Origin of the sequence: Paenibacillus sp. JDR-2 (genome assembly GCF_000023585.1) — a bacterium.
Taxonomy (GTDB): domain Bacteria; phylum Bacillota; class Bacilli; order Paenibacillales; family Paenibacillaceae; genus Pristimantibacillus.
This window is the reverse complement of record NC_012914.1, coordinates 1,716,201-1,773,871: the sequence shown is the minus strand read 5'-3', so window position 1 is coordinate 1,773,871 and position 57,671 is coordinate 1,716,201. Positions and strand designations below refer to the sequence as shown.

Annotated in this window: 47 protein-coding genes (2 of these 47 cut by a window edge); 8 read left to right on the top strand and 39 right to left on the bottom strand. The window is 49.8% G+C overall.

Annotation, left to right across the window (positions count from 1 at the left end):
* The 4 genes from PJDR2_RS07710 to PJDR2_RS07695 form a co-directional block, all read right to left on the bottom strand.
* Window positions 1-472: the 5' portion of an extracellular solute-binding protein gene (locus tag PJDR2_RS07710; protein WP_015843104.1), read on the bottom strand. It extends 1,166 nt beyond the left edge of the window; the window shows 472 of its 1,638 coding nt (coding positions 1-472); it begins with the start codon at window positions 470-472; its stop codon lies off the left edge, out of view.
* Between the two features lie 42 nt (window positions 473-514).
* On the bottom strand, window positions 515-1,423 hold the full coding sequence (locus PJDR2_RS07705) for a carbohydrate ABC transporter permease (protein ID WP_015843103.1): 909 nt from the start codon (window positions 1,421-1,423) through the stop codon (window positions 515-517).
* Window positions 1,424-1,467: 44 nt separating this feature from the next.
* Window positions 1,468-2,397, bottom strand: a complete 930-nt coding sequence (locus PJDR2_RS07700) for an ABC transporter permease (RefSeq protein WP_416202269.1) — start codon at window positions 2,395-2,397, stop codon at window positions 1,468-1,470.
* Between the two features lie 336 nt (window positions 2,398-2,733).
* Entirely contained in the window at window positions 2,734-5,607 is a 2,874-nt protein-coding gene (locus tag PJDR2_RS07695; protein ID WP_015843101.1) for a family 78 glycoside hydrolase catalytic domain, read from the bottom strand.
* A gap of 117 nt (window positions 5,608-5,724) precedes the next feature.
* On the opposite strand from PJDR2_RS07695, the gene PJDR2_RS31800 reads away from it, so the two are divergent.
* Window positions 5,725-6,153 carry an NUDIX hydrolase gene (locus tag PJDR2_RS31800; RefSeq protein WP_015843100.1) on the top strand — a complete coding sequence of 143 codons (429 nt, stop codon included), beginning with the start codon at window positions 5,725-5,727 and terminating at the stop codon, window positions 6,151-6,153.
* Between the two features lie 70 nt (window positions 6,154-6,223).
* Here PJDR2_RS31800 and PJDR2_RS07685 read toward each other — a convergent pair whose 3' ends face one another.
* From PJDR2_RS07685 to PJDR2_RS07665, 5 genes are all read right to left on the bottom strand, one after another.
* Window positions 6,224-7,201, bottom strand: coding sequence for an aldo/keto reductase (locus PJDR2_RS07685; RefSeq protein WP_015843099.1), 978 nt, complete (start codon window positions 7,199-7,201; stop codon window positions 6,224-6,226).
* A 224-nt stretch (window positions 7,202-7,425) separates the two neighbouring features.
* Window positions 7,426-9,627, bottom strand: coding sequence for a hypothetical protein (locus PJDR2_RS31795; protein WP_049790030.1), 2,202 nt, complete (start codon window positions 9,625-9,627; stop codon window positions 7,426-7,428).
* Window positions 9,628-9,632: 5 nt separating this feature from the next.
* Window positions 9,633-10,406, bottom strand: a complete 774-nt coding sequence (locus tag PJDR2_RS07675; RefSeq protein WP_015843097.1) for a protein phosphatase 2C domain-containing protein — start codon at window positions 10,404-10,406, stop codon at window positions 9,633-9,635.
* Between the two features lie 10 nt (window positions 10,407-10,416).
* Window positions 10,417-11,247: a vWA domain-containing protein gene (locus PJDR2_RS07670; RefSeq protein WP_015843096.1), complete on the bottom strand. Its 831-nt coding sequence runs from the start codon at window positions 11,245-11,247 to the stop codon at window positions 10,417-10,419.
* 294 nt (window positions 11,248-11,541) lie between these two features.
* Window positions 11,542-12,450 (bottom strand): LysR family transcriptional regulator, encoded by a 909-nt coding sequence (locus PJDR2_RS07665; RefSeq protein ID WP_015843095.1) that lies wholly within the window; start codon window positions 12,448-12,450, stop codon window positions 11,542-11,544.
* Window positions 12,451-12,594: 144 nt separating this feature from the next.
* Here PJDR2_RS07665 and PJDR2_RS07660 point away from each other — a divergent pair, with 144 nt between their 5' ends.
* The gene (locus PJDR2_RS07660; protein WP_015843094.1) at window positions 12,595-13,614 is read left to right on the top strand and encodes an alpha/beta fold hydrolase; all 1,020 of its coding nucleotides are present in this window, start codon (window positions 12,595-12,597) and stop codon (window positions 13,612-13,614) included.
* 442 nt (window positions 13,615-14,056) lie between these two features.
* Here the strand turns inward: PJDR2_RS07660 and PJDR2_RS07655 are convergent, their stop codons facing one another.
* On the bottom strand, window positions 14,057-14,398 hold the full coding sequence (locus PJDR2_RS07655; RefSeq protein ID WP_015843093.1) for a winged helix-turn-helix transcriptional regulator: 342 nt from the start codon (window positions 14,396-14,398) through the stop codon (window positions 14,057-14,059).
* A gap of 136 nt (window positions 14,399-14,534) precedes the next feature.
* Here PJDR2_RS07655 and PJDR2_RS07650 point away from each other — a divergent pair, with 136 nt between their 5' ends.
* A complete protein-coding gene (locus tag PJDR2_RS07650; protein WP_015843092.1) occupies window positions 14,535-15,425 on the top strand; it encodes an alpha/beta fold hydrolase in 891 nt (296 codons plus the stop codon).
* Window positions 15,422-15,931 (top strand): dihydrofolate reductase family protein, encoded by a 510-nt coding sequence (locus PJDR2_RS07645; protein ID WP_015843091.1) that lies wholly within the window; start codon window positions 15,422-15,424, stop codon window positions 15,929-15,931. Before PJDR2_RS07650 ends, PJDR2_RS07645 begins: the two co-directional genes overlap by 4 nt.
* A 323-nt stretch (window positions 15,932-16,254) precedes the next feature.
* Here PJDR2_RS07645 and PJDR2_RS07640 read toward each other — a convergent pair whose 3' ends face one another.
* Entirely contained in the window at window positions 16,255-16,911 is a 657-nt protein-coding gene (locus PJDR2_RS07640; protein ID WP_015843090.1) for an NAD(P)-dependent oxidoreductase, read from the bottom strand.
* Between the two features lie 110 nt (window positions 16,912-17,021).
* On the bottom strand, window positions 17,022-17,837 hold the full coding sequence (locus PJDR2_RS07635; RefSeq protein ID WP_015843089.1) for an SDR family NAD(P)-dependent oxidoreductase: 816 nt from the start codon (window positions 17,835-17,837) through the stop codon (window positions 17,022-17,024).
* 135 nt (window positions 17,838-17,972) lie between these two features.
* On the opposite strand from PJDR2_RS07635, the gene PJDR2_RS07630 reads away from it, so the two are divergent.
* Entirely contained in the window at window positions 17,973-18,386 is a 414-nt protein-coding gene (locus PJDR2_RS07630) for a MerR family transcriptional regulator (RefSeq protein WP_015843088.1), read from the top strand.
* A 174-nt stretch (window positions 18,387-18,560) separates the two neighbouring features.
* Here PJDR2_RS07630 and PJDR2_RS07625 read toward each other — a convergent pair whose 3' ends face one another.
* From PJDR2_RS07625 to PJDR2_RS07510, 23 genes are all read right to left on the bottom strand, one after another.
* Window positions 18,561-19,196 (bottom strand): HAD family hydrolase, encoded by a 636-nt coding sequence (locus PJDR2_RS07625; RefSeq protein ID WP_015843087.1) that lies wholly within the window; start codon window positions 19,194-19,196, stop codon window positions 18,561-18,563.
* A 422-nt stretch (window positions 19,197-19,618) separates the two neighbouring features.
* Window positions 19,619-20,449 carry a malonyl-ACP O-methyltransferase BioC gene (gene bioC / locus PJDR2_RS07620; protein ID WP_015843086.1) on the bottom strand — a complete coding sequence of 277 codons (831 nt, stop codon included), beginning with the start codon at window positions 20,447-20,449 and terminating at the stop codon, window positions 19,619-19,621.
* Window positions 20,412-21,161, bottom strand: a complete 750-nt coding sequence (locus PJDR2_RS07615) for an alpha/beta hydrolase (protein ID WP_015843085.1) — start codon at window positions 21,159-21,161, stop codon at window positions 20,412-20,414. Before PJDR2_RS07615 ends, bioC begins: the two co-directional genes overlap by 38 nt.
* Window positions 21,161-22,333 carry an 8-amino-7-oxononanoate synthase gene (bioF, locus tag PJDR2_RS07610; protein WP_015843084.1) on the bottom strand — a complete coding sequence of 391 codons (1,173 nt, stop codon included), beginning with the start codon at window positions 22,331-22,333 and terminating at the stop codon, window positions 21,161-21,163. Before bioF ends, PJDR2_RS07615 begins: the two co-directional genes overlap by 1 nt.
* Before the next feature lie 12 nt (window positions 22,334-22,345).
* Window positions 22,346-23,344 carry a biotin synthase BioB gene (gene bioB, locus PJDR2_RS07605; RefSeq protein ID WP_015843083.1) on the bottom strand — a complete coding sequence of 333 codons (999 nt, stop codon included), beginning with the start codon at window positions 23,342-23,344 and terminating at the stop codon, window positions 22,346-22,348.
* Window positions 23,345-23,349: 5 nt separating this feature from the next.
* Complete coding sequence (gene bioD, locus PJDR2_RS07600) at window positions 23,350-24,099, bottom strand: dethiobiotin synthase (RefSeq protein WP_015843082.1); 750 nt, start codon at window positions 24,097-24,099, stop codon at window positions 23,350-23,352.
* 5 nt (window positions 24,100-24,104) lie between these two features.
* Window positions 24,105-25,457 (bottom strand): adenosylmethionine--8-amino-7-oxononanoate transaminase, encoded by a 1,353-nt coding sequence (bioA, locus tag PJDR2_RS07595; protein ID WP_041614080.1) that lies wholly within the window; start codon window positions 25,455-25,457, stop codon window positions 24,105-24,107.
* A 232-nt stretch (window positions 25,458-25,689) separates the two neighbouring features.
* Complete coding sequence (locus PJDR2_RS07590; protein WP_015843080.1) at window positions 25,690-27,297, bottom strand: glycoside hydrolase family 3 protein; 1,608 nt, start codon at window positions 27,295-27,297, stop codon at window positions 25,690-25,692.
* A 26-nt stretch (window positions 27,298-27,323) separates the two neighbouring features.
* Window positions 27,324-28,946 (bottom strand): response regulator transcription factor, encoded by a 1,623-nt coding sequence (locus PJDR2_RS07585; RefSeq protein ID WP_015843079.1) that lies wholly within the window; start codon window positions 28,944-28,946, stop codon window positions 27,324-27,326.
* Window positions 28,943-30,763: a cache domain-containing sensor histidine kinase gene (locus PJDR2_RS07580; protein WP_015843078.1), complete on the bottom strand. Its 1,821-nt coding sequence runs from the start codon at window positions 30,761-30,763 to the stop codon at window positions 28,943-28,945. Before PJDR2_RS07580 ends, PJDR2_RS07585 begins: the two co-directional genes overlap by 4 nt.
* Window positions 30,764-30,787: 24 nt before the next feature.
* A complete protein-coding gene (locus tag PJDR2_RS07575; protein WP_015843077.1) occupies window positions 30,788-31,645 on the bottom strand; it encodes a carbohydrate ABC transporter permease in 858 nt (285 codons plus the stop codon).
* On the bottom strand, window positions 31,645-32,526 hold the full coding sequence (locus PJDR2_RS07570) for a carbohydrate ABC transporter permease (protein WP_015843076.1): 882 nt from the start codon (window positions 32,524-32,526) through the stop codon (window positions 31,645-31,647). Before PJDR2_RS07570 ends, PJDR2_RS07575 begins: the two co-directional genes overlap by 1 nt.
* Window positions 32,527-32,906: 380 nt before the next feature.
* Entirely contained in the window at window positions 32,907-34,286 is a 1,380-nt protein-coding gene (locus tag PJDR2_RS07565) for an ABC transporter substrate-binding protein (protein ID WP_015843075.1), read from the bottom strand.
* Window positions 34,287-34,674: 388 nt separating this feature from the next.
* Window positions 34,675-37,572: a DEAD/DEAH box helicase gene (locus tag PJDR2_RS07555; protein ID WP_015843073.1), complete on the bottom strand. Its 2,898-nt coding sequence runs from the start codon at window positions 37,570-37,572 to the stop codon at window positions 34,675-34,677.
* Window positions 37,569-39,155, bottom strand: a complete 1,587-nt coding sequence (locus PJDR2_RS07550) for an SWIM zinc finger family protein (protein ID WP_015843072.1) — start codon at window positions 39,153-39,155, stop codon at window positions 37,569-37,571. Before PJDR2_RS07550 ends, PJDR2_RS07555 begins: the two co-directional genes overlap by 4 nt.
* Window positions 39,156-39,289: 134 nt before the next feature.
* A complete protein-coding gene (locus tag PJDR2_RS07545; RefSeq protein ID WP_015843071.1) occupies window positions 39,290-41,035 on the bottom strand; it encodes a sensor histidine kinase in 1,746 nt (581 codons plus the stop codon).
* A gap of 100 nt (window positions 41,036-41,135) precedes the next feature.
* Window positions 41,136-41,813 (bottom strand): tetratricopeptide repeat protein, encoded by a 678-nt coding sequence (locus tag PJDR2_RS07540; protein ID WP_015843070.1) that lies wholly within the window; start codon window positions 41,811-41,813, stop codon window positions 41,136-41,138.
* A gap of 320 nt (window positions 41,814-42,133) precedes the next feature.
* Window positions 42,134-43,963, bottom strand: a complete 1,830-nt coding sequence (locus PJDR2_RS07535) for a glycoside hydrolase family 127 protein (RefSeq protein WP_049790123.1) — start codon at window positions 43,961-43,963, stop codon at window positions 42,134-42,136.
* 33 nt (window positions 43,964-43,996) lie between these two features.
* Window positions 43,997-44,827, bottom strand: coding sequence for a carbohydrate ABC transporter permease (locus PJDR2_RS07530; protein WP_015843068.1), 831 nt, complete (start codon window positions 44,825-44,827; stop codon window positions 43,997-43,999).
* On the bottom strand, window positions 44,824-45,771 hold the full coding sequence (locus PJDR2_RS07525) for a carbohydrate ABC transporter permease (protein ID WP_015843067.1): 948 nt from the start codon (window positions 45,769-45,771) through the stop codon (window positions 44,824-44,826). Before PJDR2_RS07525 ends, PJDR2_RS07530 begins: the two co-directional genes overlap by 4 nt.
* Window positions 45,772-45,862: 91 nt before the next feature.
* Window positions 45,863-47,314, bottom strand: a complete 1,452-nt coding sequence (locus tag PJDR2_RS07520) for an ABC transporter substrate-binding protein (RefSeq protein ID WP_015843066.1) — start codon at window positions 47,312-47,314, stop codon at window positions 45,863-45,865.
* Window positions 47,315-47,432: 118 nt separating this feature from the next.
* Entirely contained in the window at window positions 47,433-49,208 is a 1,776-nt protein-coding gene (locus PJDR2_RS07515; RefSeq protein WP_015843065.1) for a sensor histidine kinase, read from the bottom strand.
* Window positions 49,205-50,821: a response regulator transcription factor gene (locus tag PJDR2_RS07510; RefSeq protein ID WP_015843064.1), complete on the bottom strand. Its 1,617-nt coding sequence runs from the start codon at window positions 50,819-50,821 to the stop codon at window positions 49,205-49,207. Before PJDR2_RS07510 ends, PJDR2_RS07515 begins: the two co-directional genes overlap by 4 nt.
* A gap of 191 nt (window positions 50,822-51,012) precedes the next feature.
* Between PJDR2_RS07510 and PJDR2_RS07505 the strand changes: the two genes are divergently transcribed.
* Together PJDR2_RS07505 and PJDR2_RS07500 are read left to right on the top strand one after the other, a co-directional pair.
* Entirely contained in the window at window positions 51,013-52,641 is a 1,629-nt protein-coding gene (locus PJDR2_RS07505) for a catalase (RefSeq protein ID WP_015843063.1), read from the top strand.
* Between the two features lie 192 nt (window positions 52,642-52,833).
* On the top strand, window positions 52,834-53,058 hold the full coding sequence (locus PJDR2_RS07500) for a helix-turn-helix domain-containing protein (RefSeq protein WP_006040330.1): 225 nt from the start codon (window positions 52,834-52,836) through the stop codon (window positions 53,056-53,058).
* 205 nt (window positions 53,059-53,263) lie between these two features.
* Here the strand turns inward: PJDR2_RS07500 and PJDR2_RS31790 are convergent, their stop codons facing one another.
* On the bottom strand, window positions 53,264-54,121 hold the full coding sequence (locus PJDR2_RS31790; protein ID WP_015843062.1) for a YhcN/YlaJ family sporulation lipoprotein: 858 nt from the start codon (window positions 54,119-54,121) through the stop codon (window positions 53,264-53,266).
* A 179-nt stretch (window positions 54,122-54,300) separates the two neighbouring features.
* On the opposite strand from PJDR2_RS31790, the gene PJDR2_RS07490 reads away from it, so the two are divergent.
* Window positions 54,301-55,290 (top strand): ketoacyl-ACP synthase III, encoded by a 990-nt coding sequence (locus PJDR2_RS07490; RefSeq protein ID WP_015843061.1) that lies wholly within the window; start codon window positions 54,301-54,303, stop codon window positions 55,288-55,290.
* Window positions 55,291-55,301: 11 nt separating this feature from the next.
* Here the strand turns inward: PJDR2_RS07490 and PJDR2_RS07485 are convergent, their stop codons facing one another.
* From PJDR2_RS07485 to PJDR2_RS07475, 3 genes are all read right to left on the bottom strand, one after another.
* On the bottom strand, window positions 55,302-56,411 hold the full coding sequence (locus tag PJDR2_RS07485) for a CgeB family protein (protein ID WP_015843060.1): 1,110 nt from the start codon (window positions 56,409-56,411) through the stop codon (window positions 55,302-55,304).
* Window positions 56,412-56,422: 11 nt separating this feature from the next.
* Window positions 56,423-57,523, bottom strand: a complete 1,101-nt coding sequence (locus PJDR2_RS07480) for a CgeB family protein (protein ID WP_015843059.1) — start codon at window positions 57,521-57,523, stop codon at window positions 56,423-56,425.
* A gap of 114 nt (window positions 57,524-57,637) precedes the next feature.
* Window positions 57,638-57,671: the 3' end of a hypothetical protein gene (locus tag PJDR2_RS07475; RefSeq protein ID WP_015843058.1), read on the bottom strand. It continues 251 nt past the right edge of the window; 34 of the gene's 285 nt are visible here — the last part of the coding sequence; its start codon lies off the right edge, out of view; it ends in the stop codon at window positions 57,638-57,640.

The window sequence follows — 57,671 nt, the reverse complement described above, 5'->3', positions numbered from 1 at the left end:
TGAGATTTGGCGCGTATCCTTCGTCAATATACTTCTCGAGCGGAATAAGCACGCCTTGGGTTCCGTACGTCACCTGTTCAGCCGGCGTCAAATCCGGAGCGTAGAGGACATCCGGCAGGTCACCGCTCGCGAACACGAGGTTCTTCTTGGTGGAGAAGCTGTCCAGCGGCGTCAATTGATAGGTGAACTTGATATTCGTCAGCTTTTCCATTTCTTTTAACGCCGGCATGGTGTTCCAGTCTGCTTTGCCCACGTCCTGCGACATCATCTTAAGAGTGATCGGCTTGTCAACGATAGGAAAGCCGTCTTTTTTTACGCCGCTATCGGTAGAAGCCTCAGGTGAAGAAGAATTTGCAGAAGAGGATGGCGAAGCGGAATTGTTGTTCTCGTTGGAAGAGCTGCATGCAGCCAGTATGCTGGCTGTCATGGTAACGCTGAGAATAACGGATGATGCCCTGGAAATCCTGTTCATGCAATACACACTCCCTTTTTTAAAATGAATGATATGGGAAGATCAGCCCTTAACGGAACCGATCATTACACCCTGAACGAAATAACGCTGCAAGAAAGGATAAATAACGATAACCGGAATCGTAGCGACGATAATGACGGCATATTTGACGAGCGCCGCAATCTCCGCCTTGCTGTTCATGGCCGTTGCCGAAGAGATGTCGATCGCTCCGCCTCCTTGCGCCCCCATCTCCTGAAGAACCAGGATTTGACGCAAAACAAGCTGCAGCGGATACTTCCCGGCCTCGTTCAGATAAATCAGCGCCGAGAAATAACTGTTCCAATTGCCTACCCCGTAAAACAACGCCATTACGGCGATGATCGGCAGCGAAAGCGGCAGAATGATTCTGAAAAACAGCCGCATATTCGAGCAGCCGTCAATCTGCGCGGCTTCCTGCAGCTCCTTCGGAATGGAGCTTTGAAAAAAGGTGCGGGACACGATTATATTCCAGATGGATGCGGCGGACGGAAGAACAATCGCCCACATCGAATTCATCATGCCTAGTTCCTTCACGAGGAGATAAGTCGGGATCAGACCACCGCTGAAGAACATGGTGACCATAAACATGCCCATGAAAAAGTTTCTACCGACGAAATCTCTGCGGCTTAGCGCGTAAGCTGCCGGCAGCGTCACGAACAAGTTGATCGCCGTCCCAACCACCGTATAGATGATGGTATTTTCGTAACCGATCCAGATATTGGTGTTCTTGAACACCATCTTGTAGCCTTCTAACGTAATTCCTTTCGGCCACAGCCACATCTCTCCAGAAGCCACGGCCTTCGGATCGCTGATGGATGCGCTGATCATATACACCAGCGGATAGAAGACGATCAGAAAGGCGAGAAAAACGTACAAGTAATTGCAAGCGAGAAAAATTTTATCGCCCCTGCTCTCTTTGATGCCATGGAACATTCGTCTCCAGCCTCCTTCTTCCTTCTTCTTCGTAAGCATTCACTTTACCACAAGCTGTTCTCGCTCGTCCGGCGAACGATCTGATTTACGGCTATCAGCAGAATGGCGTTTATGACGGAATTAAACAGGCCAACCGCCGCCGAGAAGCTGTATTGGGCATTTTCCAGACCGGAACGGTAGACGAAGGTAGCGATGACGTCGGAAGACTCCATATTAAGCGGATTTTGGAGCAACAGGATCTTTTCGAACCCGACCCCAAACAAGCTTCCCATGTTCAAAATTAAAAGAATGGTCATCGTCGGAATCAAGACGGGTATATTAATGTGGCGAATGCGCTGGAATCTCGAAGCCCCGTCGATTATGGCTGCTTCATGAAGTCCGGGATCCACCCCGGATAAAGCGGCCAAATAAATGATCGTCCCCCAGCCCGCGCTCTGCCACACATTCGAGAATACGTACATCGTCTTGAACCACTTGGGATCGGTAAGAAACTCCGGTGTGCCAAACCCAAGCCATTGAATGACATGAACCAGAATTCCGGTAGACGGCGACAGGAAAGAAATGATCATCCCGGCCATGACGACAACCGATATGAAGTGAGGTGCATAGGTGACCGTTTGGGCCATCTTTTTGAAAAAGCCGTTGCGTACTTCATTAAAGGCCAGCGCCAGTATGATCGGAATCGGAAAGCCAATCGCTAGATCATAGAGACTAACGCTCAGCGTATTCCAGATCAAATCCCAGAAGTAATAGGAATGGAAGAATCGGTCAAAATGGTCCAATCCAACCCAAGGGCTTCCTACTATTCCTTTAGTCGGGATAAACGATTTGAACGCGATCTGGACACCGTACATCGGCAGGTAACAAAAGATTAGAAAGTAGAAAAACGCCGGTGCAACAAAAATGTACAATTCCCAGTTTTGCACGATCCTTTTTCCGAGCCGCTTGGTCGATGTCCCGGATCGTAGCGCCATGCTGCCCGTTGCGGCAGCCTTTGAATCTTGCATCGGATCACCTCTTCCAAATGGGTTAAAGTGCTCTCGCCACGAAGGAACGTTTGCTTGTCCTTGTCAGCGCTTACTTCCGAGGATAGAGCATGGAAGCGGCCAACGTAAATATGTCGTTTTCGTGAACATGAAAAGCACTACCCGACAAGGCCGGAGCGATGATGACAATCTCTACAGACAATCGGACAATATGTTGTTTTCGCAGCGGGATTAGGCGCCCAGCCTGTCCTTGTCAAAATTGACATATTCGAATCTAACTGAAGACAAAGAAAAGCCGGGTCAACAAGGACCCGGCTTTCACTATTATAAGGGCAGCTTTTTCGTTCTGACAATGGATACATTCCCGGTTAGGGCTTCAGGCAGCCGAACATCAAGCTCAACATCCTCCGGAGCCAAGATTCGAAGGGACATCACCTCATCCGCGATGCTCCAGTCAACCTCGATGGTTCCTCCGTTTGGAAGCGGAACGGCACCTCTTGCCCATTTCAAGTCGCATGGAGAAGGCTCGATTCTCACTTTGCTCCAGCCGCTGTCTAATCGTTTGATGCCAAGCACGTTTCGGCCGAGGAAATAAGCCGGGCCCGCCGACCAGGCATGACAATGACTGCGGGTAAGCAGATCGGCATTGGCGCGGTTTTCCGTAAAGTTTGGGTACATCTCCCAGCATGTCGTTGCATCGTTTGCGATCATCAAGCCGTAATTGCGGCGAATATCGTCAAGCATGGCGGGGATATGCCGCATCGATTCCAGCGCTTCATAGTAGAAGAATGACATAAAGGGACTGCCGATCTGTACAAAAGAAGCCGGCGGTTGAAGAAGATAGGATTCCAGCTTTGCTCTGCGCTCCTCTTGAGCGATGTCGCACAATAATGCAACGACTTGCGTCTGCATGCTATAGATTTCCGAGCGCCGTCCGTCAGCATGAATGCAATCGAGGTAAGCTCCCCGCTCCTCATCCCATAAGTGATCGTTTATGGCTTGCTCCAATGATACAGCCGCTTCAGCAAAAGATGCTCCTTCATCCGCTTTGCCTGCTTCGGCGGACATTTGTACCGCCTGCCGGAGAGTCTTCGTCAGAAACAGATTCTGATGGGTAACGACTCCTTCGTTCGGCTGGTCAATCGGCGCCCAGTCGAGCAGGTTCCAGCCCCGCATTTCGAGCAGCCCTTGCGCATTGATGTGAGTCAAATAGTGCTCAAGCGTAAAGCGGACCTCAGGCCACATCTCGGCTGCAAAAGCCTTGTCTGCCGTATGCTCCACATATTCCATCGTCGCGAGTACCCAGAAGAACGTCCAGTTGGGAATAACACTCGTCCAGCCGCTTGGCACCTGATCCATATATAGCGGGGATCTGTCCTTCGAGCCCGGAACAAGACGCAAGCAGCGTTTAACGATGTCCAACTCGCCAAAAACATAATAGTTAACCAATGCCTCGTTGCGGCTGTCTCCAACCCAATAGGTCTGCTCGTAAGAAGGGCAGTCCACAAACGTATCCTCCATGCAATTCCGGGTCGTATGCTGGCTGATCGCCCAGATATCGTTCAGCAGCGGATCGGAGCTATGGAATGTTCCGGCTTCCGCAACCGGATAAGTGCTTTGCACCATATAGACTTCATGCAGCTTAACAGGCCCTGCCGCTCCTCTTATGGTCAGCACCGCATAACGGAATCCGCGCCGGACCGGCGATTCGTATTGCTGCCGGCCTTCCAGGCAGACGTATCTGAACGTATTATCGAGACCAAACGTATGCTGGCGGAAATCGGCTTTTAAATACTCAAGGCCGTATACATCCACAACCGTACCCGCCGGAGCTTCGATCTTGAAGCCAAAAAATCCGGTACGCTGCTTGCCAAGGTCAATAACGAGCTCCGTATCCCCATCCCGGAAACGCGGAATAACCGCATATTCCCGCGCTGCCGTCAGACAAGCATTCAGACCGGATGGCAAGGCGTACGGCTCGGCTTCAGGACGCCATACATTGGATCCAAATACGTCCTGCTCGGTATAATAAATGCCGTCCAGAGGTCGGATCCAAGACCGAACGGCAGCCAGTTCTTCCATCGAAGCGGCTCCTGCCGCTCTTATATAGTTAGGCTCATTCCGGTCTATCTGCCTGTTTTCTCTCGTATCAATGTATTCCGTATCATCAAAAGGTCCAATAAGCAGCCACGGCGTCTCCCCGGCCGAATCGGGAGAATGAAGCGAGAACTTCTGCTCCGAGTGGATCGCCACATGGTAAGCTCCCCCATGATCCCCTTGGGTAATATCAAGCAGGAGGAAATGCTCGCCGGCTACCAGCTCTACCTCATAGTAACGCTCCGGATCGTTGCCATGGCTATTCTCAATCCGCTGTCCGTCGATCCAGAGCTTCTCGCCGCGGGATTGCAATATGCCAACCGTCGCTTTACCGGCTTCAGCCAGCGAGATCGTCGTAGCGATGTAGCCCATATATTGAATCGGATTGGCATGCTCCACCGAACCGGGAACCATTGCGTTCCGAAGGTCGATAGCTGCCGTCCAGGCAGGCGGCTTCACCCGCTGCAGGGACTCGATGCGGGAAGGATACAGCTTTTCTTCCGTCAGGAACGGGATGTCGCGGGGAATCAGCTTCTTCCATGGACCTTCCCCAACCTCCGCAGCAACAGCAGCTTGTGCCCATGAAGAGTCGACGAATGTTGTCCCCGTCCAATCGCCATCCGATTCCCTCGCATCGTAAATTTCAGCAAAGCCTTGCTGGCAGGACATGCGCGGAGCCGCGGAATGATGGCCCCTCAGCTTCTCCGTCTTCCAGGACGAGTCCGTTGCTGCCAGCACTTCATCACCTGAAGCGATTTCCGCAAGCAGACCGCCTTTCCCCCTCAAATAATAGAAGTTGGTTACGCCAAAATGCAGCACAAGAACGGCAATCGTATTCCTGTCGCCGGGCTGAAGTAAATGACCGATGGAATAAGTATCGTAAAATTGCTCCTCCGGCCAAGAACGGACCGGACCTCTGCCGATTTGCACCCCGTTCACATAAGCGACGTATCTGGAATCCGCGCTAATTCGCAGCTTTGCATCGGCGGCTCCAGCTGTAGTCACGTCAAACGTCGAACGGAAGCAGCGCCATTCGTTGCGCGGGCTTTCCTCTTCCCCTCCCCAAATCCATTGAGCCTTCCAAGCCGTTTCCTTCATCATCTTTTCCTCCTAGTTCTATTAAAATCATTTTCCGACTGCCTCTTCCTCGCAACCTAATTCCAGTTATTGGCGTTAAATGAATAGAGATTATACTTTAACTATCAAGGGGGAATAGGTTTGTCGGACAAGCTAATGGGCGCGGCAGCGATTATTACAAATACCGAAGGCAAGGTGTTGCTGGTCAAGCATAGTTATGGCAAGAATAATTGGGATTTGCCGGGAGGCAAATCGGAAGCTAACGAATCCGCACAGCAGACCGCCGCAAGAGAAGTGGTCGAGGAGACCGCGCTGTCTGTCGAGATTGGCGCGTTAACGGGGATCTACTATGACCCGGCATATGATATGCACCACTTTGTCTTTTTGGCGGATATCGTTGGAGATCAGCATCCCGTACCAAGCTCTCCGGAAATACTCGAATGCCGCTATTGCGATCCCCGTAATCTCCCGCGGCCAATCAGCGATTTTACCAGCAACCGAATTCTCCATGCGTTAGATCCAAACCGTAAAACTCTATTCCATACCATTGGCCCTAGGCAATGGATTTGATTTCCGTTAAAAAACAAAGCTCCTTCGCTTCCAGCTCACGCTGGCATTAGAGGGAGCTTTATTTTGTTGCTTATTTTCTGCCAAGGGCTTGCTGGATAAGCTCTACTTCCTGCGTTGTCAGCGGCTCTCCCGCCGCCTTCGCGTTGGATTCCACTTGGCGGATATTTTTGAAGCCGGGAATGACGCATGCATTTGGAGATTGTGCCAGGGCATATTGAATAGCTGCTCTGACCAGATCCTGCGTGTTATCTCCGAAATGCTCTTTAAGAGGCTGAAGCTGTCTGCGGATCTCGAGCAAGCGTTCCTTCGAATAAGATTGGTTTGTTGAACGGATATCCCCTTCTCCAAACTTAGGAGGATGCTCCGGATCGAATTTATCCAGCAGCAAGCCTTGGGCAAGCGGTCCGAACAGGACCATGCCGAGGTTTTGCTCTTCCGCCCAGCGGAACAGATTGGTGCTTTCCCGATCAAACTCATTGCCAAAGGCGTTGTAATGGAACTGCAGCACATCCGGACGAGTGACCGGACATACCCGCATAAAATCGGCATAGCCGTAAGCTGATTGGCCAATCACGCGGACCTTGCCTTCCTTCTGAAGCTCTCGCATCGTGTCGGCTGCTTCCTCCAGATAGCGGTCGCCCGGGCCAAAGTTCGTATTATGGAAATAATAGAGATCAATATGATCCGTTCCGAGATTCGCAAGAGTCTGCTCCAGCTGATGGCGGATATGTACCGGCTGCATCGCGTTAGGAGCGGTTCCTCTGAACCATCCTACCTTGGAGGCTACAATCACGGAGTCACGAGGAACATCCTTCAGAAACTGTCCGATTACCCGCTCCGAATGACCGTCGCCGTATACATCCGCTGTATCCAAATGGTTAATGCCAAGCTCATGCGCTCTGCGCAAGCCCGCAAGAGACTCGTTGTCATCGTTGCCCGACCAGCCGACGGGTTCACCGTCCCGCCACGATGGTCCGCCAATCGCCCAACAGCCCAAGCTTATCTCGCTTACCTTCAAACCGGATCGTCCTAGTACACGGTATTCCATGACTATCACCTCTAAGTGTGAAATATGAATATTTGATATAACATATGATTCAATTCATTATAGCATTAGAGAATTTACGGAATAAGAAGTGAAAAATTATTTACTTAGTTACTCCAGGATACTGTGAGATTACGACATCAATATGAAGACAATTGGCCTTAAACCACTATAAAAATCCCCTCCCGGCTACCGGAAGGGGATGCTATCCCAGGGATGATGGTCGTTTACCCTCGAAACAGGAATACTTGCTTTACGTACCTTAAAAAATGAACATCCATGTACGATGCCATTCGTTTGTTTAGATCGCGATATTCCTCCAGTTTGTCTGAATGGCGTTTACTTCGTTCATCGATCTGCCTATTAAAGTGATGAAGCTCGTTCTCAAGCCGGATTCTGGCACTCTCCAATTCACTCGTCAAGGAATCCCGCTCAGGATGATGGGCCTGCATGATCACATTTAGCCTTTCCTGTGCTTCATTTTTATACGTTTGTTCCGCATCGGTTAATTTTGACTTTCGATCCTTATACTTTAACGCTGTGGCAGAGATTTCACTGTGAGGAAGGACAACGGGAATTTTAGTTCGATACTTGCGTTCGATTTTTCTTTTCCAGTCGACCAGCGCCTTCGCTTGAGATCGGCTCATGCCTACATGAACCGAGCCGCCGTTTTTCAAGATCAAATATGCCCTATCGATTTGTTTGCGGCCATAGGACTGATTGATCGTAATGTCCATAAAATCGGCCGGCGTTCGAATTCCGTTCGTTCTTAAAAGGCGTTTCATTTCATCGTCGATCTCCGGAATTTTTTCCTGACTTATCTTATGTTTGATTATTTGCTCTTCCAGCCATGTTTTTTGGAACGAGGCCAATTTGCCGGACAGCTCCGTTTTTTCCTCATGGTCAATGTTCCGTCTTTCGCCAAATAATCCGTTTAAATGAATATGAAGCTCCTTCTCCACCGCTTCCTTTGCATGCCTTTCCCGATAAGTCGCATCCTCGAGCCTTTGTACGCAATCGTATATCAAATCCTCTTCAATCTGACTGAATTTTTGCTTGCTATCGTTTAATTCGTTCAATTCGCTTCTCGATTCGGCCAGGACAAGCTCCAGCCTTTTGATGTTTTCGAACGCGGCTCTCTTTTCCCGGACGGCAGGAACCTTCCCATAACGCCAGCTTAAAAAGGCCATCTCCGTTCCAAAACCTATAATCGAACAGAAGAATAGCGCTGCGACCGGGGCACTGCTGTACAAAGTAACCGCGGCTATCGCTGCTGCGAGTAAAATCAGGTAGGAAACGAAGCTTTCCTGCAAAATCAAATACGTTGATCTCTTCTGGTGCGGCGCCGATTCCAACGTAATATGGTCCAAGACCCATGACGTGCCGCCGGAATACGAAGTTTCTGGCGGCGATACGGCGGCAACCTTCCTTGGCTTCCGCTTCAAGACCCGATCATACAAGACGATTAGCGAAGTTCTAAATGCCGTATTTTTAGAGATGGCCGAGCTATGGAGGCTTGAAGGCTGTATTTCCTTCCCCTCAGAATTGGGATCGGGGAGTCTAGGCACTTCCGTCATTTCCATTGCCGCGAATGCGCGAAGGGCGTTTGCCGACTTTCGTACCGCTTCTTCTTCGACCATCGTCAGTAATTCGAACGCCCGTGATGCATCCGGATTAACAAAGTCATTCCGTCGAAATAGAAGGCTTTCCTCTGCCTCACCCGCTTCAAGCGAAAGCCATAATGAGGGATCGGAACGAACAGCTGCGATCGATATCCAAACTACCCATGCCGAAAAGCGATCGATATAGGGTCCGAAATGTCCTTCATTCCTTCCCGGGTGTTGATAGTTTCGATGACCGAGCTCATTGCTTGGCATGCCGTTTAAAGCGGGGACATACATCCCGTCGTAATCGATCAGAATGATTTCATTATTGTGGATCAATATATTTCCGTGCTGCAGGTCGCCATGCCCAATATTGGCCGAGCACAGCTCGCGGTTCATTATTATCCATTTATCGGAGAGTTCTTGCAGCAGGTCGGCATGATGCAAATTTCGGCCCATGTAGTCGAGCAGCGATTCTCCTTCCACCCACTGCATTTTCACGATCGGAAACCACTGACCGTTAACGTTGATGCCTTCGGAAAGATATTCGAATGGGACGAGATAAGGAAGCGGATTGGAGCGTAAATGCAAGCTGATGGCATCGTAACGGATCTTCTGATCCTTCACATTGTTAGTGAAACACCTGACCGCCCACTCTCTCTCGCCACAATTCAGTTTGTATACGCTGGCGAAGCTTCCCGATATCGGACGGGGGAGGCCGAGCTTATCCAATTCAGGAAGCCCGGCCTGCAGATCCGGGTCCTTGAAGCAGATACGCGGATTTTGGATGGCTTCCCTATAGTCCTGCGGAGTGGGCCAGAACAATAGCCTCACTTCCCTTTAACCAGTTTTAGACGAATGAACGTAACATCATCATTCCTAAGATAGTAATAGCCTTCACGATGAGGCCGCCGTCTTTCTTCATGCACGAGATGGTTAAAGTCATGCTCGCCAGCTAGCTTTTGTATGATCCCTATTACGCCGCTATCTTCCTTGTAACGAGTCAACAGCCAACAGGCTAGGGCATCGGTCATCAACCAGAACTCGTCTCCCGCTTCGGCGGTACCGCTCCATCTGCGAACAAACGCATCAAGCTGGACGTTATTGACCGCGTTACTCGAGATAAGAACCGGTCGTCGCTCAAAATCACCGGCTGTGCTTAAAGGAAAGGAAGCGATCATCGTATCCCCTCTAACATGAAAAATACAGCTGTCGCCGACCGCGATCGCGTCAAATGCCGGGGACTCGGCATCCATCGGAAATCGGAACGTGATCCCCGCCAATGTGGAAAACGCCCCGCTGCTGAGCTTCTCTTGCGCATACCAGGGGAGACTTTTGCCGCTTATTTTTTTCTGCCAGGCTTTCGATAAGGGAGAGACTGATCTATGGATCTGCCTATCTCCCCATCTGCCAAGGCAATAACCCTTTACGAGCAATCTCGCCCACAGTTCAGCATAGGAGGACTCACTAGCCCCATCGGCTATAGCGAATCTGCAACATGTCGTCTCCTTGTGAACATGCGTGCTGCTATGGGAGGCATCCTCGTATTCATCGGTGCGATTTCCTGCCTTCGGCAATAAAAAACATTCGCTTTCGATTCGCATAGCTGAAGCTCTATCGCAAATTGGCAGGACGCGTTCCGATATCAAGCGCCTGGATCACGAGAGTTAAATCCGCATTAAGCACAAAACCTCTCGCTCCGTCAGAAAGATTCAAGTCGTATTCCTGATTGGCGACTCGGATCATAAAAGGCGTTAGGGAACTTGAGCCTTCGTAAAGCATCCTGGAATACGCGTCGGGCAGCGCATCCGCGGTTTCCGGAAAACGGAGCTCCACCGCGCTTGGACTATCGGAAATGTGCAGGTTGAACAGCAGTACATTTCCGTCATCGGTCGAGAGTGCTCTCAATTGTTCCATTTCAAGTGTCGGATCGCCGTCTGTCGATTCCCCATCCGTGATATGAATAACAACCGGCGGAAAACAATGCGTGTACTCACTGATCCATTGAGTCAGAACGGTTTGAGCCGTTCTCATCGCTTCGCACATCGGCGTGCCTCCGTTTGCTACGGGCTCGAACCAGACCGGAAACTTAACGAGTTGATCAACCAGTCCTCCTGCTCCATCCGGCACTTTTTTCAACCGCTTATCCAGCTTTGACGGGTTATCCGCAATTTCGCTAATCGGCACCACTTCTTTCCCCGCTAAAACGCCTCCGAACGCAGGACCGACACCGGCGCCGTAGCCAATTACGCCGACATGATAGTAATCACGTATTCCTTCCGACTTCGCGCACTTGATAACGAGATTTTGCAATAACCGGTTAATGGCGTCCGAAACGCTCTCGGACTTCGTGCTTGCCCCGAACGGATCAGACATCGACCCGGATTGGTCGATAATAAACAAGATACACGATGGATTCGAACGGCTGATTTCAGCTGAATACATGCGCTCACCCCTCATAATAGATACATATTTATACCTATTCGAAAGGGGACAAAGTATTAACAATAAAAAAGCAGCTGGCGCAAAAGAACTGCGGCAGCTGCTTACTCTATGGATTTTACCCCTCCCCGTTTACGAGATTGGTTTATGCCGCATTAAAATAAATCCAGATTCTATATCGAATATGAGATCACTTAAAATTAAGTTTGACAGCAGATCGGTCGCAACCCAAGTATTTGTTTGGTTCAACTTATTTTTTTTTACGCGTATAAAATAGACATGATAGGTTGGATATTGCTATTCGGTTATATTCTCATTCTGTAAATGAAAAACATTCCTTGTTGCTTCTATGAAAGATAACATAATTGGGGAAAGCCACTTGTCTTTGTGCCGCAACATCTGTGTGTACACCTGCAAATCCGGAATTTGCCATGGAAGGACAACAAGTTCTCCGCGTTCAACTTCAGCTTCCACGACGATCTCAGGAAGAAAGGCAATACCGATTCCAGAAATTGCACATTTTTTAATTGCTTCAGCACTTTGAAACTCCAGATACGTAATGCTATCAATGCCTTCTTTCTCAAAAGATCGGTCAAACATCGTTCGATATGGACAACCTTTTTCATTGGTCAAAAACACTTCTTCATGAAAATCTTCCAACTTTAGCACAGTTCGCTTAGCAAGTGGATGATCTGGAGCAGCCAACAAACGGAAATTCTCTTCTACGAGCGGTTCCACGACAAGTCCACTTGAGCAAATAGGTTCATCCAGCATATAAACGATATCCGTCGTTCCCTCGAATAACGTTTGCTTAAGCTCTTGATTCGGAACTGAGCGAAAGATCAGGCGAACACCGGGATGTTGCGAACGAAACCGTTGGAAGACAGGAGGAAGCCGGTAGGAGCAAATAACTTCATTCGCACTTATCGTTAGAGTCCCACTTAGTTGTGCATTATCATGGACAACACTGCGAGCTTCGTCCAATTTTTCAAGAACTCCTTGGGCATGCGTTAAAAAGCGTTTGCCCGCAGTTGTGAGCGCGAGTTGCTTGCCCAACCGATCAAAGAGGCGGACACCCAGCTCCTCTTCCAATGCTTTAATTTGCATGGTGACGTTGGAAGGAACATAGCTCAGCGCCTCTGCTGCCCGCGTGAAATTCAATGTTGTAGCAACCGTGCAAAACGTATTCAGTTGGCGCAATTCCATCGGAGTCCCCTCTTTCTTCTTTCAATTATATTGAATGCTATCTTGAATTCTATTCACTTTTATTGAGAGTATCACGACTCTATACTGAGTACAAGAGATCACAGTGAACATGTGGTTTTTCATTTTGAAGGGAGCGACCATACGATGGATTATGAAATTTTTAATTTGGGTGATGTACTTTTACAATCAGGAGTGACGTTACCCAATGCTTTTCTTGCTTATAAAACATACGGAAAATTAAATGAACAGAAAGATAATGTGATTGTCTATCCAACGGCATTTGGAGATCAGCATGTTCAGAATGAATGGCTCATTGGCAGCGGAATGGCACTTGATCCAGAGAAATATTTTATTATCATTCCAAATTTGCTGGGGAATGGACTTTCATCCTCTCCCAGCAACACGCCGCATCCATTCGAGCGGGCTAACTTTCCACAGGTAACTATCTATGACAACGTACGATTCCAGCATCAACTACTGACCGAAAAATTCGGGATCCAGAAGATTGCTCTCGTCGTCGGATGGTCCATGGGCGGCATTCAGGCATTTCAATGGGGGGCAAGTTACCCGGAGATAGTCGAACGGATTGCACCTTTCGGAGGTATCGCCAAACCTTGGCCTCACACATATGTAGTGCTGGAAGGTGTAAAATCCTCACTACTATCTGCAGTCGGCTTCGACTCAAGTAAACTAAACCAGTTGACTTCTGCAGACATGCGCGCCGTTGGTCGGGTGTATGCGGGATGGGGATTATCACATGCGTTTTATCGAGAGGAGCTTTATCGTGAGATGGGATTTGACACATTGGAGGATTTTGTAGCTGGTGTCTGGGAAAATAGCTTTATGAATATGGATCCACATAACGTCCTAGCCATGTTATGGACAGGCCAGCATGCAGACATTAGTGCCAACTCTTCCTATAACGGAGATTTTGATAAGGCACTTAAAAGCATAAAGGCATTTGCTTGCATTATGCCGGGAAGTACCGATCTCTTCTGCACAGCGGACGATAATGCATATGAAGCTGCGCGTATCCCTAAAGCTAGTCTTAACCCGATCCAGTCAATCTGGGGTCACTTTGCCGGCCGCGGTATCAACAGTTCCGATAATCAATTCATCGATGACAATCTGAAGCACTTGTTGTCACTTAGCGCTGACGAATAGAACGTCATCAACCTAACGAATCGTATTTGAGGTCACCAGAATGTACTGGGTTGACCTCTTTTTCTTTGGTCGTACTTGCTTTCACGAATTTTGCGAACGCTGCAATTCTAGTTTTTATCCAAATTGAATGATGCTAGGTTTTGTAAACAAAAGAAACTGTAGCGTTTCTTGAATCTTGAAAATCATACTTATTATTTTTTTTCGTTCCCATACCTGTAGTATGTTCAAGAAATTCAATTAACCTGCCCTTTATTTCAACAAAAGCCGCAGCTGATCCTTCCATCTGCTGCAGCTTTATTAGTTGAACTATAGTTTCCCGTTCGTTTAGTCATGCATACCGGACGGGAGGATTTTTAGTTGAGAACACCGCGCTGTCTGTAACGGCAAGATTTAAGGCCATCCTTCAGCGGATGGCCTTAAATCACAGCGCCTTTTCTGCTCCTTAGCCGCTTTCGTTCCTATTCTCCCGGAGCAGGGTCCCATGCTCCTGAGTCCACGACCACATCGCGGCAAAAATCGGCTGCAAAGCTTTCCCGCTCTCTGTAAGTTCATATTCGACATGCAGCGGTACGCCAGGATAAAGCGTACGAGTGACGAGTCCCTTCTCCTCTAACAGCCGCAAACGGTCTGTCAGCGTTTTCGGACTTATGGGTTGCAGCTTACGACGTAGTTCCCCAAACCGTCGGGTCCCGTTAATTAGCTCGAACAAGAGAAGAAGCGTCCATTTTCCATCCAGAATCTCAAGGATCGGTTCAACGACACCTGGACAGGATTGATCCATCATCGGCTTTCTCTCCTTAGTTCATTTTTTGAAACTATTGCACTTAAATGTAACTACTTTTCAAAAGTACCATGGTGCAATTATGATGTAAACCAAGAGGGAGGAAAAATATTCTATTTTCAAGAAGGGAGGACACATCATGAATAGACCCTTTGAATTGGATCCGATGGAGTACCCGTTCACTGATCGCTGGCTGCCTTACCGTGACGGTTATATTCATTACCTCGATGAAGGGCAAGGACCAACGGTTCTTCTCCTCCACGGAAACCCCACATGGTCTTATCTTTATCGGAACGTCATCAAAGAGCTTCGCGAGGATTTCCGACTCGTCGCTCCGGATTACCCCGGATTCGGCATGTCGAAGGCGCCTACAGGTTACCGCTTTACACCGCAAGAGCAATCGGCAGCCATTCAAGATCTGATTAACCATTTGGATCTGAAAGATATGATTGTAGTCGTTCAGGATTGGGGAGGCCCGATCGGGCTGAACTACGCGGTACGGCATCGGAATAACTTGCGCGGCATTGTCGTGATGAATACTTGGGCCTGGCCTGCTGAAATTATGCCGATGAAATTGTTTTCACTCGCCATGGGAGGTTGGCCAATCGGTCGCTGGCTTCAAACACGGCGCAACTTCTTCGCCAAAATCATTGTTCCGCACGGAATACACCATGCCGAGAAAGTCACGGATAGCTTGAGAAAAGCTTATACCGACCCGTTCCCGACTCCGAAGTCCAGAATACCGACATGGGTATTTCCAAGACAGATCCGCAAGGCACGAAAGTGGCTTACCGACATTGAATCGAAGTTGTCGAATTTATCCGATTTGCCTGCTCAAATATTGTGGGGAACGAAAGACAGCGCAGGCTTCCCGATCGAACAGATGGCCAAATGGCAAAGATATTTGCCGTTAAACGAAACCGAGATTCTGGAAGATGCCTCGCACTACGTGCAAGAGGATCGTCCGGACCGGGTAGTTGCAGCAATTCGAAGAATACGGAAGAGAGTAAGAGGAGGAGTTTTACTATGAAAACAATTTTATGGGCAACCTTATCAGCCAATGGCAATTATGCGCAATCCGGTCCAGATAACCCACCGAAGATAGAAGCGTTGCACGACTTCGCGACACACGCTAAAGCTGCGGGAAATTTCATTGTCGGGCGCCGCACTTTCGAAGGTATGCGCGGCAACGGTGGTCCAGGTCCCTTTGGCGAAGTCGACATCGTCATCATTTCTAAGAGCGCCTCGGATATCCCGGGCGTAACGGTTGTAAGATCGCCAGAGGAAGCCTTGAACCACCTGCGGCAAAAAGGCCATCAAACCGCTCTCATTAGCGGTGGCGCGGAAATTCACAATTCATTCCTCAACCAAAATCTTGTAGACGAAGTGATTTTCAATGTGGCGCCCGTGATGGAAGGCAAGGGGTTGAATCTTCTAATCGACAAAGATAACTACTTATATAAGCATGTGGAGCTGCTGAACTGTCAGCCCCTCGGCGGTGGTATCGTCCAACTGCATTATGCGATTCAACGATAAAATCGTTGCTCGGCATGAAGACCCTTTTTCAAGGGTCTTTTAAGAGTGCTTGTCATCTCCAAAAAACTTGCCTTTATCTATGATACGGATATGATACGGATCACCGCGAGTGATCTTAAAATATCCTGCCCGTTCAACAAAAAAAAAAGCAACCGGACGTAATGCGCCGGCTGCTGTCGTATTGTTGAACTATCGTTCTCCGCAATGAATTAATTTAAAACTTCTCTCTTAAGAACCTTCCTTGGGCAATATTACGACTGCTCTACTTCGGGCTTCTTGCCATAACTTTGAATATAGGCACTGGTACCCTGTTGGACTTCAGTTTATTTTTTGTAGTAGCTCAAATCGTAAGTATGAATTGCAGAATCATCATTAATGACCTGAAAGTTATATTTAGCAATATCTACATGGTTTGCAAGACTAAACTTTGTTCGATCTCTTTTCAATATTCCTTTCGAAGGACCATTTGAGATTATGCCTGCCCTATGCACAATCCAATCCACATCTTGTGCTTCTTCAACTAAATATTCAATTACAGTTTCATTATCTTTATGCTGACCGAGAAGACCGTTATATCTAGCTACAGTATTCCTAAGAATCCAAGTCACAAAAGGGAGTCTTTCTTTATATCGTCGAGTGAGTCCTCCGGCCTGATATAAGAAACGTTTTACACCTTGTCGCCGCATAGCTGGGATAAGCTTCTTAATAAAGATAGTATTGATTGGCGCCTTATTTTGTTCCTGAGCATTTCCAATCATACAGATTACTAAGTCGACTCCATCTAATAATTCGTCAATATTTCCACAATTTGTTACGGAACCTTTGATTAGCTCTAAATTTATATTTTGCATTTTAACTTTTTCTGGATTTCTAACTAAGGCTTTTACTTTATGACCCTCTTTAAGCGCTATGGAAACAAAGTGTTGGCCAGTTCTACCGGTTGCACCAAATACCAAAAATGTTGATTTTGAATTTTTCAATGATAATGATCCCTCCAAAAAGAGACTCAGAAAGTACGGATTATTTGTTCCTTACAATTAGTTTTTTAATAATTTGCATTTTTTTATCTTCACAAAGTACCATATAGATCTCATGCTCCGGTGAGTTTGTGCGAAATATCAATAAGAGCCCTTTGATCCTCTTTATTCACTTCGATGGCAAACTTGCGTTGAAAATTACCAGGCTTGTTCCACATGTAAGCCGATGTCCCTTTGCCCTCCAGGAGTGCCTGAACAGGGTTGCGAGCCGCCAATTCGACGGAGTTGAGAAAAGGTCGTGCCACTGCGACGCAGGCTCTGAAATACCATGGCGCATTTTTAAAGATTTCCGTTCGAGCAACTCCAGGGGTTGTACATCCCGCGAAAATCTTAGGATGAGTCTTGGTAAGATAGTTTGCATAATACATGCATGCGCCAACGATCGGAAGCGTCATCGTCCAGAAATTGAATTTTTCGAAGGATTGGAATTTCTTGATGTCGAATTTGGGAACCTTATTCACTGTGCCCACCATCATTATTACCCGAGGATGGTCTGCCTTAAGAAGTTTTGGCAGCAGGAGCTGAGTTAGGTGATAACGGCTAAAGTAAGCCAAAGCGAAAAAAAGCGGGAGACCGTCCTTTGTTCTGATGTCTCTCGGATCAAAAATGCCCGCCGAGTGTAACAATCCGTCGATCTTGTCGGTTATTTCACTGATCTTTCGTGCCGCATCTCTGACTCCATCGTGAGTCGCGAGATCCACCGAGAGAAAAACCGCTCGATTGCGCGCATCGCCAAAAGATGCCATTGCTTTCTCACCTTTTTGTTTATCACGCCCCAAAATAATTACGCGATTGCCTGCGTCAATAAGATCTTTAGCCGACTGCAGGCCAACACCGCTATTCCCCCCCGTAATTACAAATGTATTCATACTCTTTCGCTCCCTTATTTTGTGAAATAATGTCCTTGCTCCAGATCTGCTCCTTAGTCCCATTTGACTAAGATATGACCCCAGTCTAAACTATAAAGTAAACTCTAAAGCAAGCGTTTGGAGGTATGAATTCATATGAAAATTCAAGAATTAGCAGACTTGATGGGTCTAACCCCCCACACCATTCGTTTTTATGAGAAGGAAGGTTTGCTTGACAGCAGGCATATTCAGCGAGAGAAGAATAATTATCGCAACTACTCAGACGAAGCAATTGGGCGGTTAAAGCTGATTAAGAAATTTCAAGGCATCGGCTGCTCATTAGCTGAACTGAAGACGATTTTGCAGGATTACGATACGAACGCACGCACGAACCAAGAAGTAATAGAATGGATTCTTCAGAAGATCAATGAGATCGAGCGTAAGAAGGACGAATACGATCATATGCTTGTAACGCTGAATTGGATGCTGACGTACAGGAAGCTGCTGACTGAAGATCCGCAGGAAGCTGAGGCCATGATGGAGGAATTACGACTTAGAATTAATATCTAGCTGAATACACGATGAAAAAGCTCTTTGGATAAAAATTGCGTCAACCAGCAAAAATAGTTTCCATTACGTTAAACTGCCCTTACTACAACAAAAATGGCAGCTGATCATCTGTCAGCTGCCATCTTGTTGTTCTTAACTAACGTTCCTCGTTAACTTAAGCTCCTTGGGTTATTATCAATTGAAGATAATATCCTTTAGTTCAATCAGAGTCTTGATTCGATAGCTGGCTTTTGTGAAGTCATGTGTTTTTGTGAAGTCATTATGTACAATAGCACAGTCGATACCAGCCGCCACGGCTGAGTTCAATCCTCTGTTTGAATCCTCTACAACCAGGGTCTCTTCTTTGGTAGCACCGAAACGCTCTAAACCAGTCAAGTATGGTTCCGGGTGCGGCTTGGTGCGCCCATAGTCTTCACGAACAAGGACGAATTCCATGAATTGTCTAATCTGACGCTTTTCATGAATAAGTTGAAAATCCACACGTTTTGCAGTCGTCACGATCGCCATGCGAACGTACTTTGACAGCTCGGCTAGAGTTTCAACTACACCTTCGATCTCTATAGCTTCTGTTCTTAGATATTCCTGATAATAGAAGTTGCGCACCTCACGCTGCTTGCTGATGATCTGCTCATCAATACCTGCCGCCCTAGCTTGGGACCAAGTGCCCAATGACTGGGTCATATCGCGAAGGTATTGACCTTTATCCAAAGTAAACCCGATATCAGCCAGAGCGCGTGCTCCCGCTTTGTAATACCAGAATTCCGTATCAACCAGAACACCATCATGATCGAAGAGGATGTACTTTTTCATTGTTTCGGTCTCCTTTGTCCATTACCCTAACAATGTATTACTTTGACAATAAATTGATCGGTTCAATAATACCACATATTGGAACTACCCTGTCCTTACTTCAACAATAAACCGGCAGCGGATCATAGATCTGTTGCCGATTATTGTTTTAAACTAAAGTTCCCAGTTAGCAAAAACGTTCTTGTAGAATATTTCAATCACGCGTTAATACATGACAAAGAGCTTTTTTATCCAGTTGTGCACTGGCACATTCAACGCAAATTCCCTTATGTAGAGCTGAATTTACTTAAATTTCCCTTTCTTTAACAAAAGCGGCAGCAGATCCTCCGATCTGCTGCCGCTTTTGTGATTTACTGATGCTAATGAGCGCGAATATAATAATTAGTATTAATATTACTAAACTCAGAGTTCCATTCCAATGGCTATCCTGCATAAATCAAAAGCCACTCGTATGTGGCAACGATACCATCCTTCATGTTGAACTTCTCCTCATAAACCTTATACATTTCATTGAACAGTTTGCGGGGGCTTAGCCCATCAATTGGGATCGCCTCAGAATGACTTGCACCCATTGATTTTATGGATCGAAGGAAATCTCTTGGGGAAGCATACGTCTCCTTCTGAGTATCCTGCTGACAGTAAATAGTAGAAAACCCAGCCTCCGCAAGCACTTCTTCCCATTGATTAGTTGACAGAACGGATAATCCATGCCGCTGCGGCTCCATTCCATAAGCATGATAAACTTCGGCAAAAGCTTGATGTAGCTCTAGAAACGTATTCGGCCCGAATGTCGTGAATACCAAGGAGCCTCCCTCTCGAAGGAACCTCTTCAGGTGACTTATCGTTTGCCTTGGATGACTTAGCCATTGAAAGCAGGCGTTGGAAACAATGAGGTCGAAGGAATCCGATGGGGCCTCGACAGCCCATATCTCCACATCGGCTTGAAGAAACCGTATGTTTGCCGATTGTCTAGACTTAAATCGTTGTTCTGCTGTATGGATCATTGCGGGTGCTAGATCTAGCGCTGTAATCGAAACATGCGGCCACTGGTTCAACAATAGCTCCGTAAATTGACCTGTACCGCAGCCGATTTCCAGTATTTTTGGTTCGGTTGCCTTTCCTCTGCTATTCCGCTCAATGATCGACTTTGCAAGCTCAGCTGCCATCGTACGCTGTACATCGGCATGAATGTCATAGGAGCCCGCAGCACTCCGGTTAAATTGACGCTGAATTGCCGTCTTTGGATTGTTCATTCCACCAACTCCTGAATCGTTTTGCAATGTCCTCTTCCCTTCCTAGAAACGGTACATGACCGCTAGCAGGTATAGACTCCAGTCTGGCATGAGGAATTAATGAAGCAAGCTCCAATGCTGCTCCGTAAGGGCAGATTTCATCTTCCGTGCCATGAACCAAAAAAATCGGACAACGAATATGGCTCAATCGAGACAAGACTTCCTCTTTGCGTAAAACCTGCAATCCGGCGTTTAATGCCTGAACCGTCCAGACACCGCCAGGAGGGAGATTCTGATCAATCTTCATCTCGCGTTCTAATTCTGTAAACAGCATTTGTCGAAATTTTGTTTCTACCGATTCCCGGTCTCTCAAAAGTCCGGCGCCCATCTGCCTCACGTAGGCATCCGCCCATCCGCGATCGGCTTCCTCTTTGGGACGAGTAAATTGAGCGTTTGCCGCAAATAGCAACAGGCCGTCCGTTAATCCCTTGGCAGCGAGTCTTAATGCCAACAAACCGCCAAGGGACCAGCCTCCGATTAGCAAGGGCGGCTTTATTTTTTGTGCGGCTATCTCGACAAGAAGGATCATTTCCCTTTGTGATTCTGCTTCACTATAATCAACGGCTGCATGATGAAAATCCGGCAACGCTTCCCGAAGCCTGTCGAATACGGAACCCGCCATGCTCCAGCCGGTCAACCAAAGGATAGTACCGTTTCCCTCTAATTCATTCATCACAGCACCCCCATTCGATGTCCGATAGTGCGGATGCAATCGGCTGCATCCATCAGTTCTTTGTCCGAATGTACGGCCGATAACGAAAACCGAATGCGGGCTGTACCATCGGGAACGGTCGGAGGGCGAATCGCTACCGCAGCAATCCCTTGTGTTTCAAGCTCGCGGCTAAAACGCAAAGCAACTTCATTATTTCCCACGATCAACGGTACGATTGGCGAGTCGCCGTCGCCGATTATGAAACCGGATTGGCTAAGAGAAGACCGGAATATTCGAGTTGCTTCGAACAATCTTTCCCGGCGCCAGTGATCCGAAATGACCAACTCTAAAGCCTTGGAAATCCCGGCCACGAGAGAAGGCGGCAAAGCCGTTGAATAAATGAGCGGTCTAGCGTGATTAACCAGCCACCGAATTAATGTACGGCTGCCGCAAATATAAGCGCCGTAAACACCAAATGACTTGCTAAACGTCCCCATATGAATGTCGACTTGGTCCTGCAGTCCAAGATTATGGCACAATCCCTCGCCCCGCCTTCCGTAAATCCCCCCGCTATGCGCTTCGTCCACCATAAGCATTGCCCCAAACTCTTGCTTTAGTAGAGCGAGTTCGCTGAGGCAAGCTTTATCGCCATCCATGGAAAAGACCGCATCCGTTACAATCAACTTCCGCCTGCAATCGCGGTACTTGCTCAATAAAGTCCGTAAGTGTTCCATGTCATTATGACGGTACCGAATATGCTGCGCACGACTGAGCACAACTCCGTCAACGATGCTTGCATGGTTCAAACGATCGCTAAACACCACATCTCCGCGGCCAACTAGCGCTCCAATTACGCCAATGTTAGCCATATAACCGTTCGCGATTACGAGTGCAGCTTCACTGCCGTGCCACTCTGCCAGCGCTTGCTCCAAGCGTCTGTAAGGCGCACGGTTGCCAGTTACCAGACGTGAAGCCCCTGATCCGGCACCTTCGGATAACAAGGCTTCCCTCATCGCTTCGATGATGGCGGGATGGCCCGCGAGCCCAAGATAATTATTGGAAGAAAGATTAAGCAATGCACGTTCGCTCCGCACCGTGTAACCGGGAAATTCTAGGTCGATACTGCTATCCTGCAAAGAACGCTCCAGTGAAGCTACTGATAATAAACGGAGTTCCTGTTCCATCCATTTCATGGTGTCACCGCCTTACAGAGCGTTTAACTCGATTTCGAATCCCAAATCTTCAATGATAAGATGATCGGCCGTCACTTCTTGGCCCGCCGTCGTTAAATAATCGCCAACGAACAAGGAGTTTGCAGCGTATAGAGACAAAGGCTGCAGGGTTCGGAGATTTACTTCGCGGCCGCCGGCTACGCGAATTTCTTTAGATGGACAAATCAATCGGAATAAAGCCAATACCTTTAAAGCTTTCATCGATGAGGTGCGGTCCGCATGCTCCATAGGAGTCCCCGGAATCGCGTTTAAGAAATTAATCGGGATCGAATCCGCGTTGAGTTCGCGAAGCGCAAAAGCCATTTCAACGATTTCTTGATCAGTCTCGCCCATGCCGATAATAACTCCGGAGCAAGGAGACATGCCGTGCATCTTTACCTTCTCTACGGTTTCAACGCGTTGATCATAAGTATGGGTCGTCGTGATGGAAGGGTAATTGGCTTTACTCGTATTCAGATTGTGGTTGTAACGATGTACCCCCGCCTCGGCAAGACGTTTCGCTTGTTCATCCTTAAGAATGCCGAGGCATGCGCAAATTTTCAGCGGCATCGTCTCCCGAATTTCTTTAACGGCGTCAACGACTTGATTAAGCTCTTTATCCGTGGGTCCTTTCCCGGCTGCTACTATGCAATAGGTCCCGGCCTTTCGAGCCAATGCTTCTCGTGCACCGGCAAGCAGCGTTTCTTTATCGAGCATCGTGTATTTTCGGATCGGCGCCGTCGAAACGATTGATTGCGAGCAATAGCCGCAGTCCTCGGGGCAAAGTCCGCTTTTAGCGTTAATAATCATGTTCAGCTTTACTTTTTTGCCGTAGAAATATTTTCTCACCGTGAATGCGGCATTCATGATTAGAAGCACTTCATCATTGTCGGCTTCAAGTACCGAGAGCCCCTCCTCTAACGTCAAACATCCACCGTTCAATGCTTTAGCGGCAAGGAATTGCCATTTTGCAGTTGCCATATTGCTGTCCATCTCAATCATCCTCCCATTGTTTGAACTGCTAATGCTTCTCTGATTGGTGCGAGATCTATTCTTTTTCGAAAAATAGGTATCAACGTTTCCGAATCCACTTCGTTAGGCAAGTGAGGCAATCTGCCCAAGACCTTAAGTCCGCTGTATCTTTCGATTAGCTCAGCGTTATTCGCAATGCTCGGATCGCTAATCTTCTCTGCATTATCAATGTCATTCATAATGACGCCAATGATGCGGACTCCGAATTGCTTAAGGTAAGAAGCGGTTAAAAGCGTGTGATTAATCGTACCAAGTCCCGATCTGGCAACGATCAACGCGGGCAACCGAAGTTGATAAATGAAATCCGCCACAAAGGCGTCTTCGGTCAACGGTACGGCGACGCCACCGGCGCCTTCCACGATTAAAGCCTGGTAACGATCAATGAGTGGTTCTCCCGCAGTAATAAGCTCACTTAAGGTTAGCGTTACTCCGGACTGTTTGGCAGCGAGCATCGGAGTTACCGGGGCTTCGAATGTAAAAGGGGCAACGACCTCAGGTCGGTCCTCTATCCCCGCAAGATGCAAAAGTCTTTCGGCATCGGTCAGTCCGCTGCCGATCTTTTCGCCTGATTGGACGGGCTTCCATACGCCTACGTTTAACCCTTCGGCACGAAGCGAAGCGGCAATAGCTGCTGCCACTATTGTTTTTCCAACCCCGGTATCCGTACCAGTCACGAATAGCCCAGACAGGTTTGTTTGCGCAATAGACTTGTTCATTCCGCTTAACCGCCTTCGGTAACGTCAATAATGGACTTCGCCAAAATATCCGTCATAGCATCAAGTTCGGTTTCCGTACTGGCAAGCGGAGGTATAAAGACCATCACATTGCCAAGCGGCCTTGTCAGCATCCCAAGCTCCCTGGCTCGCTGAGTTGCGCGAACGCCTATCCGTTCTGCCCACTCGTAAGGCTCGCGCGAAGCCTTATTTCGGACGAGTTCAATACCTACCATTAGTCCCTGTTGCCGAATATCTCCAACATGCGGCCGGTCCTTTAGCTTTGAGAGTTTTTGCTCGACGAATGTTGCCTTTGCCCCTACCCCTTCAATCATCTTGCGCTCTTCCATGAGCTTTAAGCTTGCCAAAGCAACTGCACAACCAAGCGGGTTACCCGTAAAGGAATGCCCATGGAAAAAAGTCTTTTGTTCTTCGTAATCGGCGTAAAAGGCTTGGTATACTTCATCCGTTGCCAGCGTCGCTGCCACGGGCAAATAGCCTCCGGTAAGTCCTTTTCCGACAACCATCAAATCCGGACTAACCTCTTCGATATCGCAGGCAAACATAGCACCTGTCCGGCCGAAACCGGTTGCTACCTCGTCGGCTATCAGGAGCACGTCATGCTTCCGACATAAGGCTGCCATCTCGCGCAAACAGTTTGGCGGCATCGTAATGATGCCGCTGGCACCTTGAACAATCGGCTCTACGATAAGTGCCGCAATCTCCTCCGCGCTCGTTTCGAGCAGATCGCGAAGAGCGGTTAGCGTTGCATCCAAGGCCATCTTCCCGCCACCTTCATGACGGTAAGCGTTAGGATAGGGAATGATGCGCGAAGGGAATAACATTGGGCGGAAAACTTCGTGATAGAGAGGAATCGCGCCGACGCTCACGGCCCCGATCGTGTCCCCGTGGTAAGCCTGATTCATTGTAATGAAAGTCTTTTTACTTTTAACCCCTCTATTTTTCCAGTACTGAAACGCCATTTTAATTGCAATCTCAACTCCGGTTGCTCCTGAATCGGAGTAGAAAATTTTATTTAAACCACTCGGCGCAATGCCCGCCAGTTTCTCTGCAAGCTCAATTGCGGGTCTATTCGCCATTCCGAGTAAGGTTGAATGAGCAACACGGCTTAACTGATCCGTAATCGCCTGATTTAACTCCGGCACATTATGGCCATGTACATTAAGCCAGACAGATGAGAAACCGTCGTAATAAGCGCGTCCCTGCACGTCATAGAGTTTAATTCCCTCACCGCGTTCAATGATAAGAGGGTCAGAAGATATATAATCTTTCATCTGAGTGAAAGGATTCCACAAATAATCCTTATTGAGATTAGCAAGTCGTTCGTAATCCGTTAGCATAATGTTCACCATCCGCATTTTAATTGTTAACCTAAATAGAATAAGTTAGGTTAACAATTAGTTATACTAGCAGATCGATAATTCGATGTAAAGAGATTACAAGAGGTTGGACTACATAGTGATTTTAGCTAGCAAAGGGAATAAAAGATTCGGATTGAGTTTCATATAGCATAACCTGCATAAAAAAACCGCCTCCGAAGGTCAATCATGACCATCAGAGGCGGTTCTCTATTTACAGCGGTACATTCCATCCAAACGGGTACTGCGCAGATAGCTCAAGCGGCAGCGAGCCGGTTGGCTTCAACTCGCCGGTTAATACCTTGGCGGCTGATTCCAGAGCAAGCGGACGGCATTCGTATACGGCCAGATAGGCTTTCGCATCCGGATATACCTTCAGATCAAGCGGGTTGCGGACAGACACTGCAACCGTGCGGTCGCCTGCCAGCCTTATGACTTGCTCGGCGATCTCGCGCTCAATCGGATGTTTTGTCGCATCGTAAGTAACCACAACAATCTGCTCGAATGCATCCAGATCCGCAAGAGGATTTTCGCCTCTCATCAAACGCTCCTCAACCTGATCAAGCCGAACTTTCAGACAATCGCCAAGCGTACCGTCTCCCGATAACATCTCATCCGCAACGGATACCGGTTTGATATCCGGCCACAACACGAGAGTACGGGCTTCCCGGCGCAGCGGAAGCAGCGCGCCTTCATTTTTTACTAGAGTAGCAGAGGCTTCGCTCCACTTCCGTGCAACCGCTTGGTTGCCGGAGGTTGCAAGCTTTGGCTCAACCTCCTCCCAAGCCGCAAGAGGCATTTCGATCTCATAATCTTGTTTCAGCTGCATTACTCTGGCGAGCGATTCGTTAATCCGCTCCTCGGACAACTCGCCGTTCTCGACCGCAGCCACCACGGCTTCAAGCGCAGCCACCTGCTTTTCATACGTATGGCTGACGAGAATCATGTCCGCTCCGGCTTGAATGGCCTGTACCGCGCCATTCGCCGGACCGTAAAATCTATCGATGGCATCCATCTCGAGACAATCGGTGACGATAACCCCATTGTAGCCTAGTTCTTCACGCAGCAGACCGGTTAAAACCGGCTGAGACAAAGTCGAAGGCTTCCCTGATGGGTCGAGCGCCGGCAGGCAGACATGCGCCGTCATAATAGCCGCCGTTCCAGCCGCAATTGCCGCACGGAACGGTGCCAGCTCGATTGCATCCAGCCGCTCCCGGCTATGAGGCAGCACCGGCAAATCATGATGGGAGTCTACCGAGGTATCGCCGTGGCCCGGGAAATGTTTTACCGTTGCCGCTACCTTTGACGCCTGATAGCCCAGCAGGGCAGCTTTCCCCAGCTCACTGACAATTTGCGCCCGGTCGCCATAGGAACGGACATTAATAACCGGATTATCCGGGTTATTATTAACGTCGAGACATGGCGCATAGTTCATCGTAACGCCTAGCAAGCGAAGCTCCTCGCCGCATACGCGGGCTGTCTCGCCCGCTCCCTCAGCCGAACCCGTTGCTCCAAGCGCCATATTGCCGGGCATCAGCGTGACCCCGTTCACAATGCGGGCCACCATGCCGCCTTCCTGATCAATCGCGACAAGCATATTGGGCCGGCCGGCACGACCGGCAATGTTCTTCAGCGAGCTGGACAGCTGATGAACCTGCTTGGCATCGCGCACATTTCGTCCGAAATAGATTGTGCCGCCGATGCCATACTTTTCGATTAACGAAGTGATCTCTTCCGTAGGTTCATAGCCGTGAAATCCGAATACAAACAGCTGTCCGACCTTCTCCCTTAGCGACCAGCTGTTCCCATTATATTCTCCCATTACCTTCCCCTCTTTCCCCCGCTAATCTAGCTTTCCTGCTCCTCCTGAACCTGCTGATGCTTGCCCCGGTAATCCGTCGGGTTCTCTCCGGTATACTTCATAAAGACTTTCGTAAAATACCGCCGCTCCGCATAACCCACTTCCTTGGCGATCTGCGCAATGCTTTTCATCGTATCGGCGAGAAGCGATTTTGCCTTCTCCATCCGTTCGCGGGTCACGTATTCAATAAAGGTTTCGTTATAGGTTTGTTTGAACAGCAGACTAAAATAAGAGGTGCTTAAACCGACATGAGTTGCCGCTTCCTCTACGCTCAAATCCCGGTACAGGTTGCGGCCGAGAAACGATTTGGCTTCCGCCATGGAACGTTCGGACTGTTTTTTCTTATCCGTCGATTTCTCGGCAACGGCCTTTGTCACCTGCAAGATGACCGACAGCAGATCCTTAATGCCAAACCTGCGGTCGAGCTTCAGCCAGAGAAGATCCTCCTGCTCCCGTGAAAAAATCCCCATTTCCTTCGTCTCGCGCATCAGGTTAAGCACAAAGAAATGCAGCATCGGCTTAAAACGTCCGAGAGATGTCTCGTTCATCATCTGCAGCTGGGTAGTCAGATGCTTAAGCTCCTCGTCAACGACCGATGTGTCGCCTCGTTTGACAGCTCCTATCAGCTTCTCGGAAGTATCCCAGAAAGCCTGGTCTTCTCTCGAAGCCCCCGCACAATCATTCGGGTAGACGGAAATCTGCTCCTGTACCGGCGTAAGCTGCATGCCTTGCTGAACCATTTTGTACGCCTGCGACAATGCTTTGACATCCGCATAATCCCGGTAAATACCGGCATACAGCGATAATTTGACGTGATTTTTCACCGCCGTGAGCAAGAGCTCCGTCCACAGCGTAATTTGCTTCAAATTATAAGCTAACGTCGTCTCGCATTCGATAAGCACGCACCATTCGCCGTCTCGGATTTGGATAACCGCATGATGAAGACCGTTCTGCTGAAGCCTCTCCCGCAGCACATTACAGACCGCGAAGTTCCACAGCTTCCGCTCCTTATCCGACCATTCCCGCCAGTCCTTGGTCCGCTCCGAGCTGACGTCGAGATCAAGCACGATCAGGACATACTTCTTATCCAGCTCCTGCTCTTCCCCGGTAAACAGCCAGTTGCCGCTAGTGACCTCGGTATAGTCCATCAAAATATCGTATAAAACCTTCTCGCTCGCGAGGTCGATCATTCGGCCGATCTTCTGCTGCTCTTCGCTTTGCTGCTTCTTCTTCTGCCGTTGATTGGCCATTACCCGGGCAATAACTCCCGTTAATTCGTCATAAGGGATAGGCTTTAAGACATAATCCTTCACGCCGTATTGAATGGCTGCCCGGGTATAAGCGAAATCCTGATAGCCGGATAGCATAATGATGTCGCTTTCCGTTCCTTTTTCCCGAATATGCCTAACGAGCTCCAGCCCGTCCATAACCGGCATCCGAATATCGCATAGGACAAGATCAAACGATTCCGATTCCAGAAGCTCTAGAGCCTCCACCCCGTTTTTTGCTGTTCCGCCAACGGTTAAGCCAAGCATTTCCCATGGAATAACCTTCTCGAGATTTCGGGTAATGTGCGGTTCATCATCTACGAGCAATACTTTGCCGTTCATAATCGTTCACCTCTGTTCTTCGGAATGGTGCAGCGTATAACTGTGCCATATCCTTCTGCGCTGCAAATCCTTAATCCGTAAGATGGACCATAATGAATACGAAGGCGATCCGCCACATTGCGGAGCCCAAGTCCCCGCCGTTCTCCAAGCTCTGCGGCATTGCGCCGTTTCCCGCTTGGCAGCGGCTGTTCTCGTTCGGCGAATTTTTTGAGCGTCTGCTCGTTCATTCCATGTCCGTTATCGCTGACCAAAATAACAATCTGATGGGCTTCAACGGTAACCTCGATCGTGATCATACCCGCCCCGTCTTCCAGCCCTTCAAAGCCATGCTGAATGCTATTCTCAACAAGCGGCTGAAGCGTCAGCTTAAGAATCGAATATTCAAACGCCTCTTCCGATACGTTTAATTCATACGTAAATAAATCCTCGAATCTGTATTTCTGAATTTCCAAATAACTGCGGACATGCTCGATCTCCTGGCTGAGGAAAATCTCTTCGCTATGATGCATGCTTGTTCGAAGCAGGTTGCTGAGGCGCCGCACCATCATCATAATCTTCCCGCCTTCATTCTGGGCGGCTAGCGCATTAATGGATTCCAGCGTATTGAACAAGAAATGCGGCTTGATCTGTGCCTGCATCAGCATCATCTCGGCATGCTGCTTGCGCTCTTGCTCCGTACGCACTTCCGTGAGCAGATCGCCAATCCGCTGTACCATGCTGTTGAAGCTGTTGGCGAGAAGCACCGTCTCATCCTTGCCCTGCGCATTCACGCGGATATCGAGGAGACCCTGCTCAACGAGACGCATTTTACGGACGACCTTAATGATGCTTTTTGCTACCCGGTTCACGAAAAAGATATTAAACAGAATGGCCGACAGGATGCATAAGATCGTAATCATCCCAATCCATTGAACAAAACGTTCGTTTTCGTTCGTCAGCATATCCCATGATTTTACGGATACGAGCACCCAGTCGTTAAAGCCGAGATTATAAGAAGAGACAAGGCTGTCTTCTCCGTTAAAACGCAGTCTTGCGCTGGAATAATCAGCTGTATTTTGCGGTAAAGCACTGGAATATTCCGATATATTCGTTCCTTCGAAATGCTTGCCGCTGTCCAGCATGACAAGCCCTTCGGAGTTCACAATGACATATCTGGAATTGGGGCCTTCCGCTTCCGGATTGAGGAAGGTATTCAGCATGGAATAGACCTCTTCAGTCTTATATTGCGTGATCATAAGGCCAAGATCCGCAAGCGTTTCATAATCTTTGACAAGCCTGAGCTGGGTAAACAGAGGCGGCTCCACCCCTGTCAGTTCCTGATGCTCGTAAGGGCCAATCCATTTCGGACGGCCTCCCAATTTGATCGTTTCATTATATAAGGGCTGGTCCTTTAGCGCCTCGAAGGCAATCGGCCGGAACGTTGTCGGGTCATTGCGGAAGGCGCGGAACATCGTACCGTCCATCGCATACAGCACGACAAAACTGACAGCCGGATGCTGGAACAGAATCCGCTTCATTTCCTTCTCCGATTGGTTAATGGCAATCAGGGTGCTGGCATCATCGCTGGAATAATATTTCGAGTAATTCAGCGTATCCTGCACCTCGGAGCTCGTTAGATTACCGTCGGAGAGCTGATCAAGCTCCTTGAAGAAGTACTTGATATTCCCTCCGACGGCCTTGAGAGATATCTCGGTCTGCTCGCTGTACTTTTTCTCCAGCACGGATTCCGTATTAAGAAAAGACACGATGCCAAGTCCAATCATCGGAACCACAACCAGAAAAATAAAAGCAAGCATCAATTTCGGTCTCAAGTTCATCTAGCGGGCCCCTTCCGGTCATCCTCAGCCCTTCACGCTCCCCGCCGTCATGCCTTCGATAATTTGCTTCTGCAAGAAGAAGTACACAACAAGCACCGGAACAATACTCATAATGACTGCAGCCGATAATGCGGCAAAATTCGTACGGTAACCGTCATTAAAGCTGGCCATGCCCGTCGGCAGCGTGCGGAGCGATTCGGATGTTATAAATAATTGGGATAAAATGTATTCATTCCAGTTGCCGATAAAATTAAGAATCGTTACCGTAACGAGAGCGGGCAAGGAGATTGGCAATACAACCTTGACGAATAAGCCGCCGGCCGTAAGCCCGTCCATAATTCCCGCCTCTTCAAGCTCACCCGGAATAGATAACATAAATGCATAAATAATAAATACAGTTATGGGTAATGCATATGTGCAGTATACCAAAATAAGGCCAACATGCGAATTGTATAAATGGATGCCGCCAAGGCTCATTTGCTGAATCAAACGGTACAGCGGAATGAACAGCGCTCCCGGCGGGACAAGCAGGCCGAACAGGATAAACTGGTACACCGCTTTATTCATCCGGGAATATTTCATGCGGGACAAAGCAAAGGATGTCATTGCTGCAAAGAGCAGCGTTACAAGACAAGCGATAACCGTAACTTTAACGCTGTTTAAGGCGTATAAACCGATTTTTGCCGTTTCCCAGGCTTGCCGGTAGTTGTCAAAGTTGAAATGCTTCGGGAATGCCCAAGTATTAACCGTAATCTCGCGGCTCGTCTTGAAAGAGGACATTAGCAGCCACACGAGCGGGAATAGCGTTGCGATAATGTACGCGATCAAGGAAAAATGAATCCAGAACTTCCCTCTGCGCAGGCCTGTAATTGCTGCATTCATCAGTACTGCACCTCCTCATGCTTCGTCAGTTTTTGCAGAATGCCCGTAAGCACGAGAATCAGAATAAACATCGTAACGCCAATCGAACTGCCGTATCCAAGCTCCATCGAGCGGAAGCCAACCTTCAGCATGTACGTGGACATAACTTCGGTCGATTGGAAAGGACCGCCGTTCGTCATAATCTGAACGATATCAAGCACTTTCATCGTGCCCGATACCGTGAGGAGCAGCATAACGAACAACACGGGGCGGATCAGCGGAAGCGTAATAAGCCAAGTCTCGCTCCAGCCATTGACGCCATCAATTTTGGAGGCTTCGACAATCTCCTTCGGAATGTTCAGAATCGCAGCCAGACATAGGACGATAAAGAAGCCGATATTCTGCCAGGCGTTTGCAATCAGAATCGAGAGCATCGCGAGCTTTGGATCCGACAGCCATTCGCGTGCCCAGCTGTCCGGCGCGACCAGACGGATGAATTGATTGATAAGTCCCGAATCGTAGTTGTACAACACGCCAAACAATATAGCGACCGTTGCCGTCGAGATAACGACGGGAACAAACACGGCCGACTTGTAAAAGTCACGCATACGGCCTACCTTACTGATCAGAATCGAGATAAGGAAGACGAGCGGAATATTCACAATCAGGGAGAACGCCATAAAGTAGAAATTGTTCGTAAGCGACTTCAAGAATACATGGTCTTTCCACAACCGGGTGAAATTGTCCAGGCCGATGAACACCTTTTGCGTAATACCGTCCCATTGAAAAAATCCGTAAACAAACGATACGATAACCGGATATACAAAAAACAAAGCATACAATACAAGCGTTGGTAAGATGAACGCGATATAAGTATACGGATTTCTGAGAGCCTTGTTCATAACTTCGCCTCCTGCTTCCTTTAAAAAACCTTTTATCGAAGCCATTCGAAGATGAGCGACCGCGATTAGAGGTGGGTTTCTGTAAAAAAGCTAAGGTTCGCAGAAAACCTTAGCTTTTTCCCATTCCTATTTCCCTTGCCAGTGAAGTTGTTTTAAAAATGGATCTTCTCGCGACGTCATAGCGGAGCGGAAGTATCATTCTGGAGAAAAGTTTATGCTTCCGAAGTAGCTTTCTTTCAGAAAGCTTTTAACGTTCGCTTTTGCCATCCGAAATTTCATCCGCTGAAGCGGATTCTAATGAAGAAATTCGGTGGCAATGGCGATCGGAAGAATGATACTTCCGCGCAGCGGTCATCATGCGATTCGATCTATTCTAATCCTTACTTCGCAGCAGCGTTCGCCTTATCTTGTGCGGCCTGAATATCCTTAGCAACCTTCTCAGGCTTGCTCACCTTACCGATCAGCTCTTGCAGGCCTACGTTTACAACAGCGCCTACGGCAGGTTGAACGATAGCGTCATAAGCTTTCCAGGAAGTCGAAGCGTTAGCCATAACCGTCAGCACTTCAGAAATCAGCGGATCTACGCCGGACAGGTCGGACAGCTTCATGGAAGGAAGAACCTTGTCTTCGAGAAGCGTGCGTTTTTGGATCTCTTCGTTGAAGAAGTTAGTGATAAATTTCTTAACCATTGCAATTTGATCTTCATTCAGGTTAGCCGAGAAGCCAAAGCCGTTCGAGTACGATGCATTGATCGACGTTTGGTCGCCTGCTCCCCCTGCGATCGAAGGGAAGTTGAAGTAGCCGATTTGGCCTTTCAGGTCGCCAGCTTCGTCGCCTGTGAAGCGGTTAGCATCCCAAGTGCCTGTGAATACCATGGCTGCTTTGCCGGACAGGAGCTGCGCGCCTTGATCCGCATAAGCAAGACCTAGTGCACCTTTCGTGAAGTAGTCTTTGTTTACAAGCGTTGCGTAGTCCGTGAAGCCTTTGACAAAGCCTTCATCCGTCCATTTGGTTTCGCCGGTAACAAGTTTGTTGATCGCATCGATGCCTACGTTACGCTCCATAACGGTGTTCCAGAGCATGCCGTTAACCCAGCCGTCTTTTGCTGCCAGACCAAGCGGCGTGATGCCTGCTGCTTTGATTTTGTCGGCTGTTTCGAGCAGTTGATCCCAGCTTGTCGGAACGGAGAGACCAAGATCGGAGAAGATTTTCTTATTGTAGAAAATACCTTCCGAATAGCCGCCGAATGGCAAGCCGTATACTTTACCGTCAACCGTGAACTCGTCAAGGCTGGCGAATTTGTCTTTAATGCCAAGCTCTTCGATGATTGGCGTCAAGTCGAGCATGCGTCCTGCTTTTACATACAGGTTCAGGTCGGCGCCGCCGAACACTTCGAAGATATCAGGCGGGTTGCCTGCCGTCATTTCCGCTTTCAGCTTTTGGTCGCGGTTGACAACTTCGTCGATGCCTTCCAGCTTGAAGGTCAGGCCCGGATTCTCATCCTGCGTTTTCTTAACAACATCCTCGAGAATTTTCAACCGGTTTTTGCTCGTCTCTTTAATTTGCGTATGGCGCAGGGACAACGTTACGTTTTTCGCTTCCGGAGTAGGGGTTGCTTCTGTTGTAGCTGCTGGCTCTTGCGAAGCTTCTGTGCTTGCAGGAGTCTTATTGCCGCCGTTATTATTGTCCGATCCGCAGGCCGAAGCGACCATGGTGAATGCAGCAAGCAAAGTGGCGGTGAGCAAAGTACTTTTTTTCATTTAAGAAGACCTCCTCGATATGATCTTGCTTGTTTGCCTTGCACCCTTATTATAGATTCAATAATTCCTTGCTCGGGAGGTCGAAAATAAGCCCGATGAGGGATACAATTCTATTATTTTTCGAAACAGGGATAAAAAAACACAGCTTCTCGGGTTACTATTACCGACAAGCTGTGTAATGATAAATCACCTATTACTTACGCATATCCTCAATGTGGGCTCGGATTGCCTTATAAAAGGCTCTCCATTCTTCATTTCCTTGCTCATCAGAACCTGACGTATCCGGCTCGGTGCTCCCCTGATCCGGCTGATCAGGTCCAGGGGATCCGGTGTGCCGCTCACTCATCGCTTTAGCCCACTTGTCCTTTTCTCCAGACATTTATCCCCCTCATCCCTTCAGCCAGTTTTTGCGAAGCGCGAACAGCTCCTTCAGCTCATCCGTAGACAGCTCGGTAATCCATTGCTCGGACTGCCCAACGACCTGCTCGTTCAGCTGCTGCTTCCGGTCAATCATCTCGTCGATTTTTTCCTCAAGCGTGCCAAGCGTAATAAACTTATGGACCTGTACCTGCTTCGTCTGGCCAATCCGGAAAGCACGGTCTGTCGCCTGATTCTCGACCGCCGGATTCCACCAACGGTCGAAATGGAAGACGTGATTCGCCGCCGTCAAGTTAAGGCCGGTACCACCGGCTTTAAGCGACAGTACAAATGCGCAGCATGGCTCCTCCGGGTTCTGGAACTTGTCGATCATATCGTCCCGCTTGGCCTTAGGCACACCGCCATGCAAATACGGAACCGGAAGTCCCAGCCGTTCTTCCAGAAGCTTCTTAAGCTGCTCGCCCATATCCACAAACTGGGTAAAAATCAAGCAGCGTTCGCCTTCGGATGCAATTTCCTCTACCATCTCCAGCAATCGCGCTACCTTGTTCGATCGGCTCTCATCCCACTGCTGCTGAAGCTCGCGTTCTTCGTTCAGCATAGCCGGATGATCGCATAGCTGCTTCAGTCTCGTAAGCGAAGCCAGAATTAAGCCCCGGCGCTGCATCGGACCTAGCTTATCCAGCTTCTCGAGCAGATCGGCAACGATATTCTCGTAGATCGCCCCTTGCTCTGTCGTTAAGGTCAAATAAGTTTTTGCTTCATTCTTTTCGGGCAGCGACAGCTGAATCGCGGGATCCTTCTTCACCCTGCGGAGCATAAACGGCTTCACCCAACGCTGAAGGCCGCTGATGACTTGTTCGTCACGGGTGCGTTCAATTGGCAGTACAATCGCTTTGCGGAACTCGCCCATGCTGCCCAGGTATCCCGGATTAATAAAATCATAGATCGACCAAAGCTCGGTCAGCCGGTTTTCCATCGGGGTACCGGTCAGCGCGATCCGGTGATTGGCCGGCAGTGCGCGGATCGCAGCAGATTGCTTCGTGTATACGTTTTTTATGTTTTGCGCTTCATCCAGACAGAGAGCATCCCATTCGATCTGACTCAGCTCTTCTTCATCAATTTGGGCAAGAGAATAAGACGTGATGACAATATCGGCACCTGCAACCGCTTCTTGAAGCGCCTCGCCTTTTTCCCTTTTTGGGCCGTAATGGAGATACGCCGCAAGAGTTGGGGCGAACTTCTCCAGCTCCTTCTCCCAGTTGCCGATAACGGAAGTCGGACAAATCAGAAGAGAAGGTCCAAGACTATTGCTGCTGTGCTCCTTCACATAGGAGAGATAAGCCATGAACTGAATCGTCTTGCCAAGACCCATATCATCGGCAAGCACGCCGCCAAGGCCGAATCTCCGGAGGAACAGCAGCCAGGAAACCCCCTGCTGCTGGTACGGACGAAGAGAACCTAGGAAGCTGCCTGGTATATCGACCAGAGGGATTTCAGCCGTATGCTGAAGCTGCTCGAGCCATCTCGTCAGATGATCGTTCAGCTCAACCTCTGCCCGCAGCGCGATGGAAGCATCATCTCCGTCTTCCATAACGGTGCCGCCGAGCAAATGCATCTCCATCACATCGCGGAACGACAGCCCTTTGCGCTTGCCGACCCGCTTGATCCAGTCGCGAATCTGAGCAACATCCTGCGGATCGAGATGAACCCATTCGCCGCCGATATTCATGAGCCTCCGGTTTTCTTCGGCAAGCCGCATGAACTCGGACTCCGACAGATCGACATTTCCAAGTGCCATCTTCCAATCGAACTGCACAATCTGGTCCAGGCCAAACATCGGCTGCGCGTCGGAGCCAACCGAAGATTTCATTTTTGCTTTCAGCCTTAAGCGGCGGGAGCGCACAGCTTCCCACCAGCTTGGCAAGAGAACCGGGCAGCCTGCTTCCAGCAGCTGCAGGCTCGCTTTCTCCATAAAGAACCAGGCATCGTTATCCGTAAGCTGTCTGCGCAGCTTCTCCGGATCAGCTTCATCCATCCAGTCCGGCAGGACAGCAAGCCATTTGCCGTGCTCCTTCGCCAGTCTAGCATCCAAATGCGGCACCCAGTCCGCGGGCAGCGGACCGTCCTGCTCGAACAAGACTTGCCATTGCCCTTTCGCATGGACAACGGGGATCCATGATCCGCCGTTTCGGTCCTGCAGCGCGGGACGAAGCTGCCAGCTTGCGCCTTCCACAGGCTCCGCGAGCTGCAGAGCAACCTTAAAAGGCATCGTATCCTTATGAAGACCAAGCGCAATCAGCCAGTCCTCTTCATCGGCGGCCTTATGAAGAAGTACGGATTCCCCGCCTGCCGCTGCGGCAATTTTGCGCCACGCCGCCGCGGCAGGACCGTTCTGCGCCAAAACCTCTTCAACCGCCTCGCTTAACCACTGATCCGCACCGTTTATCCCGGTCTCCCTTATAAGCTGCTGCCATTCCGCGGCAAAAGCAGCCTGTTCCGCCGGAACCTCCAGCCGCCACGCGCGCCGGTGCTCCGACCATCTGCCCCAGTCCGGCTGAAACCATCCCTCAAGCAGCACCTCCCGGAGCTTGCCTGCCATACGCATCAAGGCTTGCAGCCGATCCGTCCATTCCACTTGCAGAAGCCGGACAGGACGCGGCGAGGACAAGTAATCAACAGCAAGCAGGGGAGGCAGCTTAAGCGCCTTCCCCATTTCCGAATCAATGTCCTCAACCTCCGCGCCATACCAAGAGGCTTGATGCCAGGCAAAGAGCACCTGCTTCAGCCTTGCCGGACTGTCCCCCCGGTCTGCCGCCGCGAGTATGATTGCACTGTCTTCCTCCTTGTCGCCTTGCTTCCAGTAACCGTCCACGAGTAACGTCCGAGCGCCGATGAATGTTTTCATGTTACGATTTTTCCTTTCCACAGCTCTTCCTGAAACGCGCGAAGCCGTTGATACTTGCTTGCGATTCCTTCAATGTAACGCTCCCATTTATCCGCATGCTTATCGGCCTTATACAGCCTCTCAAGCTTCTTAAGCTCTTTCACCGCAAGGCGGTAGCCCTGCCGGTTGCGCGAATTAATTGCCTCTTCAATCGACTGATGATAGAGGGGGATCATGACGCTTGGAGCTGCTTTCGAAACCTCACGCACATTCTGAATGCCAAGATCATCCGGCTTCATGCCGATCAGAAGCTGAAGATCCGCCCATTCCTCGTACTTTTGTACGGCCAGCCAATGATCCGACAAATCCGCATAGGAATGCGGAAGAAGCTCTACCATATACCCGGTCCAGCGCGGTTCATCCGGCTGATCCGTATCGGCTCTCCGGCACAAGGTCATAAACGGTCCAATGGTTCTCGCATTTTTCACCTTGGAAATATGGTCGTACAGGAAACTCATCCAGTGGCTGATCAGTCCCCAATCCCCTTCCTCAAGCCGCTGCGCGACACAAGGATAGATCACCTTCTGCGAGCGCTGGAAATCCGTCTTGCCGAAATGCGCCAGCGCCTCTTCGTCCTTGCGCCCGAAGAAACAGAGCATCGCCGCTGCCGTATGCACAAAGGTCCGATTAACCGGCTCTTCCGAATCCCGGAGTTCTTCCTTCCTCATGACATCCAGCTCATGCTCATACCAAGCGGCATCCGTCGCCATTCGCTCGCAAATCGCCAAATAGATATAGGTCCAGTCAAACAGCTGCTGCTCATTTTTCACGGCTCTGCCCTTTGCATAACCGGCAACGTAATCCACCCAGCTGCGGTCATGGCCGGTAACCTCCGAAGGTTCCAGCTCAAGAGCCAGCGTATAATAATGTTCTACCCATGGCTCCGCCATGCGCAAAAACGACATTTCATGATAATAACGGCTGAACGTATCTACCGTCTTGATTGCCTGCTCCGCCTGGTCGAGCACAAACAGGATGACGCTCATCCAGTGCAGCCTCTGACTCTTTTTGTCCCAATGCTTCGTTGTTCCCTTAAGCGCGGACAGCACCGGCTGCAGGGCATGAAGCGAATGCCGGCAGCTTCGCCAGGTTTCACCGTATTCGGCGTCCATCCACAATCCCCATTCTTCCGGAGAAGCATCATCGGATGGCTGGACATGACGGCCGCTAAACTTCGGTACGCTTACGGTAACCGTGCTACGCTGCTTCTGGTCACCACCCGTAATCCGGTCGTAGGCCTCTTTGGCTGCCGTCTCGCCGTCTAAGCTGTGGCAATATGCGAAATAAACAGCGGCCATATGTTTGCAATAATCATTAAAAGGACAAGTGCATTTGCTGTATCGAAAATGGTCTGAATCAAGCAAAACCGAATAAACGTCAGACCCCTGTACGGCGCCGTATAACGTATCCTCGTCTGCCTGCTTGACGTTCAGCACCTGGCCGCTCCGATAATAATCCCATCCGCGGCGAATGATCTCTTCGTTCAAATGCTGCCCCAGACTGTGTTCAAGCGCTGTATGAAGCTTATCATCAAGACTTGCCAAGTTCGTTCACCTGCCCTCTTTCCGTTCACCTAGCATCTTATTAGTATACCACAAAAAATGCGCCCTCTGAAAAGACAAAAGCAGCCCATTTCACTTCGTTAAAAGTGAACGGGCTGCCAAGCGAACAAATGTTATTAGTGCGGGATACGGATAAAGAAGGTAATTCGGTCTTCAACTTCAGCATGAATCTGTACAGTTCCTTTATACTGCTCGGTAATGGATTTGACGGTAAACAAGCCAAGTCCCTGATGGGCATCATCCTTGGTGGAGAAGCCGGCGTCAAAGAGAGGCTTTTCCGTAACCTCCCGCGCATTCGAGCAAGTATTAGTGATGCAGAACTCGATGAAACCTTCTGCCTGATTGCCTGTCAGTTCAACCATGCGGCATTCTTCGGGATACTTCATAACCTCGTCAAAAGCGTTATCGATCAAATTGCCGAGCATCCGGTTCACATCCAGTGTCTTAATCCCCATCTCCAGACGATTAAGCCCGCTGAAGGAGCAGGTGAAAACGATCCGGTAGCTTTCCGCCTGCGAGATTTTCGAGCGGATCAATGCCGCAATTGCCGGGTTCCCGATATTAATAATATCGTTCATCAGCCGGATCTCGCCGGTCAGCTCTTTCGTATACGCGACAAGCTCCCTCGATTTGTTCAGCTCCGCAAGAGAATGAATGGTCTGGACATGGTTCAGGAAATCATGCCTCTGGGCGCGGATGGACTGGAACATGCTGTTGATCTCGTCTGCGTACGTCTGCTGAGTCACCACGACTACCTTCTCGCGCGTCTGCCGGAAATATCGCATCGCGAAAGCAGCGATCAGCAGACTAATGCCCGTTACGAGGAATATGACAATCCCGATGTTCAGAAATTGGCTGTCGAGCCTGTCCTGAATGACCTGATAATCGGACACAAGAGAAAGCACATAACCGTGGATCGGCGTCCCGTTCTCGTCAACCAGGTTAATTCCCGGGCCCGTCGAGACCGGAATAAACATTTTGAGTACATGCTTGCCGTCGATATTTTCTTTTGCAGAGACGCTCTTGCCGGTATTAAAAGCTTTCTTCACATAGTCGACATCTTTGTCTCCCTTGTAACGGTACGTTCCATAGAAGATATCCTTCTGCAGCAAATGTCCCTGGACTTCGCCCACTTCGTTTATCGTATCAAAGGAGCCTTTGCCAAACGTCGTAGGGTTAAATACCGTCGCTTCAAGCAAGGAGTCGCTGCTTCCGATCGATTTGTTGATGAGCTCGTTGATGCCCGTCAGCTTCTCGTATTCGGCGAGTGTCGTATAGTTGACGTACGGATCGATAATATAGTTCGTTGTTCCGTCGTAGTAATAACCCCATTTGTAAATGCTGTCGGGATCCGTTGAAGCCACCTCGAACGGCCCGCTCCAGAAGTTCGGAAGCGTCTGGCCCAGCCAGTCGATCCTGACCTCGTGCTGGTCGAACAGCTGATTAAAGGCGACATACCAGGGATCCCAGGTTTTTGTCCCTTTGCCCAGCTCGTTCACGTCCGAGGACTTATACAGGATAATATTATCTTTCGTCCGCTTCATCAGCGTGATATGTTCGACCCCCAGCTTGGCGCTTAATTCCTTCAGCTGGTCGTTCGTTACCTTCTCAACGTCCGGATCCAGCGCGTACTGCGCCGCGATCGATACGACCCGGAGCTCCTTGCCGATCTGCTCCTGGAACTTTTCGGCTCCAAGCCTCGATTGCTCAACGGAAAATTCAATTTGCTTCGCAACAGCCCGCATCTCATGGTTTAGCGCATCTTCCAACGTTTTTTTAGTCAGAAAATAATAAGCGGCATTGCTTAATAAAACGATGATAACGCTCAAGCTAATCGCCATGAGCCAGATATTGCGCGGCATATGATGCTCCTTTAAGCTCTCGTAATGTAATTCGATTATGGATGATTTTCACGGAAACAACAATACGGCATGCGGCAAAATAAACAAGCAGTTCTTTCCATCACCCGCGGGTCTTCCGAATGAACAAACGGAGCGCCCATTTGCGCTCGACCCGCTTTTTGTAGCGCGGCAGCGAGCGGTAAATCCGAAGCCCTTCCGAAACAGCCTCCATCGCGTCCTCTTTGCGGCTCATCTGCTCGTAAATATCCGCAAGCCGGTAGTAAGCTTCGCAGGAAGACGAATGAATCTCCTGAAAGGCTTCGATATAAGAGAGTGCTCTTTCCGCATCCAGCTTCGAATAATAGCTAGCCAGCCTCAAATAAGGAGCGCCGTATTTCACTCTTGGATTAAGCAGCAGCGCCTTGCTCATGGCAGCTTCGCCGGCTTCCGGTTGTCCGGTTTGCATCTGGCAAAGGCCAAGATCATCCCAATATTCGGCGGAATCGTCGAGCATCCGCTCCAGCGGCTCAAGCAGATTCAGCGCTTCCCGGTATTTCTTCTTCTCAATCAGAATTCGGGCAATTTCTACTTTGGCGGATGTATCGTTAGGAGATTGGGCGATATGCTTCTTCAGCTTGCTTAAACGCGAGGATCGGCGAATCGGCTTCAAAAGGCTTGGGGTTAGACCGATAAACCGGCGGTCGATGACGTAAACGATAAATAACAGAGCAATTATGGCGATAATGGGATTACCGAACAACCAAGTAAAGAAAACAAATAATAAAAAGAGTTTTCCCATGGGACCCTCCTAATAAGAATTGCTGGGTTTTGCGTCATTTTGTGTCGATTTTTGCTTTGTTTATGCGTATTATAAGGTATATTTTGGTGAAATATGTGTTTAATAATAGTAGCATAACCCTATCATCTTGAGAAATAGATTTCATCGATAACCTTATCTCTAGAAAGCATTAAAGGCCTGTTACAGGATATTCCTCGAGTGGTCCAATTACCATTAAAAATCGGCGGAATGATGATTATAACACGAAAAAAAGAGCTGTCTATACAACCTTTTTGAAAGGCTGTACAAACAGCTCCGTACATTTCCGCGGCTAACAGGTATTAACGGTACAGCCTGCGGTCTTCGGCTTCGCGCACCCATACCTGCATAAATCCCGCTTCCCGGTTGTCCCACGCATAGTACGGAATCAGCTCGCAGGAACGGCCATCGTCCGTCTTTCCGCGCAGCACGGTTACACCGCCAAGCTGTTCGGCGGCATATTCGGCAGCAAACGGCTCTGCCGCTTTAAAGGCGAACTCGTCATAGACGAGCCCATCATTACCGGTCTGCTCGATGCAATAAACGACCGGTCCGCGCTGGAAGGCGATCCTTCCGCGGTTCGCTTCCACCTCTTCGCGGGAACGCACTGCGGTTACCGGCATATCCAGCTCCAACACAACCGTGTCGCCAGGCAGCCAGTGCCGTTTGAGAACGAGATATCCGTTCTCCGCCAAGGCTTCTGCACCGGTTACGGATTCGCCTTGCGCATAGATCCGGTAGCTTCCGCACCAGCCCGGCAGACGCAGACGGATTGCGAACTCATCCGTTTGCTCCGGAGTAACGGATAGCTCTACCCGGCCATCCCAAGGATAAGCCGTTGATTGGCCAATCTTCACGCTGCTTCCGCCCGCAAGCTGAACGGTCATCTCGCTGCTCAAATACTGGTTCACCGAAATTCCGTCCTCCGCCGCCGCATACACGTATTGGCCAATCGACGGCAGGAAGCGCGCAAGGTTCGTCGGGCAGCAGGAGGTATGGAACCATTCCACGCGGTGATGCTCGCCTTTGGACGCGAGCGGGTTCACATAGAAGAACCGGTCACCGGATAACGAAATTCCCGACAGTGCCCCGTTAAACAGCTCCTTCTCCACGATATCCGCATACTTGCCGTGACCATGCAGCAGATTCATCCGGTGATTCCAGAACGCCATCGCAATCGCAGCGCAGGTCTCGCAATAAGCCGATTCGTTCGGCAGGTCATAGTCAAACGTAAAGCCTTCATTATGGACGGACGGCCCGATGCCTCCCGTTACGTACATATTCCGTTCAACGGTATGCGCCCAGACGCGGTCGAGAGCTTCCATATAAGCAGGATCGCCGGAAGCGAGTACGACATCGGCCATCGCCGTGTAAAGATACATCGCCCGTACGGCATGCCCTTTTACCTCGTGAATGTCCCTTACAGGCACATCGTCCTGGCAGTATGCGGGACCCCAATCCTCTTTATCCCAGATCGCGCCTACGCCGTGGCCATGGCCCCGTTCCTCGAGAAGCCACAGCGCAAGCTTCCAGTACCGGTCTTCACCCGTCACGCCAAACAGCTTCACGAGCGCCAGTTCAATCTCTTCATGTCCTTCCGCCCAATGTCGCTTGCCCGGTCCAAACAGCGAGTCGTAATGATCCGCCATCCGGCAGGCGACATCCAGCAGCTTGCGCTTTCCTGTCGCTTGATAATAAGCAACGGCTGCTTCAATTAAATGGCCGCCATTATACATTTCATGCTTTTCCATGTCGGTCCATTTAAGATCCGGAGCTTCCAGCGTGTAATACGTGGACAAATAACCGTCGCCCTCCTGAGCGGCTTCAATCAGCTCCACAATCCGGTCAATTTCCGCCTCCAGCTTGGGATCACGGTCCGTCATAAGCGAGTAGGCCGCGCCTTCAAGCACCTTGTATACATCGGAATCATTGTAGTACATGCCTTCATACTTGCCCTCTATTAAACCGCCTGCGATGGCAAAGTTCGCAATCCGGCCTGTTTTCTCGCATTGGTCCAAACAGACGCCCATCGTTACATTTTTGAGAGTCTCAAGGCGCGGACGCCAGAAAGCATCATCAATTTTTACTTCCGAGAACGGAACTCCACGCCAGCCTTTAATCTGTTGGTTCATAACGGTCACGTTTCTTCCTCCCTAATCGTTTGGTTAACCTTTCAACCCGGTAAGCGTAATTCCTTCCAAAAAGAACCTTTGACCGACCAAAAAGACTAATACGCACGGCAGTACTACGGCTGTTGAAGCAGCCATCAACAAATCCCACTGCGCATTATAGCTGCCCTGGAACATCTGCAGGCCAAGCGCAAGCGTAAAGCGGCTGTCGCTCTTCAAATAAATAAGCGGACCCATGAAATCATTCCATGAAGCAAGGAACGTAAAGAGCGCAACAACGATAACGGCCGAACGGCTAAGCGGCAGCAGGATGCGCCAATAGATCTGGAAGTAGTTCGCTCCGTCAACAAGAGCCGCTTCGTCAAAGTCCTGCGGGATCGACATGTAGAACTGGCGCAGCAGGAAGATATTAAACATGCCGCCCCCGAAATACGCGGGAACGATCAGCGGGTAAAACGTATCGTAGAAGCCAAGCTCCTTCCAGCCGATAAAGCTTGGAATAAGCGTTACCGCTCCGGGGAGCATCATCGAGGACATCAGAATGGCGAATACCATGTCGCGTCCCTTCCACTTAATGCGGGAGAACCCAAACGCGGCAATGGTACTCGAGACGACCGTTCCGAGCAGAACCCCGGCTACGATAATGAGTGTATTTTTGAAGAAGGTCCCAAACGGTACGACAGTCAAGGCCTCCTTGAAGTTTTCAAAGTGAAAAGGCTTCGGTATCCACTGTGGCGGCATGATGAAAATTTGCGACAAATCCATCACCGAACTGCGAAGCAGCCACAGAAACGGCACGATAAACATCGCGGAAACGATCAGCAGGGAGGTAAACCCGGCAGTAAGCTTCAGCCTGGACTCTCTCATTGTTTTTCCCCCTCATAATGCACCCAGGATTTCGAGGTCTTGAAGACAAGCACCGTAAAGATCATAATGATGATGAACAATACCCACGCCAGCGCGGAAGCATAGCCCATCTCCGTATCGCGGAATGCGGTACGCCACAGATAGAATACGAAGAACAAGCTTTTGTTGTTCGGTCCGCCTTGCGTCAGAATATACGCTTCGCTGAACACCTGGAAGGAGCCGATAATCGTCATAATCGTATTGAAAAAGATCGTTGGCGTCAGCATCGGAACCGTGATATGGCGCAGCTTGCTGTACCATCCTCCGCCGTCAACGTCAATTGCCTCATAGTAGGATTTCGGTATGCCCGACAGGCCGGCAAGGAAAATGATAACCGTACCGCCAATCCCCCATAATGTCGTGAGAACGATAGACGGGATGACGCTGCCCTCTCCGAACAGCCAGTTGCTTGTTGGCAGATGAAGCCAATTGAGCGCCATATTCAGTAGGCCCAGATCCGGATTCATAAGCCACAGCCAGATCATCGAAGCGGCAACCGCCGGAACAATGCTAGGCAGGTAGATAATTGTCCGGAAGATTGCCCGGCCCTTCACGTTCATATTCAGAAGAATGGCCAGAAAGAACGAGATAATGATAACCGCCGGCACGCGCAAAAGAACAAAATAAAAGGTTGTGCCAAGCGATTTGTAGAACAAATCGTCTTCGCCGCTGAACAGCTTGATATAGTTGTCCAGACCGATAAAGCTGGTCGTATCTTTAAAGACGTTGTAATCCGTTAAGCTTAAGTATAAGCTGGCAATCATCGGTCCTAGCGTATAGATAATAAAGCCGAGTATCGCCGGCGCTGTAAAGAGCAGGCCGTAGAACAGCGCCTTGCGTTCCCTTTTGGTGCTCTTTCTGACAACCGTCTTGGCGGACTTGCCAGTGTTTGCCGAAATCTCCATGCCGTAACCCTCCCTGTCTATGGCAGAGGGCAGCGATTCTTCTAACTTCCGAACCGCTGCCCTCTCCTGTTATCCGCGGTCTGCGGACAGCTTACTCGACGTCGCGCCGGCCTTGTACTTGCTGCTGTGCCTTCGCGGCTATGGAATCAAGCGCTTCCTGGGCAGACTGTTTGCCCAGCCACACTTTATCCAAAGCAGGGTTAACGACATCCATGATTTTATTGAAGTTTTTCACGTAAGCCGTTGGCGTTGCATGGCTGTGATTCAGAAGCATGTCAATAACCGCGCCGTTGTAGCCGGAAGGACGTGCTGCCAAATCTTTCGTCCACTTGTCCAGCTTCTCGCTGTCGGTGTACCAGTCTTTAGGGGCAGGCATCCATGTTCCGTTTGTCAGCATGCCAAGCGAAGCTTCCGGATCAAGCAGCGCCTTCAGCAGCTCCCAGGATTCCTGCGGATGCTTGGTCGATTTGAAGATGGAGAACATGCCGGCTACTACGGTTGTTACCGGCTCTTTCATAACCGGCAGAACGCCTACGTTATAGTTAAACTTGGATTCCGCGAGCGACGACGAAGCCCATTGGCCGTCAATGGCCATCGCAACCTTCTTCGTCTGAAGCGCGACGTTTGTTCCAGGGATATTCTTCGACTGGAGCGGGGATGGAGCGACATGATACACGTTGATCAGGTCGGCCATCTTTTGAAACACTTCTACAGCCTCCGGTTGATTAAGGGCAAAGGTTTTGCCGTCGGCCGACAGGAAGTCTCCGCCGTTGGAGTAGATAAAGTTACTGTAAGCGCCCCACCAAGTCGGCAGGTTAATACCGAATTGTTTAATGTTTTTCGGATCGAAGCTTGGATCCGTTGCGTTGCGTCCTTTGTTGTCCAGGGTCAATTTCTTGGCAACATCGACGAATTGATCCCAGTTCCATGCTTTGGAAACATCGGAAGGAGGCGGTTCGATGCCGGCATCCTTGAATACGTCTTCGTTATAGAATAGTCCAAATGTCTCCGGGCCAGGGCCGATGCCGATAATGTTGCCCGGCGCCTGGGAGTACGTAATATTCGGAACTAGTGAATCCAATGTGATTTGCTGATCCTTTGCAAGGAAGTCCTGCAAATTCAGGAACTTGCCTTCTTCCGCAAGAGGGAAGGCAATGGTCGCGGATTCCATCATCGCGACATCCGGCTCGTCGTTGCCGGCAACCATTGTCGTCAGCTTCGTATCGTAATCACCGCTGCTGATCGCCTGAAAATCGACTTTTACGTTCGGATGAGTCTTCTCGAAGTTGGCAATGGCGGATTTGTACGCCGCTACCTCTGCCGGTGCGCCCCATCCGGTCAGCTTCAGTGTAATTTTTTCGCCGCTGGTTGTACCGGAATCGGTTCCGGAGCCGGCCGTATTGGCCGAACTGCCTGCATTATTGCTGGATGAGGAATTGCCATTGCCGGAACTATCGGACTTGGTGCAGCCGGACATGACAAGCACCGCCGACAGAACCGTAACCATAAATGCGGAAGTGTATTTCCATCGATTCATAATCATTTTTTAGAGCCCCTCTCTCATTTCATCCTCATGGCTCATAGCTGCAGTCTATGATTGCTTTTATTGTAGATGATGGATAACGCTTACAAAACCCGAGCATTTCTAGAATGGTGGACTTTTATTGGGTCTTGCTCGGCAGATGGATAACGATGCTTGTCCCCTTGCCCGGAGCGGAATGAATGCGGATGCCATATTCGTCGCCGTAGGCCATCCGAATACGCGAGATCGTATTTTTAATTCCGATGGACGCGGATTCCTTGTACAAAATCGCGTCGATTCCTTCCTTGCTGATCCCCCGTCCGTTGTCCCGAACTTCGAAATAACGGCTATCGTCTTCGATCCAGCCGCGTATCGTAATTTGCCCGCCTTCTTCTACGCCGCTGAATCCATGCAGAATGGCATTTTCCACAAAAGGCTGGAAGAGAAGTCTTGGAAGCTTGTTCTCATAGAGTACCGGCTCGATCTCGTAAGCGACCGTGAACTTGCCCTCGAACCTGGCGGACATGATAAAGAAGTAGTTGCGCATCCATTCCAGTTCCTCTGACAGATGAACGGCTTCCCAATCCTTCCGGGACGTATAGTGCAGCATATTGGACAGACAGACCAGCATCTTGCTCAGTTCCGTCTGACGATTCTCGAGAGCGGTCCAATTCATTATGTTCAGCGTGTTGTATAGAAAATGCGGATTCATCTGCATGTTAAGCGCTTGAATCTCCGCTTCCTTCTCCTTCAGCTTGATCTCGTAATTCTCTTTCACGAGCATGGCGATCCGGTCGTTCATCCGGTTAAAGCGCTGGGACAGGAGACCAAATTCGTCCTTGCGGTCCACGTCCACGCGGGCTTCAAAGTCCCCTTCCCCAACCGAACGCATCGCGCTCATAAGCTTTTTAATCGGGCCTGTAATCCGGCTGATGATGAAGTAAGCAAACAGCAGGGCTACGGCGCTTAATGCAATGGCGCTGACAATGGTTGATGTCCGGAGCACCGGAACCAAGGAGCTTACGAGCACGGATTGCGGCGTAATGACAATCGACATCCAGCCGGTTACTTCCGAGCGTGCGAAGCTTACGATCTGGTTATGCCCGTTCAGCTTGATCCTTTCGCTCCCGCTGCCCTGCTCGCGGAAATCATTCATCCAATCCTCGTCGAAGCGCTTGGTTACCTGCGACTGGTCGCTGGAAGCCACTACGATATTGTCGGGATCAAGCACCATGTAGGAGGAGCCCGCCGGGATACTCTTCTCGAACAGCTCGTCCATCACCGTCGACTTGAAGCTGATCGCAAGCACGGGACGCTCGACCTCCGGCTTCAGCTTGACCAGCGTGCTGTCCTCCATGTGGGAGAAGTTAAGCAGTCTGGTTGCCGAGAACAAGTACCGGTAGTCAATCGTCCCGTCTTGAAGCCAATGCTGATCGTACATCTTGATAAAATCATAGGTCGGGTACCAGACCATCTTGCCCCCTGCCTTAACCGCTTCTTTGTAAATCGCGGACTGTACCGGATCACCTAGCGGCATCAGCATCGTGCTTCCGAAGGTGTAGTAAGAGGTCCACAGCTGCGCGGCATAGACATCCGAATTCTGGGAGAAATATTTGCTTAAGATGGCCGTAACTTGCCGGTCGGCTGCGACAAGCTCTTCTTCTTTTGCCGGGTTCAGGTTGTTGAAAATTTGAAACAGGTCCTTATCCACGAACAAGGACCTGCTATTCTGATCGACGATACCCAGCTTGGTGTCAATAACGTCGTTGTTTTTCATCACGACATCGTGAACATTGTTTTGCGCCTGTTCGGTAACGACTTTTAAGCTTGAATTGTAAAAGAGCGTGCTCAGCACAAGCAGCGGCAATGCGATAAGCGTCAGATAGCTGAGCAGCAGCCTTAATCGAAAAGTCATGACCAATCCCCGCTCCCCGTCTGCGGACGCAGCGTATGCTTATAAGCTTCCGGCGACAAGCCTACCTGCCGCTTGAATATCCGGGTGAAATATTTCGTATCCCGGTAGCCGCATTGCTCCGCGATTTCATAGATTTTGAACCGGCCGCCGGCCAGCAGCTCCTTCGCCGCTCGTATGCGGGCTTCGGTCAAATGATCGGAGAACGAGCGTCCGGTGCGGCTTTTCATCAAGGTGCTGAAGTAAGAGGGATTGAAGTGAAATTGCTCTGCCGCCATCTCAAGCGTCAGATCCTCCGCATAATGCCCCTGAATCCAACCCAGACATTGCTCTACCGCCAGCTCGCCGCTGCCCTGCTTCCGGTCCGTCAGCGATTTGTGAACCTCTGCCAGCCTGCCAAGCATCAGCTCTATCAGCATGCCGCTGCCGGTACAGGACGGAATCGCCGTAGATGCGGTATCCGCGAGAGCGCTTCCAACCTGCTGGTCAATGATGCCGGAGGTTCGGCTCTTCAGCTTCATCAGCGTAAGGGACGCATAATTTTTCATCAGCTTAGGCTCCGTGCGGCCCTGCGAGGATAACTCGGCAAAGGCTTCCCGGCACATCGCTTCCGCTCTTGCGAGCGACTGCTCCTGCAGCGCTTCGAACAGCGCCTCGCCATCCAGTTGGAAGACGGCATTCCTATTACCCAGCCCGGCAACATGACCAAAGGTTACGACACTCTCCCATTCCTCATGGAAAGCATATTCCAATGCTTCCTCGGCCTGGCGGAAAAGCTTGGGGATGAAAGTCTCGGCAGGTTCAATCCTATCCTCCGCTTGCAGAGCCGTAACTCCATGGGACACCGTGCCGCAAGCGCGCCATATCTCCGTCTCCTTCATCAGGCTGGAGCGCAGCTCCCCTATCTCCGCCGCCGAATGGCTCTCCTGCTTCAAGACGGCAACCAGGCGAATGCTGTGCTGCGATACCGTCTGCAAAGGGAACACGCAAGCCTCGCCATGCGCGGATACCCGCTGCTTAAGCTGTTCGACCAGTTCCGTCACGGGAAAAGCTTCTCCCTTATTTCGAATCTCCGTCAATATGAGAGTGTTCATTTGGATAAGCAAAGGCCATTCTTCAAGGTCAACCCTTTCGCCGGGAGGAAGCTCGCCGCTTAGCCATTGGTGCAGCAGCCGGCTCCGGTAAGCGGAGGATGCAAGCTCGAGCTTTTGCTTGATTTCGGCCGACTCGCCGCGCTCCCGCTCTTCTTCCGCAAGCTGCTGATCAAGCCGCTGCAGCAGCACTTCTACCTTGTCCATGTCAACGGGCTTGAGCAGATAGTCGTAAGCTCCATGGCGGATAGCTCTTTGCGCATATTCGAACAAATTATAAGCCGACACCATAACAACCTTGGTCCGCAGCTCCTCTTCCTGCAGCCGCTGCAGGAACGAAAGCCCGTCAAGCTTCGGCATCTGTATATCGCTAAGCACCACGTCCGGTTGTTCTTCCCTAACCAGGGCAAGGGCGGCTTCTCCATCCTTGGCCGTTTTCACCTTTGCATCCGGCCGCATCATTTGAATCATGCCGGCCATTCCTCTCAAATGCCGCGGCTCGTCATCAACGATCAATATGTTCATGGGACTAGTCCTTTCCACCCTTTTGTAAGCAGGCTGTTTTCTTAATACAGTACTACGCACCTTGCCGCTTGAATAGGGGGATAGGCTTTCAACTATATTCCAATTGCTTTCATAAACTCATTCGGAATGAGGAATAGTATTGGAGTATTAGGTAAAATGGACTTGATTTTGGAAATGGAGGAAATGTAAGAATGTCCGCAAATGAAACAAACGGCACTCACGCGTCCGGCGCGGGCGGTGCAGCCGATAACCGCAAAGCGGTAGGCGAAACCGATCTGACGCTGACAACCAGACAAGGCCATCCGGTATCAGATAATCAAAATATCAGAACGGTTGGCAACCGCGGCCCGGCTACCCTGGAAAATTACCACTTCATCGAGAAAATCACCCATTTCGACCGCGAACGCGTTCCTGAACGGGTCGTTCATGCCCGCGGAGCAGGCGCGCACGGTTATTTCGAAGCCTATGGCACGTTCGGCAGCGAGCCGATCGGCAAATATACAAGAGCGAAGCTGTTCCAGGAAAAAGGCAAAAAAACGCCTGTCTTCGTCCGTTTCTCGAGTGTGATCCACGGCGGGCATTCGCCGGAGACACTTCGCGACCCGCGCGGCTTCGCGACCAAATTTTATACGGAGGACGGCAACTGGGATCTGGTAGGCAATAACCTGAAGATCTTCTTCATCCGCGATGCGATGAAATTCCCGGATATGGTTCATGCCTTTAAGCCGGATCCTGTAACGAACCTGCAGTCGATGGAGCGCTTCTTCGACTTTGTCTCGAATTCGCCTGAAGCGACCCATATGATCACCTTCCTGTTCTCCCCTTGGGGAATCCCGGCGAACTACCGCCAGATGCAAGGCTCCGGCGTCAATACATACAAATGGGTAAATGCGAAGGGCGAAGCGGTATTGGTCAAATATCACTGGGATCCGCAGCAAGGCGTCAAAAACCTGACTCAATCCGAGGCTGAGCAAATTCAGGCGAAGAACTTCAACCATGCTACGCAGGATCTATATGAGGCGATTGAACGGGGAAATTACCCAGCCTGGGAGCTGAAGGTGCAGATCATGGAGGACGGCGAGCATCCGGAGCTTGACTTCGATCCGCTTGACGATACCAAGCTGTGGCCGGAAGAGCAGTTCCCAATGGTGCCGGTAGGCAAGATGGTGCTTGATAAAAATCCGGAGAACTATTTCGCAGAGGTGGAGCAGGCGGCATTCGGAACGGGCGTATTGGTAGACGGACTGGACTTCTCGGATGATAAAATGCTGCAGGGCCGCACCTTATCCTACTCCGACACCCAGCGGTACCGGGTTGGAGCGAACTACCTGCAGCTGCCGATCAATGCGCCGAAAAAGCGTGCCGCAACCAATCAGCGCGACGGCCAAATGGCCTTTTACGTAGATGTCGCTCCCGGTCAAAATCCGCATGTGAACTACGAGCCTTCCAGTCTGAACGGACTTGCTGAGGCAGAAGCTTCCGGCGCATCGCATGAACCGCATTATGAAGCGAATCTCGTCAGACAAGCGATTGACCGGACCAACGATTTTGCCCAGGCAGGCGATACATTCCGCAAGCTGGAGCAGTGGGAGCGCGATGAGCTTATTCATAATCTGGGTGATGCCTTGTCAACCTGCGCGCCTGTCATTAAGGACAAAATGCTGTCCAATCTGACGCAAGCGGATCCGGAATACGGCCGCCTTGTGGCGGAAGCCATCAAGAAATCCTCGGCTATGAAGTCCGAACACGAAGGCACCTTCCCTGCCCGCGAGGGGATGGAAATTGCCGAAGAGCTTGGACACAAAACAGACGGATATTAAATTTCACGATAACAATAAATAACAGGGCTGTTCCGTGTTAAGCAGCAATAACACGGGGACAGCCCTGTGTTATTATAAGCGCCCATTTTCCCTAGATACAGCACCATTGCTACAGCCGATTCATACTATAATTTGACTGTATCCCTTAACCTTGTTAAACCATAAAAACCCGAGCAAGGAGGGGTGACAAACTTGAAGGGTAGCGACCATAAAAGCAAGTTTTTATTAACACATCGTGAACGCGAGGTATTTGAGCTGCTGGTGCAGGATAAGACAACTAGAGATATTGCGCAGCAATTATTTATCAGCGAAAAAACCGTCCGCAACCATATTTCGAATGTCATGCAAAAGTTAAATGTTAAAGGTCGTTCGCAAGCGGTTGTCGAGCTGATCAAGCTTGGGGAGTTACAAATCTAACCATCCCATTCATGATTTGGGCTATTTCCCCGCTCCTTGTAAAGGGTGCGGGGTTTTTACTTTGTTTCAATTTCGACAAAGTTCTTTAATCTTAGACTAAGGTTTCTTCGATACAATCATATGCATCAACCCCACAGTTGATACCATTTCTAGGACAGGCCCGCTTGCTTCGCAAGAGGGCCCTTTTTTTGTTTATTTTCGGCTATTAGCGGTGATCGTAAATATAAGGAGTGGTGTGCTTGGCCATATTGGAGTTCAGCTTCGTCGCATTAGCCGGGAAGATGCGCTCAACCATGGCGTTAAATTCGGATACAAAGCCTTGAATCGGGTGACCCAGACGAACATCGCCCATATAGCTGTTCATGCGGTCCACAAAGTCCGGGCTTGCGGATACATAAACATTCTGAACCGACGGATGCAGCCGTTTCACTTCCGCGGCGATATCGCTTTTGATTTTGTCCGTCAGCTGGCTCTCGCCGGTGTTGGTTGTGCTCAGGCCGCGAATGCCGTCATTATGGTAACCGCCCATCGTACCGTTCATGCCATACGTTCCGTTCATGCCGTTCATGCCGTATTTCCCGCCGCTTGCGCCATACGTACCGTTCATGTGGCGGTTCGTATCGGTAATCGGGCTGCTCAGATTCGTACGGTTGTAGCTTTTTGCGCTTAGGCCGCGCGTATGATCCTCGAAGGATACGGCAACATAAGCATTGTTGTCAGTCAGCATAACATTGGCTGTCTTAACCGTATTCATAGCTACAAGCTTCTTCGCGATTTCCTCGCTCATTTCCATCTTATAATTTTTATGACTGCCAACAATGTTGTTGCTGTTGAGACGGCGGCCGTTGACTCGGTTCATCTCGTTCATTTGATCATTCGCGAAACGTTTGTCGGTCAATGTTCCCGGAGCCGCGAGATTACGGACCATATTCCCGTTAGCATCGTATCGTACGCTGTTAGGACGGATATTTTTATTGCCGATATCTCCCTGATTGGACGCACAACCCGCTAACGTTGTTGCTAAAGCCACACTTGCTGTAAGAAGAATGAATTTGTTTTTCATGACCTGGCCACTCCTCCATTCGATTAGTTAGGCTTTGACCCGTGACTTATTGTGCTCGGTTATGCGGAAGCTATCCGCAACAACACTTGACAAATCAATTCAAATTCAGTAATTTAATATCAAGTATTAGTACCAGGTACTAAATTTAATTCTACAGAAAACAAAAGGAGCTGTTTCTAATGGAAAAGCAATTGCACTCCAACGCAGCTATTACGGCCATCGGCACATATACACCGGATAAAGTCTTGTCTAATGCGGATTTGGAGCGTATCGTCGAAACCTCGGACGAATGGATTGTCCAACGCACGGGCATCCGCGAACGCCGGATTGCCGCTGATGATCAGTTCACCAGCGATTTATGCATTCGGGCGGTAAGGGATATGCAGGAGCGGTACGGGGTGGAAATCGAGGATGTCGATTACATTATTGTCGCTACCTCCACGCCGGACAATGTCATTCCAAGCGTTGCCGCCCAGGTTCAGGCCGGCCTTGGAATCCGGCTTTGCGGCGCAATTGATATTCAGGCGGCATGCGCAGGCTTTACATCAGCCATTCAGCTGGCGAATGGGCTGCTCTTATCCGGCGTTTACCGCAAAATCCTCGTAATTGGCGGAGAAACCTTATCCAAGGTAACGAACTATGAAGACCGGACGACTTGCATTTTGTTTGGCGACGGAGCCGGTGCATTCTTAATGGAAGCCCGTGGCGATGGGGATATTCTGGCGATCTCTTCCCAGACAGACGGCTCTGGAGGACATCATGTCTACCGGAGCGGCTTGTCCCCTGTCATTAACGCAGCGGATATCGATACGACAAGCCGCATCGTTCAAAATGGCCGCGAAGTGTACAAATGGGCGCTCAGCCACGTATCGGAAGGAATCGCCGGACTGCTGAAGGACAGCGGCTACGCGCCATCGCAAATCAACTGGTTCGTTCCGCACAACGCGAATCAGCGCATTATTGACGCGTTATGCGAACGGACCGGAATAAGCGAGCAGCAGGCTTTATCGAGCATCGAGCACTACGGCAATACATCTGCCGCATCCATTCCGCTTGCTCTTGATGCCGCCGTCCGGGACGGCCGTGTATTGCCGGGGCATTTGCTGCTGCTCTATGGTTTTGGCGGCGGATTAACCCAGTCAGGCGTCCTGCTTCGCTGGTCCGTTTAATTCATGAAAAATTAGAGGAGCGGGAATAATATCGTCAGCATCGTCTGAAGACGGTTCGCGTATTTATGGTCCCGGAAAGCCCGGTACATGCCGCGAAGGGCGATTTGCTGCCGCTCCTCCTCATGCTTCAAGTAATAATCCATCTTCTCGATCAGCTCTGCCGGCGAGGAATAGGTAACGATTTCTACTCCCGGGGTAAAAAATGAAGCAAGATCATCCCGGATATCGCATACCTGCAGTACGCCGCATGCGGCAATTTCAAAGGTCCGGGGATTAGGGGATACAGCCGTTAATCCGATTCGGTTGCTGTTGTACAAGGCATCGTCATGCGCCCTATGCATATTGATCACGATTTTTGAAGCATTGTATGTCAAAGCCGTTTCCGTTGGTCCCATCCAATTGTTCAGCTTGATCTTGGGACGAAGCAGGTCGTATTTGGTTAACCGGTCCCACCAAATACCGGATATTAGCGTATTTTTCCCCGCCAGATAAGGAGTTAATTCATTGAAATAGTTAACCCTGTTCAAATAGGCGGAGCCGATAAACGTAATTTCTTTGCGGTTTGAGCGCTCGGGATTCGTTGGGCGATATTGCGCGGGATCGAAGCAAAACGGCAAATAAAACACATTCTGGCAGCCAAGCTGCTTGTAATAGTCCACGGAATTGCGCTCCAACGTAAATACCGTATCGTAATGCGGAACAATCATCGTTGTAATATCCATATAATAAGGATCATCGGTCAGCCAGATCGCCGTCCGGATTCCGTTATCCCGAAGCTTTGCGATCTGCGCAACATCAAACTGCAGTCCATCCAGAACAATAACAACATCCGGCCGGTCAGCAAGCGCAAGCTCTGCCACAGGCTGCGTCGCGTTCACAACAGTCAACCTCTCAACCATGGTCGCTAAAGTCCCTCTTACGGCTTCGTCGATGGGAGAGTAAGGAAAGCCTTTGCCCGTCTCCACATACATCGCGTGAATCGGCCACAGTTTGTTGGCCTGCGGAATGCGGTTGATCGCTTCCTCGCATAACCCGAACCAGTACCCGTGATCCCAGCCCAGCTTGTATCCCGCCGCTCGTCCAGCCTCCTCGTCGGTCTTCCGTTTGACTACTGGCGCCATATTCTTCACTCCTACTTCAATAGATTCAAAAGCGTAGCGATTCGCTTAGTCATCGTATGATCACGCAAAGTACGGTACAAGCCTCTCATTGCAATCCGCGAACGTTCTTCTTCATGAGTCAAGTAATAATCAATTTTCTGGAGCAGCTCCTGCGCATTGCCATAAGTTTCAATCTCATGGCCCGGACGGTACTGGGAAAACAGGTCATCCCGGATATCCGTTAGCTGCAGCGTCGCGCACGCCGAAACATCATAGGTTCTCGGATTCAGCGACAAGCCCGGTGCCTGCGCTTCAATCTGATTATCCTTTCCGGGAACATCGGACCGGTGCATATTGATGACGATCTTGGAGCCGTTGTAATAATGGGCGGCCGCTTCAGGCGCTATGCCTTCCTGGTGGATATTGGACGCTAACAGCGGATATTGCTTCAGACGGTCCCATTGCCCTCCGGCAATAAACAGCTTTCGCTTCGACAGCTGCCCGGCGATCGAGTCAATCAGCTCTACCCGGTTCCAGAAGGCCACTCCGATAAAGCAAACCTCGTATTCATACGCCTTATCCGCGCGAAACGGATGGAATACCGTCTCGTTGACGGCGAGCGGCAGATGATGCACCTGAAGGCATCCTTGCTGTTGATAGAGAGGTATTGTCCCGCGCTCATGCGTCAATACAATATCGTAAGATGGTGCGATCTGGACCGTATGGGCCGTCATATACGGGTCATCCACAAACCAGATAGCCGTCTTAATCCCAAGCGCGCGAATCGCGGCAATCTGCTCCAAATGATCCGGCGGGAAAGTGTATAAGCCGTTCAGTACTAGCACAAGATCCGGCCGAATGGCGGCCGCCTGCTGCAGCAAGCCTTCCTGCTCGCCTACATGCACTTCGCTGACGCATCTTTGCAGCGCCTGAACGATACCGGAATCAATGGCGTCAAAGCCTAATGAGCCTTGCGGAATATATAACACACGCAGGGGGATTGCTTCAGGAATTGGAATTAAGGGAGAAGTCTTTGCCCATTCGCAAGCTCCGTCCCGCCATCCTGCATGAAATCCGGCCGAATAACCCTGTTGCCTGCCTTGTTGAAAGGACGCCGATGCTGCCTTGTTCAAATTTCCCGCTCACCTGCCCGTTATCCGAAGTTATACAAAAAAAGCCTTATTCCTGATTTGTCCATTCTGGCATGAACAAGGCAGAGCTAAGACCTCTATCTTCCGTTTCTGCGATTAAACCTGCGTCTCATAAGCAATCTGGTGGCCG

Bases quoted from the DNA above. Each gene is read 5' to 3' on its own strand.
- PJDR2_RS07515 (WP_015843065.1), bottom strand. From the start codon at position 49,208: ATGACTTTTCGATTAAGGCTGCTGCTCAGCTATCTGACGCTTATCGCA.
- PJDR2_RS07660 (WP_015843094.1), top strand. From the start codon at position 12,595: ATGGATTATGAAATTTTTAATTTGGGTGATGTACTTTTACAATCAGGA.
- PJDR2_RS07665 (WP_015843095.1), bottom strand. From the start codon at position 12,450: ATGGAATTGCGCCAACTGAATACGTTTTGCACGGTTGCTACAACATTG.
- PJDR2_RS07585 (WP_015843079.1), bottom strand. From the start codon at position 28,946: ATGAACGGCAAAGTATTGCTCGTAGATGATGAACCGCACATTACCCGA.
- PJDR2_RS07705 (WP_015843103.1), bottom strand. From the start codon at position 1,423: ATGTTCCATGGCATCAAAGAGAGCAGGGGCGATAAAATTTTTCTCGCT.
- bioF (WP_015843084.1), bottom strand. From the start codon at position 22,333: ATGAAATGGATGGAACAGGAACTCCGTTTATTATCAGTAGCTTCACTG.
- bioA (WP_041614080.1), bottom strand. From the start codon at position 25,457: ATGCTAACGGATTACGAACGACTTGCTAATCTCAATAAGGATTATTTG.
- PJDR2_RS07580 (WP_015843078.1), bottom strand. From the start codon at position 30,763: ATGAACTTGAGACCGAAATTGATGCTTGCTTTTATTTTTCTGGTTGTG.
- PJDR2_RS07555 (WP_015843073.1), bottom strand. From the start codon at position 37,572: ATGAAAACATTCATCGGCGCTCGGACGTTACTCGTGGACGGTTACTGG.
- PJDR2_RS07655 (WP_015843093.1), bottom strand. From the start codon at position 14,398: ATGATGGATCAATCCTGTCCAGGTGTCGTTGAACCGATCCTTGAGATT.
- PJDR2_RS07645 (WP_015843091.1), top strand. From the start codon at position 15,422: ATGAAAACAATTTTATGGGCAACCTTATCAGCCAATGGCAATTATGCG.
- PJDR2_RS07540 (WP_015843070.1), bottom strand. From the start codon at position 41,813: ATGGGAAAACTCTTTTTATTATTTGTTTTCTTTACTTGGTTGTTCGGT.
- PJDR2_RS07625 (WP_015843087.1), bottom strand. From the start codon at position 19,196: ATGAAAAAGTACATCCTCTTCGATCATGATGGTGTTCTGGTTGATACG.
- PJDR2_RS07485 (WP_015843060.1), bottom strand. From the start codon at position 56,411: ATGGCGCCAGTAGTCAAACGGAAGACCGACGAGGAGGCTGGACGAGCG.
- PJDR2_RS07670 (WP_015843096.1), bottom strand. From the start codon at position 11,247: ATGTATTCAGCTGAAATCAGCCGTTCGAATCCATCGTGTATCTTGTTT.
- PJDR2_RS07490 (WP_015843061.1), top strand. From the start codon at position 54,301: ATGGAAAAGCAATTGCACTCCAACGCAGCTATTACGGCCATCGGCACA.
- PJDR2_RS07565 (WP_015843075.1), bottom strand. From the start codon at position 34,286: ATGAAAAAAAGTACTTTGCTCACCGCCACTTTGCTTGCTGCATTCACC.
- PJDR2_RS07570 (WP_015843076.1), bottom strand. From the start codon at position 32,526: ATGAACAAGGCTCTCAGAAATCCGTATACTTATATCGCGTTCATCTTA.
- PJDR2_RS07685 (WP_015843099.1), bottom strand. From the start codon at position 7,201: ATGGAATACCGTGTACTAGGACGATCCGGTTTGAAGGTAAGCGAGATA.
- PJDR2_RS07545 (WP_015843071.1), bottom strand. From the start codon at position 41,035: ATGCCGCGCAATATCTGGCTCATGGCGATTAGCTTGAGCGTTATCATC.
- PJDR2_RS07650 (WP_015843092.1), top strand. From the start codon at position 14,535: ATGAATAGACCCTTTGAATTGGATCCGATGGAGTACCCGTTCACTGAT.
- PJDR2_RS07675 (WP_015843097.1), bottom strand. From the start codon at position 10,406: ATGCGAATCGAAAGCGAATGTTTTTTATTGCCGAAGGCAGGAAATCGC.
- PJDR2_RS07695 (WP_015843101.1), bottom strand. From the start codon at position 5,607: ATGATGAAGGAAACGGCTTGGAAGGCTCAATGGATTTGGGGAGGGGAA.
- PJDR2_RS07530 (WP_015843068.1), bottom strand. From the start codon at position 44,827: ATGAGAGAGTCCAGGCTGAAGCTTACTGCCGGGTTTACCTCCCTGCTG.
- PJDR2_RS07615 (WP_015843085.1), bottom strand. From the start codon at position 21,161: ATGAATGAATTAGAGGGAAACGGTACTATCCTTTGGTTGACCGGCTGG.
- bioD (WP_015843082.1), bottom strand. From the start codon at position 24,099: ATGAACAAGTCTATTGCGCAAACAAACCTGTCTGGGCTATTCGTGACT.
- bioC (WP_015843086.1), bottom strand. From the start codon at position 20,449: ATGAACAATCCAAAGACGGCAATTCAGCGTCAATTTAACCGGAGTGCT.
- PJDR2_RS07590 (WP_015843080.1), bottom strand. From the start codon at position 27,297: ATGGGAGAATATAATGGGAACAGCTGGTCGCTAAGGGAGAAGGTCGGA.
- PJDR2_RS07535 (WP_049790123.1), bottom strand. From the start codon at position 43,963: ATGAACCAACAGATTAAAGGCTGGCGTGGAGTTCCGTTCTCGGAAGTA.
- PJDR2_RS31790 (WP_015843062.1), bottom strand. From the start codon at position 54,121: ATGAAAAACAAATTCATTCTTCTTACAGCAAGTGTGGCTTTAGCAACA.
- PJDR2_RS07510 (WP_015843064.1), bottom strand. From the start codon at position 50,821: ATGAACATATTGATCGTTGATGACGAGCCGCGGCATTTGAGAGGAATG.
- PJDR2_RS07635 (WP_015843089.1), bottom strand. From the start codon at position 17,837: ATGAATACATTTGTAATTACGGGGGGGAATAGCGGTGTTGGCCTGCAG.
- bioB (WP_015843083.1), bottom strand. From the start codon at position 23,344: ATGGACAGCAATATGGCAACTGCAAAATGGCAATTCCTTGCCGCTAAA.
- PJDR2_RS07575 (WP_015843077.1), bottom strand. From the start codon at position 31,645: ATGAATGCAGCAATTACAGGCCTGCGCAGAGGGAAGTTCTGGATTCAT.
- PJDR2_RS07525 (WP_015843067.1), bottom strand. From the start codon at position 45,771: ATGGAGATTTCGGCAAACACTGGCAAGTCCGCCAAGACGGTTGTCAGA.
- PJDR2_RS07700 (WP_416202269.1), bottom strand. From the start codon at position 2,397: ATGGCGCTACGATCCGGGACATCGACCAAGCGGCTCGGAAAAAGGATC.
- PJDR2_RS07630 (WP_015843088.1), top strand. From the start codon at position 17,973: ATGAAAATTCAAGAATTAGCAGACTTGATGGGTCTAACCCCCCACACC.
- PJDR2_RS07520 (WP_015843066.1), bottom strand. From the start codon at position 47,314: ATGATTATGAATCGATGGAAATACACTTCCGCATTTATGGTTACGGTT.
- PJDR2_RS07505 (WP_015843063.1), top strand. From the start codon at position 51,013: ATGTCCGCAAATGAAACAAACGGCACTCACGCGTCCGGCGCGGGCGGT.